We start from the raw sequence: 57671 nt of genomic DNA, 5'->3' as shown, positions 1-57671 counted from the left end.
CCGTTGCCGACGATGCCGTGCTCGCTCGGCGGTGCGCCGGTGAGCAGGGTGGCCTGCACCGAGCAGGTGACGGCGGGCAGCACCGGGGTGAGCCCGGACTGCCAGCCGGTGTCGGCGATCGAGGCGAGCCGCGGCATGTGCCGCAGCAGCCGCGGGGTCAGCCCGACGACGTCGAGGACGACGAGCGGGGTCGGTGGTCGGTTCACCGGGTCATCTCCCTCACGGGTTGGTCGCGCAGGCCCAGGGCGTGCAGTTCGCCCCGGGTGAAGGCGAGTTCGGCGGCGATGCCCTCGGCGAGCCGGTCGGGTCCCTCGGGGCGCTGCCCCGGCGGGAGCACGTTCCAGGTGTACGTCTCCACCTCCAGGTGGTCGCACACGGCCTGCTCGCCGCCGACGAGTTCGGCCAGCGCGCTGCGCAGCACGCCGGTGGTGGAGCGCAGCGGCGGCTGCGGGGCGGCGTGCACCGGCACGTGGTAGTGGACCCGCAGCGGCCCTGGCAGGTCGGCGTCGAGGGCCTCGGCGAGGTCGTCGGCGGCCGGGCCTGCCGCCGAGCGGGTCTGGTGCAGGAAGCGGGGCTCGGCGTAGCGGCGCAGCGCCGCGGCGGTGGCCGGGTCCTGCGGGTCCTCGGCCTGGAGTGCCGCGGACACCTGCACCTTGACCACCGGAAGGCCCACCGCGGCCAGCCGGGCGAGCGCGGCCGCGGGCTCCTCCCAGGCGCAGGCCAGGTGCGCCAGGTCCAGGCACACCCCCAGGTAGCGGGTGTCGGCGCCGGCCAGTTCCGCGGCGAGCTGCCCGGTGGTCTCCATGACGCAGCCGGGCTCGGCCTCGAAGCCGACCCGCACCAGGCGCCCGGTGCGGTCGTGCACCGCGGCGAGCCGGTCGGCGAGTTCGGCCAGCCGCCTGCGGCCCGCGTCCCGGTGCTCGGCGGTCCAGGGGGTGCGCCAGGCCAGCGGCAGGGTGGAGACCGAGCCGCGGGCGGCGTCGTCGGGGAGCAGCCCGGCGAGCACCAGGGCCAGGTCCGCGGTGTAGTCCATGCGCGCGTCGGTCAGCCAGTCCGGCTGGTAGACGGCGTGCTTGACGACGGGGGCGTGGAAGGAGCGGTAGGGGAAGCCGTTGAGGGTGACCACTTCCAGGCCGCGCGCCTCCAGGTCGTGCCGCAGCTGCTCGACCTGCCCGGGGTCGGCGGCGAGCTGGGCGGCGACGGGCGCGGCCAGCCACAGCCCGACGCCGAGCAGGTCGCCGCCGAGCATGCGGCGGGCGGTGACCGCGTAGGTGTCCAGCTGGCCGACGATCTCCGCGAGCTGCTCGCCGGCGTGGACGTTGGTGCAGTAGCCGAGGTGGACGGTCTGCCCGTCGCGGTGCCGCAGCCGCATCAGTTGCCCCCGCGGGCGATGGAGTTGCCGGCGAAGGCCGCGGGCTGCCCGTCGGTCGCGGACAGGTCGAGCCGCCCGGACTGGGCGTAGAACTCGACGGGGTTGCGCCACAGCACCCGGTCGACGTCGTCGTCGCCGAAGCCGGCCGCCAGCATGGCCTGCCCGGTGGCCAGGGTCAGCAGCGGGTCGCTGCGGCCCCAGTCGGCGGCGGAGTTGACCAGCATCCGCTCGGGGCCGTACTCGCGCAGCACCGCGGCCATCCGGTCGGGTGACATCTTGGTGCCGGGGTAGATGGAGAAGCCCATCCAGCAGCCGCTGCCGGCGACCGAGCCGACGGTCACCTCGTTGAGGTGGTCCACGACGACCATGCCGGCGTCGATGCCGGACTCCTTGACGACGTCCAGGGTGCGCAGGGTGCCGCGGTGCTTGTCGCGGTGCGGGGTGTGGACCAGGGCGGGCAGCTCGTGCTCGACGGCGAGGGCGAGTTGCGCCGCGAAGACCTCGTCCTCCTCGGGCGTCATGGAGTCGTAGCCGAGTTCGCCGACCGCGACGACGCCGTCCTTGGCCAGGTAGCGGGGCAGCAGGCCGAGCACCTCGCGGCAGCGCGGGTCGTTGGCCTCCTTGGGGTTCAGGCCGATGGTGCAGTGGTGGCGGATGCCGAACTGGGCCGCGCGGAAGGGCTCCCAGCCGATCAGCGAGTCGAAGTAGTCGGTGAAGGCGCCCGCGTTGGTACGCGGCTGGCCGAGCCAGAAGGCCGGCTCGACCAGCGCCCGCACCCCGGCGGCCGCCATGCGCTCGTAGTCGTCGGTGGTGCGTGAGGTCATGTGGATGTGCGGGTCGAAGATGCGCATCAGCCTGCCTTCCCCTCGCGTTGTTCCTTGACTGTGGTCATCCCTCGGGCGGCAGGTCGCCGATGAGCGCCAGCAGGATGTCGGCGTCGGCGGGCATGGTGCGGCCCGCGGCCCGCCGCTCGTCGGCCAGGTCGCCGAGCATCCGGCCCAGTTCGCCGTCGGCACGGCGGTCGAGCCCGTCCACCGCGGTCAGCGGGATGTCCATGAAGACGCACTTGAGCACGGCCTGCCGCCACATGGCCGCGTCCAGGTGGCGGGCGTAGGGGCCGACGGCTGCGGCGACCAGCCGGGTGTCGTTGGTACGGATCGCGTCGTGCAGGATCTCCACGCCGCCGGCGCCGATGTCCAGCAGCGGCAGCGCGCGCAGCACCGCCCGCTTCTCGTCGGCGCTGCCGTACCGGTACACGGCCTCGACCTGCTCGGCCAGTGCGGCCCCGCTCAGCGGCAGGGCGGTCAGCAGCAGGACGCGGGCCGCGTCGTCCACGGTCCAGCCGGCCGGGTCGGTGCCGCCGGTCTCGGACCGCGGGGCGGTCCCGGACAGCGGGCCGCGGCCGCAGCGGCGGCCCGCCGCGGGGAAGAGGGCGGCGAGCGCGTCGGGGTCGCGCGCCACCCGGTCCACCGCGCCGGCCAGCCAGTCCGGGTCGGCCACCCGGCCGTCGAGCAGGTCGGCGAGCTGTCCTGCGGTCATCGTGCGGCCTCCTTGGCTTCGCGGTGTGCGCCCGCGGCCCGGGCGGTGGCCAGTGCGTCGGTGAGGAAGGCCAGCGACGACGCGGCGACGCCCGGTGCGGCATGGGAGTGCCGGGGCAGCTCCACGGCGGTGAGCCCGCCGTAGCCGGTGGCGGCCAGCGCGCCGAGCGCGGCGGGGAAGTCGACCTCGCCGGTGCCGAACTCCAGGTGCTCGTGGACGTCCCTGCGCATGTCGTCGATCTGCACGTTGACCAGGTGCGGGCCCGCCTTGGCCACGCACTCGGCCACCGGCCAGGGCTCGATGCAGCGGCAGTGCCCGATGTCGAGGGTCAGGCCGAAGCAGTCGGGGGCGCCGAGCCGGCCCTGCAGGGTGAACCAGTCGTCGATGGTCTGCACGAGCATGCCGGGTTCCGGTTCGAAGCCCAGCAGCACACCGGCGGCGTCCGCGGCCGCGGTGATCTCGGCGCAGCCGCGTACCAGCCGGTCCCAGGCCGCCGCCTCGGGCACGTCGGAGGGGCGGATCCCGGCCCAGAAGGAGACGGCCTCGGCGCCGAGGTCGGCCCCGATGCGCACCGCCCGCCGCAGGAAGTCAAGACGCAGCGCGGGCTCGTCGTCCAGCAGGGTCGGGGCGTGCTTGTGCCGGGGGTCGAGCAGGTAGCGGGCGCCGGTCTCGACGACCACGGCGAGCCCGAGCCGGTCGAGCCGGGCCGCGAGGGCGTCGATCCGGCGCGGCAGGTCGGGGCCGTAGGGGTCGAGGTGCTGGTGGTCCAGGGTCAGGGCGACACCCTCGTAGCCGAGGTCGGCGATGATGGTGAGGGCGTCCTCCAGGCGGTGGTTGGCGAAGCCGTTGGTGCCGTAGCCGAAGCGCACGCTCATGTCGGTGACATCCTCCTTGCCAGTGCCCGGCCCAGCGGGGCGCAGGCGGCGACGGCAGCGGCGGGCAGCACTCCCCCGGAGCGGGCGACCAGCGAGCCCTGGAGCGCGGGCAGTCCGGTGATCCCGGCGCCGACCGCGGCCCGCACACTGGCGGCGTCCGGGGTGGCCAGCGCCCTGGCCTGCGGCGCCCCGTAGCCGGCCGCGTACCAGCCGGCAAGTCCGCGGGCCAGCCAGGTCCGCTGCGGGAGTACGGGGGCGGCGGCCGGGATCTCGCAGGCGGCCAGTGCGACGCCCGCGGTGGCGGCCAGTGTGGCCGCGGGCAGCCGGCGGCCTGCGCCGCTGACCTCGCGGCGGGACAGCGCGGTGACGGTGTAGGTGTGGGCGGCCACCGTCAGCGCGGGCACGGCCGCACGCCACCAGCGGCCCGGGCGGGAGGTCGCGCCGAGCAGGACGTCGAGGCCGCGGCAGGCGGCCATGGCGGCCGGTCCCGCGTCCGTGCCCTTGAAGCGGACGTCGTACGCCCACACCGCCGCGGTCAGCGGTGCGGCCACCGCGAGCGCCCGCCGGCCGCCGGCGAGGCCCGCGAGCGCGAGCCCTGCCGCGCTCAGGCCGGCGGCGACGCCGAGGGCCGCGGCGGCGGGGACGCGGCCGGACGGTATCGGCCGCTCGGGGCGCTCCTTGGCGTCCAGTTCGCGGTCGGCCCAGTCGTTGGCGGCCATGCCCGCCCAGTACAGGCACACCGCGGACGCGGCGAGCCCCGCCGTCCTGGTGCCCAGCACACCGGCGGCTGCGGCGCCTGCGACGGCGTCGCCGGGTACGGACAGGGCTGCGGGCGCGCGGACCAGCTCCGCGAGGTCGCGCAGCCCGGTCACCGCCCGCCGCCGCCCTCGGCGGCCTGCCCGCTCGGCGCGCCGGCCGCGCTCAGCTCGCCGACGAAGGTGCGCAGCGTCTCCCACTGGGCGTGCAGCGCGTGGTCGACGTCGCCCATCGGGTCCTTGAAGAAGTACGCCAGCTGCTCCAGCGGCCCGCTGCGGCCCGCCTCGTGCGCGGCCAGCGTGATCCTGGCCAGGTCCAGGACGAGCGGGGCGGCGAGCGCGGAGTCGCAGCCCTGCCAGGTGAACTGCAGGCACATGCCGGTGCCGAGGAAGCCGGCGAAGGTGACCAGGTCCCAGGAGGTCTTGAAGTCGCCGATGTCGGCGACGTAGTCGATGCGGGTGTCGCCCTCCGGCGCGTAGCCGAGGGTCTCGTGCAGCACCCGCTGCTTGCTGACGGACTTGGCGGCGTTGGCGCCCGGGTCGACGAGGTTGGCGCCGTCGCCGCCGCCGAGCAGGTTGACGCCGGACCAGGTGCGTACCGCCAGGTTGCGCATGGCGAACATCGGGGCGAGCACCGACTTCAGCAGCGTCTCGCCGGTCTTGCCGTCGTGCCCGCCGTACGGCAGGGCCTGCTGATCGGCGAGTTCGGCCAGCGCGGGCAGCCGGGCGCCGGTGGAGGGGGTGAAGTCCACGTAGGGGCAGCCGGCGGTGAAGGCCGCGTAGGCGTAGAGCGAGCTGGGCGGCAGCACCTCGCCGGGCTCGGCGAGGGCGGCGGCCAGCGCGTCGAGACTGCCGTGCGCGGGGTGCTCGGGGGGCGCGGCCTCGGTGGAGGAGACGTTGACCACCACGACCCGGTCCAGTCCGTGGCGGGTGCGGAAGTCGGTGATGTCGCGGGCGATGAGCGCGGCGGTCTCGGCCTGGGTGGCGCCCTCGGGGGCGTGCCGCAGGTCGGCGTCGACCTCGTCCAGCTCGGACGCGACGGCCTGCACCAGGCGGGCCGGTACGACACCGGCGGCGGCCAGCTGCTCGGCCTTCTTGGCCAGCGGTCCCGTGGTCACGTCGTGGCCGCCGAACCGGAGGTCGCCGAAGCCGGGAAGTGCGGCGCTGTTCATGTCGGGGTGGGCGGTCGCGCAGCCCACGGGGTCTGTCAGTCCTGCGCGCAGCGCGAGGGCGCCGACCACGCTGGTGGTGGCGACGGATCCGCGGGCGCCGATGAGCCAGATGCCAGCACGCACGTTCTTGTCCTCCGATCACGGGTCACAGGCACAGCGAACGGATGGTGCGGTTCCCGTTGCGGGCCGCGGCCCGTGGCCTTGGGCCACGCGGCCGCGGCCCGCAACAGGAGGTGACCGGCCAGGGTCAGCCGATCTTGATGATCTCTCCGTCGTGTGCGGTGACGGTCGACGACGTGGTGCAGGCCGGCGCGTCGTCGCAGGCGGGCCACATCATCGTCTTGCTGGCGACGTAGATCGAGCCGTCGCGGCCGGCCAGGAAGCCGGTGGGCGCGAAGAGCTTGCCCGACGCCAGGACGGTGCGCTCGTTGGTGTGGTGGTTGATCTGGATGACGTCGCCGATCGGGTCACCGGTCGGCAGGAAGCCGGTGGTGTCGAACTCGGTGACGTAGAAGTCGCCGTTGGCGCCGAAGCCGCAGCCGCTGATGGCGCTGAAGCCCGACTGCCACACCGACAGGTCGCCGGTGCGCGGGTTGTACTTGAAGATCTTGGCCTCGGTGTTCGAGCTGGGCTTGCCGGTGATCTCACCGACGTAGACCGACTGGTCCGGGCCGACCGCGACGCAGGAGGGGACGGAGTCCACACCGGTCGAGGTCTTCGGGATCCACTTGAGGACCTTGACGTTGCCCCAGCGGTCCACGGAGTCCAGGGTGTTGGAGGCCGCGTTGACGGTGTAGAAGCCGCCACCGGGCTTGTTGGTCACCGCGTACGGGTTGGACTCGGGGTAGCTGCTGCCCATGTCCTTGTGGGCGACGGTCCACTCGTAGTCGACGGAGCCGACGTTGGCGACCGAGCGCACCGAGGTGCCGGAGACCTTGAGCAGGCCGCCGTACTGCTTGGTGAGCTGCGCGGTGAGGTCGGCCGGGATGGTGTCCGGGATCTGCTGCTCGGAACCGGTCTCCAGGACGTACAGGTGACCGTTGGAGTAGGTCAGGCCGTTGGCGCCGACCACCTCCTCCTGGTTGAAGTTCGACGCCAGGCCGTCGACGATCCGCACCGGGGTGCCCGAGGAGACGTCCGCGAGCGAACCGGTGAAGCCGAAGCACTTGGTCGGGAAGCCGGTGCCCACACAGGTCGGCGGGGTTTCGCCGGCCTCGGAGACGATGAGGTGTCCGCGCGGCCCCCAGACCAGGCTCCGCGGTGAGTTCAGGCCACTGGCCACGACGGTGACCGGTGCGTTGCTGGTCAGATGGCCGGGGTGGTGGGCCGAGTGGGCCTCCGCCCCTGCCGAGGGTCCTGCACCCACGCCGACGAGTGCTGTCGCCGCCGCCACGCCGGCGAACAGCAACCGACTCGTTTTGAGACGCCACATCTTGGCCTCATCTCCTCCGGGTTCGGGTGATCTGATTGCATGGATGGCATGGCGCACATGAGAAACCGCCCGTCACGGTGGTGACCGGCGAGTTGTCCCAACTGCTCCAGGCGCCTCAGCATTGATCAGCCGGCTTGGCCCGGACTGTTCGCCTGCTTGGCGCCGGCTTGGTGCCGGCGCGGAAAGCGGCGGCGGGCCGCCCGGCGCTGTGCCGGGCGGCCCGCCGCCGCCTCGATGGTGGAGCCAGGTGTCAGGAACGGGCCTTTTCCGCCGGGACGGCCGGCTTCTTGGCGCCGGGGCCGTGCGCGGGCGCCGGCAGCGGGCCGCCGCGCAGCATCGCCCCGCAGACGACGGCACCGGCGGCGAAGATGGCGGTGCACCACCAGAAGACGGTGGTGTACCCGTGGATGGTGGCCAGGTGGATCTGCACCGGGCTCGGCTTGCCGTGCGCGTGGCCGCTGAGGTAGTCGGTGGCGGCGCTGGCCGCGATCGTGTTGAGCAGCGCGGTGCCGATGGCGCCGCCGAGCTGCTGCCCGGTGCTGATCGCGGCGGAGGCGATGCCCGCGTCCTGCGGTGCGACCCCCGAGGTGCCGGTACGCAGCGCCGCCGCGTAGATCAGGCCCATGCCCAGGCCGATCACGACGGTCGGGCCGAGCAGGGCCGCCGCGTACGAGGAGTCGGGGCCGATACGGGTCAGCCAGGCCATGCCGCCGGCGTTGATCAGCATGCCGCCTGCGACCAGCGGCCGCGGGCCGAACGTGGGCATCACGATGATGTTGCCCACGTTGCTCGCCACCGCGGTGACCACGACCATCGGCAGCAGCGCCACACCCGAGGTGATCGCCGAGTAGCCCAGGTCGGTCTGCATGTAGTAGATGAGGAAGAGCAGGACGCCGAAGCTGCCCATGCCGACGATCAGCGCGGTCACGTAGGAGCCGCCGCGGTTGCGGTCCAGGACGACGCGGGGCGGCAGCAGCGGCTGCGGTGCGCGGAACATCCAGAAGGCGAAGGTGACCAGCAGGACGCCGCCGGCCGCCAGGACGGCCCAGGTGGAGGTCGCGTGCCAGCTGTGGGTGGCGGCGTTGGAGAAGCCGTAGACGACGCAGAACATGCCGCCGGAGACCACGACCACGCCGGGCACGTCCATCTTGGCGCCGGACCTGGGCTGCCGGGCCAGCAGCATCAGCCCGCCGGCCAGCGCTACGGCGGCGAAGACCAGGTTGACGTACATGCACCAGCGCCAGGACAGGCCGGAGGTCAGTGCGCCGCCGATCAGCAGGCCTATGCCGCCGCCGCTGGCGGCGACGGCGCTGAAGACGCCGAAGGCCTTGCCGCGCTCCTTGGGGTCGGTGAAGGTCGTGGCGAGCAGCGACAGGGCGGTCGGCGCCAGCAGCGCGGCGAAGGCGCCCTGGCAGGCGCGGGCGGCGACCAGCATGCCGAAGCTGGTGGAGGCGCCGCCGACGGCGGAGGCGATCGCGAAGCCGCTCAGGCCGATGAGGAAGGTCTCCTTGCGGCCGACGAGGTCGGCGAGCCGCCCGCAGAAGAGCAGCAGGCTGCCGAAGCAGAGCGCGTAGGCGGTGAGGATCCACTGCTTGTCGGCGTTGGAGAAGTCCAGCGCCTCCTGGGCGGACGGCAGCGCCAGGTTCATCACCGTCACGTCGAGGGTGATCATCAGGTAGGCGGTGCAGATGACGGTGAGGATCAGCCACCGCCTGGAATCCCCGGCCGCTGTCCCGGCCGCCCCCGGCCCAGGTCCGGCCGCGGGGGCTGCGCTCCGTGCTGACATGTTCATCTCCTAGTCGCAGTGAACGAGCATCAGGCTCCGCTCGTATTGACAGGCCCCGGGGACGTGATGTGACCGCAGCCGGGGACTACCCGAAGTCCGGCGCCCGGTGCCGTGATGTCGGCGTGCACCGGGCGCCGGGGCGGCGGGAGCTAGCGCTCTGCTGCTGCGGCGGCGGCCCGCTGGTCGAGGATGTGCGCGACCGCCTGGCTCAGGACGTCGGCGGGGGTGTCGCTGCCGCCCGTGGACCGCCAGGCCACGTGGTTGTCGGGGCGTACCAGGACCGCGCCGGCGTCGCCGAACTCCCGTACCTGCGCCCACCGCCCGTCGGCGTCGGCGTACTCGGCGCCCTCCCCGATGCGTGCCGTGGTGATCGGGACCGCGAACTTCTCCGCGACCTGCGCCGCAGCCTCGCACCAGGCCGCGCCCTGCGGGCCCGCGATCAGCGCGAAGCCCGTTCCCGCCAGGTCGTGCGTGGACAGCCGGTCGCCGTCGCGCTCGACCCAGGCGTGCGGCAGCCGGTGCCCGGGGCGGGTGGTGGGGCGGTAGTCGGTGCCCATCGGGGAGCGGGCGGGCGGCTCGCTACCGTCGGGAAGGACCGCTCCGTCCTCGTAGCCGAAGCCGATCTCCAGGTCGTGCGCCTGGCACTCGGCCCGGTGGGTGGCGAAGATCTCGGCGGCCCGCGCCCTGACGACCTCACCGACCGGTGAGGCGTCGAAGTAGGTGGTGAAGGCCGACGAGCGGGCGTGCGGCGGGATGTGCGCGCCCAGGCCCACCGCGGCCTCGGTCATCATCCGGTGGTGGAACCAGGTGGAAAGGCCCCACTCGACGTTGCGTTTGCCCAGCGGGCGCCGCTCGGCCTCGTAGGTGTCCAGCAGGCTGTCGTCGGCGCGGCCCGAGACGACCGCGGCGAGCTTCCACGCCAGGTTGTGCACGTCCTGGATGCCGCCGTTGAGGCCGAGCCCGGTGGTCGGCGGCTGCCGGTGCGCGGCGTCGCCGACGATCAGCACCCGGCCGTCGCGGTAGCGGTCGGCGAGCACGCCTTCCACGCTCCAGTGCGACACCTTGTGCAGCGTCAGGTCCAGGCCCGGCAGGCCCAGCACCTCGCGGATACGGGCGGAGATCGCCTCGTGGTCGTCGCGGTCGGCGTCCCCGGGGATGAAGTGCAGGCCCCACTCCTCGCAGGCCTTGCCCCAGCTCGGCCCCATCTCCAGCAGGGTGCTGGACAGGTCGGGGCGGTAGGGGTTGAGGAACCAGGTGATGATGGTGCCCTCGTGCCACCACTGCGAGAGGTCGGCGGAGAAGTACGCGGTGGTGACGTCGACCATCTTGGGCACGCCCTGCATCTCGACGCCCAGCTGCGGGCCGAGGGTGCGGCCGCCGTCGGCGGCGATGACGTAGCGGGCGGTGACGGTGGTGATCTCGCCGGTCGCGATGTCGCGGATCTCGGCGGCCACGTGGTCGCCGTCCTCGGTGAAGGCGGCCAGCTCGTGGCCGAACAGCACCCGCCCGGGGTTGCGCTGCTCGGCCTGGCTGCGCAGGATCGGCTCAAGGCGCAGCTGCGGCAGCTTGATCGGCAGCACGGGTCCCGCCGCCGCGTAGACCGGGGTGAGTGCGCCGCCGCCGAAGGCGTCCATCTCGTGGATCACCCGGGTGTCCAGCGGCCCGCCGCCGGTGAGCGTGGTCTGCCAGCGGACCCTGCCGAACTTCTCCAGCGGCGCCGACTTCTCGACGGCCGCGTCGTACAGGCCGTGCTGCCGGAAGATCTCCATCGTGCGCTGGTTGAGGTAGTGCGCCTTCGGCAGTTTCGACGTGTCCGTGTGCCGTTCCACCAGGAGGTGGTCGACTCCGTGGTCGGACAGGAAGCAGGACGCGGACAACCCGCACCCGCCGCCGCCGACGATCAGAACCGGAACCTCGATAGCCTCCATGTTCTGCCTTCCCTCATATGACGGCCCGGGCACGAGGCCCGGGCCGACGTATCACGGCCGATGCTGAGGGCACCCAGCATCGGCCGCGGGAATTGGCCGGCACTGGTCGGCCACTTGGGGCCGGCTTGGCGGCCGTACGCGTTTGCGGCGCACCGCCGCGAGCCGGCCGGCGGAGGGGTCGGGCCTTGGTCAGGCGGACTTCGCGATCACCCGGGGGTGGGGGCGCCAGTCGAGGGCGGGGGCGTGGTTGAGTATCTCGTTCTCCAGGTGCTGCAGTGCGGGTCTCGGGTCGATGCCCAGCTCCTCCGCGAGCCGTTTCTGGTTGGTGCGCAGCACCCCCAGGGCGTCGGCCTGCCGTCCCGCCCGGTACAGGGCCAGGCTCAGCAGTTCGCAGCCGTACTCGCGCAAGGGGTGCGCACGGGTGAAGGCCTCCAGTTCCGCGACGGCCATCTCGTGGGCGCCGACCGCGAGCAGCGCGGCGCACCGCCCCTCGACGACCGAGAGCCGCAGTTCCTCGAGCCGGGCCACGTCGGGCCGCACATACGTGGTGTCGGCGACCTCGGCGTAGGCCTGCCCGCGCCACAGCGCGAGACCCGCCTCGAATTCCCGCACCGCCTGCTGGGGTTCGCCCCAGTCCAGGGCCTGCCAGCCGGCGGTGGCGCGCTCGCTGAAGCGGTGCACGTCGACCTCGACCACCCGGCTGTCCAGCAGGTAGCCGCGGCCGTAGGTCCGCAGCACGGTCGCCGGGGTCCTGGGCGCGCGGTCCGGTTCGAGCACCCGTCGTAAATTGGCCACGTACGCCTGCAGGGAAGTGATGGCCGACGGTGGCGGATTCCCGGTCCACAGCTCCTCGACGATCATGTCGACGGCCACCGGCTGGCCCACCTTGCTGACCAGCAGGGCCAGCAGTGCACGCTGTTTGGGGGCTCCCGGGTCGACCAGCCGGCCGCCCACCACCGCCTCTATCGGGCCGAGTGCCCGGAAGACGGCCATCGGCTGCGGTGTGTCCTGGATCTGCGGTGACTGCCCGGGTGTCCAGCGGGCGGCGCCCGGCGGTCCCGCGGGTGCAGCCGCGACGACTTCCGGATGACTTCGCTCACCGATTGTGCCGACGACTCGGGGTGGTGCGGGTGGTGGCAATGGATCAGCATCGAGATCTTTAGCGAAATACTCTTTCAAAAACTCGTTGGTGCGCCGAAGTTCCCACACTTCGCGTTCCAGCTCGGCGATACGCCGCGCATCGGCGTTCCCGGCCGGCGGCCGTCCGCCTTCGGTCAGCGCGGAGCGGCCGCCGGCTAACTCGGCGCCGATGGCAGGGCTATCCACCTTGATTTCCTCGTTCGCCATCCCGAACTCCCAACATCTCACCGCCTGTTCCGGGCGCCCGACCGGACCGGGTTGCGGCCCTGGCGGGCTGCCGGGCGACTCGGCCAGGCAGTATCCGGTCACCGAACGCTCTGTGTAGCGTGCGCGAACGGCCTACATGAGACGACTTTTCAGAGCGCGTTCACAAACACGCCGGGGAACGCCAGAAATCACGCATTCCGACCGGGAATGCGTGATCTTGATACGATGTGTCGCCGGAAGCGGCAATCACGACTGGAGTACTGGTGCTCGCGCCAAATAATTTCACTTCGCGCCCCCGCTGCGCTAAAGATTTATTCCAGTCTGCTCCGGGGAGTCTAGCCCTCCGCTGATAGAGAGTCAAGGGTGGGCTACAATCCGTAGCGGTGCGCCAAATAGGCACTTAACCGGTGCAATGGCTTATTCCTTGCTTGCACCCGCCGCCCCCCGCAGCGTACCCGCCGGGGGTCCGTACAGTGACAGGAAACTGTCATCCGGCGGAACGGCGGCAATATGTTGCCCCTGGCGACGGGTTGACGGTATTTCACCATCGCCAGGACTGTTGCCGTATGACACTCCTTGATTCGCTCCGCGGTCCCCAGGATCTGAAGGATCTCGGGCCGAATGAGCTGACGTCCCTGGCCGCGGAGATCAGGAGCCGCCTGATCTCGACGGTGTCCGCGAACAGCGGGCACCTGGGACCCAACCTCGGGGTGGTGGAGCTGACCATCGCCCTGCACCGGGTGTTCGACTCGCCGCGCGACCCGCTGGTCTTCGACACCGGCCACCAGTCCTACGTGCACAAGCTGCTGACCGGGCGGCAGGCCGACTTCGGCACGCTGCGGCAGCCCGGCGGCATGTCCGGCTACCCCAGCAGGGCCGAGTCCCCGCACGACCACGTGGAGAACTCGCACGCCTCGACCTCGATGTCGTACGCCGACGGGCTCGCGAAGGCCTTCCGGCTGCGCGGCGAGCACGACCGCACGGCTGTCGCCGTGATCGGCGACGGCGCCCTGACCGGCGGGATGGCGTGGGAGGCGCTCAACAACATCGCAGCCGACCGGACCAACCGCGTGGTCATCGTCGTCAACGACAACGGCCGCTCCTACGCCCCCACCCACGGCGCCATCGCCGCCCACCTGGCGCAGGTGCGCACCACCCGGCGCTACGAGAACGTGCTCGACACCGTCAAGTCGGCGCTGCCCAGGACCCCGCTGGTCGGCGCCCCGCTCTACGAGACGCTGCACGGCATCAAGAAGGGCATCAAGGACGTACTCCAGCCGCAGGTGATGTTCGAGGACCTGGGCCTGAAGTACGTCGGCCCCATCGACGGCCACGACCAGGCCGCCGTCGAGCGGGCGCTGGCGCACGCCCGGGGCTTCGGCGGGCCGGTGATCGTGCACGTGCTGACCCGCAAGGGCCACGGCTACCCGCCGGCGGAGAACAACAACGAGGACCACCTGCACCAGGTCGCGGCCGGCACCGATCCCCTGACCGGCACCACCTTCAAGGCGGCGGCCCGCACCTGGTCGCACGTCTTCGCCGACGAGATCCTGGAGATCGGGCACAAGCGCGAGGACGTCGTCGCGATCACCGCGGCGATGCTGCACCCGACCGGGCTGGCCCCCTTCGCCGAGGCCTACCCCGACCGGGTTTTCGACGTCGGCATCGCCGAGCAGCACGCGGTGACCAGCGCGGCGGGCCTGGCCATGGGCGGCCTGCACCCGGTGGTGGCGCTCTACTCGACCTTCCTCAACCGGGCCTTCGACCAGCTGCTGATGGACGTCGCCCTGCACCGGCTGCCGGTCACCTTCGTGCTGGACAGGGCCGGGGTGACCGGCCCCGACGGCGCCAGCCACAACGGCATGTGGGACGGGTCCATCAGCCAGCTGGTGCCGGGCCTGCGGATCGCCGCGCCCCGGGACGCGGCACGGCTGGCCGAGCTGCTGGCCGAGGCGCTGGACGACGACGGGCCGACGCTGCTGCGCTTCCCCAAGGCCCCGGCAGGCGACGAGGTCCCGGGGCTCGGCACGCTCGGCGGCATGGACGTCGTGGCCAGGCCGCAGGCCGGCGCCGCGGTGGACGTGCTGCTGGTCGGCGCCGGCGTGATGGCGGGGGTCTGCGCCGACGCGGCCTCCCGGCTGGCCGACCAGGGCATCGGGGCGCTCGCCCTCGACCCGCGCTGGGTCAAGCCGGTGGACCCGGCGCTGGCCCCGGCGGCGCGGGACGCGCGGCTGGTGGTCACCGTCGAGGACAACGGCATATCGGGCGGCTTCGGCGACGCGGTGGCCCGCGCGCTGCGCGAGGCGGGCGTCACCACCCCGGTGGTGCCCTTCGGGCTGCCGCAGGAGTTCCTCACCCACGACACCAGGGGCGACATCCTCAAGCGGGCCGGCCTGACCGGGCGGGACATCGCCAGGTCGGTCACCGAGGCGGTGTCCGAGCGCGGCAGCGAGGACTCCGTCGTCGGCTCGCGCTGAAAGGCCGCGGGGAGACGGCGCCGGCTCGGCGGGCGGCACAAGCTGCCGCCAAGCCGGCGCCAAGCGGCAGAACAGTCCTGCCCAAGGCGGGTGGCCAATGCTTGGGCGACAGACCGTCACGATCTATGCGTGGAGGATTGAATGTCCGGAGCCGCTGAAGTCGAGCGCGTGTATTCGGCCATGGAGGAAGCGGCCGGACTGCTCGATGTCGCCTGCTCACCCGAGAAGATCCGGCCGATTCTGAACGCGTTCCAGGACGTACTCGCCGACGGCGTGATTGTCTACTCGATGGCCAGCGGCCGGCACGCGACCGAGCTGGACTTCAGCATCTCGGTGCCGGCCGGGTACGGCGACCCGTATGCCGCGGCGCTCGCGCACGGGCTCATCCCTGAGACCGGCCACCCGGTGGGCGACCTGCTCGCCGACACGCAGAAGGCGCTGCCGGTCTCGATGTTCGCGGTGGACGGCGAAGTCACCAGCGGATTCAAGAAGACCTACGCCTTCTTCCCGACCGACGACATGCCGGGTGTCGCGCAGCTGATGGACATCCCGTCGATGCCGCCGAGCGTGGCGCAGAACGCCGAGCTGTTCGCCCGCTACGGGCTGGACAAAGTGCAGATGATCTCGCTGGACTACAAGAAGAACCAGGTGAATCTGTACTTCAGCAATCTGCAGCCGGAATTCCTCGAACCCGAACCGGTGAAGGCGCTGGTCCGCGAGACGGGCCTGGTGCAGCCGGGCGAGAAGGGGCTGACCTTCGCCCGGCGGTCGTTCGCGCTCTACCCGACGCTCAGCTGGGAGTCGGCGAAGATCGAGCGGCTGTGCTACGCGGTGATCTCCACCGACCCGACGCTGGCGCCCTCGACGGAGCAGTCGGACCTCGACCTGTTCTCGACCTACGCCAACAATGCGCCGTACGCGTACGCGGGTGAGAAGCGCACCCTGGTCTACGGTCTGACGCTCTCGCCGAGCGAGGAATACTACAAGCTCGGCTCGTACTACCAGATCAGCGATATCCAGCGGAAGCTGCTGAAGGCCTTCGACGCCCTGACCGACTAGCTCCTGCGCACCGCCGGTGCGCGTGTGGGGCGGCCCCTCGAAGGGGGCCGCCCCACACGCGTGTCGCGCGTCTCAGGTGAGGTCGATGTCGAGGCCGGTCAGGTCCGCCTGGACGTCGATGGCGGTGATCAGGTCGCCGTCGAAGGTGAAGCGGAAGACCACCCGGGGCTGGCCGCGGTAGTTCCACACCAGGCCGGGGGCGCCCTCGATGACGGCGGGGACCGGGGACCAGGTGCGGTTGAGGAAGGCCCGCGTGACGGCGTCGGCGCCGTGCACCTCGGGCGCGGTGTTCCACTCGGCCGCGTCGGCCATCTTGATGGCGGACGAGTCGGTGCGCAGCACGATGTCCGGGTCGAGCACCGTCAGCAGGGCCTCGAACTCGCCCTCGCGGGAGGCGGCGAGGAAGGCCCGTACGATCTCCGCCCGGTCGGCCGCCTGCTGCGCGGGGTCCACGGCGTCCTCGGCCGCGCCCCTGGCCGCTGCCTCGGCCGCCTGCCCGCCGGCGCCCGCCTGCTGGACGCGGCGGCGGGCGCGGCTGGCCAGCTGGCGGGCCGCGGTGGGGGTGCGGTCGACGATGGGCGCGATCTCCTCGTACGGCACGGCGAACATGTCGTGCAGCACGAAGGCGAGCCGCTCCGCGGGGGTCAGCGTGTCGAGGACGACGAGCAGGGCCAGGCCGACCGAGTCGGCGAGCACCGCCTCCTGCTCGGGATCGGCGCTCACCTCCGAGGCGTGCGCCCCGCTGTTCTCGGGGGCGTCGACCAGGTCCTCGCGGCGCGATCTGCGGGACTTGAGCATGTTGAGGGACACCCGGGCGACGATCGTGGTGAGCCAGCCGCTCAGGTTCTCCACGGCGTCGACGTCGGCGCGGCTGAGCCGGATCCAGGCCTCCTGGACGGCGTCGTCAGCCTCTGGCAGCGAGCCGAGCATGCGGTACGCCACGGCGCGCAAGCGGGGCCGGTCGGTCTCGAAACGCTCGACCAGCCAGTCGTGTTCGTTCATCGCGTCACATTCTCCCACCGGTGCCTGCCAGAACATGACAGCTGAAAGCCGCGCGATGTGACGGGAGGATGCACACAAGGCCGCCCCTCCCGCCGCCCGCGCATCCGCTCACCACACCCCCGACGATACGGGGCGTGCCCGTACGGCGACACGGCGTCCCCCCTGTGGGCGCTGGTGCGGGGGCGGCCAGGGCAGCAGTCGACCTCTCGTGGTGCGTGTGGGTAACCTGACGCGCATGCACGGGGGTTGGAACCTGGACGTGGATCTCGGCGGGAGCGGCGCGCTCCCGCTCGGTGAGCGCGACCCGCGGCGGATCGGGCCGTTCCCGGTGGTCGGAGTGCTGGGTTCCGGCGCGACGGGCCGGGTCTACCTCGGGGTGACCGCGCAGGGGCGCTACGCGGCCGTCAAGCAGGTGCTGCCGGTGCTCGCGGAGGACGAGGGCTTCCTGCGGCAGTTCGGCGCGGAGCTGGACAGCCTCGGCCGGCTGCCCGCGGGGGTCGGCGCCGAACTCCTGGACAGCGACCGCGAGGCCCGCCCGCCGTGGTTCGCGACCGCGTACATACCCGGGCTCACGCTGGCCGAGGCGCTCAGGGCGCACGGCGGGCCGCTGCCGGTCGGCGCCCTGTGGGTGCTGCTGCGGGAGGCCGCCGCGGGACTGGCGCAGGTGCACGCGCTGGACCTGGTCCACCGCGACCTCAAGCCCTCCAACGTGATGCTGACCCCCGGCGGCGTCGCCCTCATCGACTTCGGCGTGGCCCGTGCGGCCGACCCCGCCAGCCCCTCCAGGGCCGGTGCGGCCGCGGGCACCCCGGCGTACATGGCGCCGGAACAGGCCGCGGGGGAAGGGCCGGTGACGGGCGCGGCGGACGTCTTCGCGCTCGCCGCGGTGCTCTGCTACGCGGCGATCGGCGCACCGCCCTTCGGTGAGGGAGCGGGCCCCGACGTGCTGCACCGGGTCGTCAACGACGGCCCCGAGCTGGGGCCGGTACGGGCGGTGGACGCGGACCTGGCCGGGGTCCTGGCGTCCTGCCTGGACAAGGACCCGCAGGCCCGGCCCGCGGCGGCGGAGCTGGCAGAACTGGCCGGCGGGCACGTGCCGGACGGCGAGGGCGAGGCGGCGGACCTGTGGCCCGCGGCCGTCCGCGACCGGATAGCGCTGCGGGCCGGCTTCGCCGCGACGGCGCCCGCGGAGGGCGGTGCCGGCGCCCCCGAGGACCCACCGCCGGCCGCGCCGGAGACCGAACGGCGGCCGGGGCGGCGCAAGAAGGTGCTGCTGGTCGCGCTGCCGCTGCTGATCGTGGGCGGCGGTGCGGCCCTGCCGCTGCTGCTGGCGCCGGGCAGCGGCAGCGCCGACAGTTCCGCCCCGCACGGCACGTCGGTCTCCGCGTCCGCCGACCCGTCGGCGCCCGCCCCGCACGGCCCGTCCCGTACGTCACCGGCGCCCTCCGCGTCCCTCCCCTCCTCCCCCGCGCCCCCTGCGGCCCGCACCCCCGCGAACCGGGCGGGCGACGCTACGAAGAACCCGGCATCGGACGGCGGTACGCCCGCGAGCACGGCGCCCGCCACGGCCGGCACCGGCGGCGGGGCCGCGACGCCCCCTGCCACGGCCGGGCCGCCCACCGGGCAGGGGCAGTTGCGCAGCTCCGCCGACGCGCGCTGCCTGGCCGACACCTCCTTCGTCGGCAGCCACACCCCGACGGTCGGCACGTGCGGGGCGCCGCCGGGACTGGCGGTCTCCGTCAGCTACTCCTGGACCTTCCAGGCCGCCCCCGGCGGAACCTTCCTGCTGGTCAGCCAGAAAGCCGGGTCCTGCCTGACCGGCGGCGCCCTCGGCGGCTCCACCACCCTCGGCGCCTGCGACGGCTCCGCGGGCCAGCAGTGGCGTATCGGTACGTCGACGGCGGCGGGCGGCACCTACCAGAACGTCTCGACGGGGCAGTGCCTGACGGCGTCGGGGAAGAGCGTCGCGAGCCGCACGTGCGACAGCAGGCAGCCCGCACAGGTCTGGTACGCCTCCTGACGCCGAGCACCGCGGGGACGGCGAGCACCCCGAGGGCGACGGCGGCGCGCCGCCGCTACGCCCGGCGGCGGCCCTTCGACCTGCGCGGGTACGGGAACAGGCGCGGGCTGCGTTTGGCGGCGGTGTCCTCGACCCAGCCGAAGAGCAGCAGCGCCACCGCGATCAGCGGGACCGCCACGAAGAGCGGCAGCCACTGGCTGGTCAGCACACCGCGGAAGTGCGCGTAGATGAAGGGGTTGTCCCACAGCGGGTTGATCAGCGGCTCGGTCAGCACCAGGGCGACGCAGTGCCACAGGTAGACGGTGACCGCACGGGAGTTGAGCAGCGTGATGACCCCGTTGAACCGCTCCAGCGGTTTGGGCCAGCGCTCCCACGACGGGCTCAGGTGCAGCAGCAGCATGACGCAGCCGAAGGACCAGATGGCCTGGGCCAGCGGCACCGCCTCCAGGTCGGGGCCGACCCTGGGGTCGTCGACCGGCGCCTGCTGGAGCCACCAGAAGCCGGCCGCGAGCACCAGCGGCGCCAGCGACGGCACGACGTACTGGGGTATGCGGCGCAGCAGGCCCTCCTGGTGGGCCATGCCCAGCAGCCAGCATGAGCCGAAGGTGGTGAAGTCGGTGGCGGTCTCCATGATCCGGCCCGACTGGTCGACGAGGCCGGAGTTGAGCACCGCGGAGAGCACCAGCGGCACCGCGAGCGTGACCCACGGCAGCCGGCGTATGGCCTTGAGCATCAGCGGCGACAGCAGCACGTACCAGAGGTAGGCGCGCAGGTACCACAGCGGGACGACGCACTGCTCGGCCCAGCTGGTCGGCAGGTGCCCGCTGAAGCCGTGGACGGTGTCGGCGAAGGGCGGGGTGCTCAGCGGCAGCACCCAGAAGGCGAGTTTGCCCCACCACCAGTTGGGGTGGCCCTCGGCGTGCGGACCCCAGCCGTCGGCGATCATCGCGGTCAGCACGACCGCGCCGAACATCCACATCGGCGGCAGCAGGCGGCGCATACGGCCCCTGATGACGCTCCACGCGGGGCGGTTGAGCGAGCGGGCCATCAGCGAGCCCGCCAGCGCGAACATCACGCCCATGGACGGGAAGAGCAGCGGCAGCCAGGTCCAGCCGAAGTTGTGGTAGATCACCACGCGGACCAGGGCGAGCGCCCGCAGCAGGTCGAGGTAGCGGTCGCGGACGCCCCGCCGGACGACCGGGGCGGGCTCGGCCTCCTCCGGGGGGTGCACGAAGGGCTCGGGGACGGTGATGGTGCGCAGCTTCAGGGTCGCCGTCGGGTCGGTGCCCGACGCGTACCCCTCGTGCTCTGCCGTGCTGGTCATGACTGCACCGCCTCCGTCGTGGTGACGTCCAGCCCGACCTCGCCGGTGCGCCGCAGCTTCTGCCAGCGCAGCCGGCCGCCGGTGAGCGCGGTGATCCAGGACTGCAGCAGGACCATGTACATCAGCACCCGGTAGACCACCTGCTGCACCGGCAGCGTGATCAGGTACCAGGCCTTCTCGCGGTCGAGCCGGAAGGACCACCAGGCGCAGAAGCCCTGCAGGGCGAGCACCGCGAACCAGGCCAGCAGGCTCTTGTAGGGGTCGACGAAGAAGACGCCGTAGACCATGGCGATGTCGATGGCCGGCGCCAGCAGCGGCGTGAAGACCATGAAGAGCGCCACGAACGGCAGCCCGATGCGCCCGAAGCGCCCGCCGGGGCCGCGCTCGAAGAACGCGTGGCGGTGCTTCCACATCGCCTGCATGGTGCCGTAGCTCCAGCGGTAGCGCTGCGACCACAACTGGCTCATGCTGCCGGGCGCCTCGGTCCAGGCGCGGGCGTTCTCGGCGTAGACGATCTTCCAGCCGGCCCGGTGCAGGGCCATCGTCACGTCGGTGTCCTCGGCGAGCGTGTCGTCGCTCATGCCGCCCACCTGGTGGAGCGCCTCGCGGCGGAAGGCGCCGACCGCGCCGGGGATGGTCGGCATGCAGTCCAGCACGTCGTACATCCGCCGGTCGAGGTTGAAGCCCATGACGTACTCGATGTGCTGCCAGGCGCCGATCAGGGTGTCGCGGTTGCCGACCTTGGCATTGCCGGCGACCGCGCCGATCCTGGGGTCGCCGAAGGGCTGCACCAGCTCGCGCACGGTGGCCGGTTCGAAGACGGTGTCGCCGTCCATCATCACGATCAGGTCGTAGGAGGCCGCCGCCACACCGGTGTTGAGCGCGGCCGGCTTGCCGCTGTTGGGCTGCCGGATCAGCCGGACCATCGGCAGGTCCATCTCCTCGACCAGCGCGGCGGTGTCGTCGCTCGACCCGTCGTCCACGACGATCACCTCGATCGGGTGGTCGCTCGCGGCCAGCGACAGCAGGGTGTTGGCGATGCACTCCTGCTCGTTGTAGGCCGGCACGATCACGCTGACCGGCTCGGTGACCGGCGCGCCCCAGGAGAAGCCGGGCTTCCTGGTGCGGCGCACATGGATCAGCGACAGCACCAGCATCAGCGCGAAGCGGCCGAAGACCAGCACGCCGACCACGGCGAGCACCACCACCAGCCACGGCATCAGCCCGACCGAGAAGGTCGTCGCCCACACGAAGGCCTTGCCCGCCCACAGGGTGGAGCCGGTGACCTTGGTGTTGGCGGAGCCCGCGCCGAGCGCCTGGCCGATGGTCTTGAAGGTGTAGCCCTCGGCCTTGAGCTTGTCGATGATGATCGGCAGCGCCGCCAGGGTCTGCGCCCGGTTGCCGCCCGCGTCGTGCAGCAGGATCATCTCGCCCTGGCCCGCCAGGTCCGGCATCGCGGCCTTGACGATGGCGTTGACGCCGGGGCGCTTCCAGTCGTCGGTGTCCTTGTCGATGAAGGCGACCAGGTAACCGTCCTTGCCGACCTCCTTGGTCACCGGCCACGACCAGTCGTCCAGCGCGTCGGCGGTGGAGGAGTAGGGCGGGCGGAAGAGGCTGCTGTGGATGCCCGCGACGCCGGCCAGCGCCAGCTGCGTCTCGCCCAGCTCCCAGCCGAGCCGCATGTTGTTGTGCAGGGCGAGGTCGGGGTGGGTGTAGGTGTGCACGCCGATCTCGTGGCCCTCGGCGACGATCCGCCGGATCAGCGCGGGGTTGCGGGTGGTCATCGAGCCGGTGACGAAAAAGTCCGCCTGGATGTGCTCCTTGGCGAGCACGTCGAGGATCTTCGGCGTCCAGTCGGTCGAGGGGCCGTCGTCGAAGGTCAGCACCACGGTCTTGTCGGGGACGGTGTAGCTGACCGGGGCGTCCTGCTTGTCGCCGCGGCTGTCCACGACGGGGCCGCCTTCCAGCACGCTCTTGGGCACGGTGGTCTTGTCGACCGAGACGGCGACCTTCTCGTCGTGGAAGACCTCGTTGTTGGCCATGCCGCGCAGCACCATCAGCGCCAGCAGGGTGACCAGCACGGACAGCGGCAGGAAGAAGCGCAGCGGCGGTGCCGCGAGTCTGCGCGGGCGCAGCACTGACTGCCGTGGGCGTTGGTGGCGGGACATGTCTTCCTGGTTCTTGCGCGAGCGCGGGCTGAGCGGGGAGCGGTGCTACGAGGAGGTGTCCGGCGCGGCGGGGGGCGCGGTGGTGCTGCTCTGCGTCGGAGGGGGCGCGGCACTCCCGGTGGGGGTGGAGTGCACCGGCGGCGGAGTGCTGGTCCCCGCCGTGGACTTGGCGGGGGTGCTCGGCGTTGTGTGCTGCGGGGGGCTGCTGGTGGAGTGGGCCGGCGGCTTGCCGGTCGCCCGGGTGGAGCCGGTGGGGGTGGCCGTGCCCGTGGGGTCCGCGGTGCCGGTGGCGGTCGTGCTCGGCGTGGGGGTGCCGGCGGGGGTCGTGGCGCCCTTGTGGGGTACGCCCTTGCTGCGGTCGGCCTTGCCGGGCGGCGAGGGGAGGGGCGCGTTGACGTACTGTCCCGGCGGCAGGGTGTCGGCGGTGCCGGGGACAAGGAAGGAGGGGGCGTCGGACTGGGTGCCGAGCAGGCCTGAGACCATCGCCAGCGTCATGCCGACGAAGGCGGCGCCGAAGACCCAGCCGAGGCCGCGCAGCCGCCGGCCGCGCTTGCCCGTCTGGTCCACGAAGACCGGTGAGGTCTCGACCTCCGTCAGGGTGCTCGTCACCGAGGGCCTCGGGCTTTCCTAGGATGGTGCCGCCACTGCTCCGGGAGTCGAAAATAGCGCCGGTAAGCGGCACATGTCCGAACGGTTGACCTACTTATCCCCATTTTCCCGGCCTACGTGACCATATTGAGATGAAAATATGTCCGGGCGCCTCGCCCGGCATAGGATCCTGGTCGCGAACCTCGCCGCCCGCCCGAACGGACTCCCGTACATGGCCAGAAACCGCCGCTCCGGTTGCTCGGCTGCCGTCGTGCTCACCGCGGTCGTGCTGCTCGTGGCGTACGCCTGCAGCAGCCGCGGCGGCTCCGGCGGCGGGCCGTCCGACGCGGCGGCCACCACCAGCACGCCGACCGCGCCCTTCGACGTCGCGCCGCTGCTGCACCCGGCCGGGCGGATGCTCGGCGTGGTGGACGACAAGTCGCCGTGGCAGTACGACATCGTCAAGGCCTTCGGCACGCAGGCCGGCCGGGCGCCCGACATCCGCGAGTACTACGACTCGTGGGGCGACGACTTCGACGCCGAGGGCAACACCTTCCTGTGGCAGCACGGGCAGCTGCCGATGCTCTCGCTCGTGCCGTCCGACACCGCGCTCGCCGACATCGGCGGCGGCTACGACGACGCGTACGTGCGCAAGCTCGCGCGGCAGGTCGCGAGCTACCACGGGCCGCTCGTGCTCTCCTTTGCCGGCGAGATGAACGGCCCCTGGAACTCCTGGGGGCCGGGCCACGCCAAGGCGGCCGACTTCGTGACCGCCTGGAAGCACGTGCACGACGTCTTCCGCGAACTCAAGGTCACCAACGTCATATGGACCTGGAGCCCGCATGTCGTCGACAGCGGCACCAAGGCGAAGCTGCGCCCGTACTACCCGGGCGACGCGTACGTCGACTGGGTCGGCCTGATCGGCTACTACGGCCCGATCGACGGGGCGGCCTTCTCCAGCCTGTTCACCCCGACGCTCAAGGAGATCTCCCGCTTCTCCGACAAACCGGTGCTGATCACCGAGACCGGGGTGGCCGAGAGCAGCCGCAAGGAGCAGCAGGTGCGCGACCTCTTCAAGGGCGCGGCGAAGGCCGGCGTGATCGGCCTGGTCTGGTACGACCAGCGCAAGGACTGGCCGGGCAGCACCCAGATGATGGACTGGCGGATCGACACCTCACTCGGGTCGCAGGCCGCCTTCCGCGCGGAGTCCCAACGCTACGGTTTCGGCCACCCCTTCGGTAAGAGCTGACCCGACAGACCATGTGCACGGTGCGAGCAGAGCGGAAGTACGGGGGATGACGACGGAACCGTCGCCGGGCGAGACCGCGCCCCAACAACCCACCGGCTGGGCCTTCACCCCCCGCCGCCCCATGCCTGCAACCCCCCGGCCGGACGCCCGGGACCCGGAGGCCCCACGCCCGGACGCGCCACCGCCCGACGCACGGCGACCGGCGGCCGCGCGCGCGGAGGCGCTGCCCGACGCACGGCGACCGGAGGCCCCACGGCCGGACGGGCCGCAGCCGGAGCGCGCCCACACGCCCCAGCACGCCCCGAAGCACCCGGCACCGCAGCCCGACGCGCGCCGGCCGGAATGGCGGCAGCCGGACGCGCCGCCGCCGGAGGCCCCACGCGCGGACACGCCGCGGGCGGGCATGCCGCGGCGGGACCACATGCAGGCGTCCCAGCACGGCCCGAGGCACCCGGCACCGCAGGCCGGCGGCCGGCAGCCCGACGCGCGGCGGGCGGAGGCCCCGCAGCCGGAGCGCACCCATGCGCCGCAGCACGGCCCGGGGCGCCCGGCGCCACGGGCGGAGGGCCGGGGGCCGGAGGCGCGGCAGACGGGCGGGCCGCTGCCCGGCGGGCGGCGGGCGGGGGCCGCGAGCGCGGACACGCCGCTGCCCGGATTGCAGCGGCTGAGCACACGTCAGGCCGGGCAGCCGCGGGGCGGCTCCCAGGAGGCCGATGCGCGCTCGGCGATCCCGCCGCAGGCGGTACCGGTTCAGCATCGGACCGATCGGCGGGCCGGGCGCAAGCGGGGGCCGGGGCGGGTGCTGGCCGCGTTGGCCGTGGTAGGGGCGGTCGGCGGGGGGGCCGCCGTGGCCTTGCACCGGGAGGACGCGGCGCCCTCCGCGTCGCGGCACCTGGTACAGGTGTGGCAGGTGGCCTCGCCCGCCGCGGACGACGAGCTGGTCGGGAGCTGGGTCACGGACAAGCTGCTGGTGCGGGCGAGCACCCGCGGCGGCGTGACCGCGTACTCGCTGGCCGACGGCAGCACCGCGTGGACGGCCGCGCTGCCGGCCAAGGCGGCGGCCGCCGGCACGCAGCCGTGCGCCATGTCGCCCACCCTGACCGCCGCAGGCCTCGGCACCGTCGCCTTCGGCAGGGACGGCCACACCTGCACCTCGCTGGCCGGCATCGACGCGGCGACCGGCACGGTGCTGTGGACGGTGCCGCTGGTGGACGCGGGCCACAAGACCGCGATGGGCGCGCAGACCTTCCTGCAGGGCGACGTCGCCACCGTCGTCGGCGAGAACTTCCTCGGCGGCCTCGACGTCCGCACGGGCCACCGCGTGTGGGGCTTCAAGTCCCGCGGCTACTACTGCAACGCCTACACCTGGGGCGGCCCGGGAGTGGTCCTCGTGGACGACTACTGCGCCGACAGCGGCACCCACTTCACCCTCACCGCGTACGACGGCGCCACCGGCAGGACGCTGTGGAGCCAGACCCAGGACGCCCACACCGACATCGCGCACGTCTTCTCCGGCGCCCCGCTGATCGTCTCCGAGCACAAGGCGGGCGAGGACAGCGTGCGGGTGGTCGCGCCGTCCGGCGCGAGCCGCAAGCTGGCGGTGGGCAACACCGAGCTGCTGCCGGGCAACGACAGCGCCGCCGACCACTCGGCAAGGCTGGTGGGCGGCGTCCTGGTCACCCCGGCGACGACCGCCGCCGGCAGCGAGGTCGACGCCTTCGACACCGCCACCGGGGCGAAGCTGTGGAGCTACCCGGCCACGGCACTGGCCACTTCCGCCGGGGACAGCGACCGCGTCTACGCGCTCGCGGGGTCGCCGAGCGCCCCGCAGGTGGTCGCGCTCGACCCGCGCACGGGGCACGCCACCGCCGTCGCGGCGCTTCCCGCGGCGACCGGGAAACGGGTCTTCACGGCGGGCACGGTGTACGTGACCGCCGCCGGCGGGGTGCTGGAACTGGACGCGCAGGGCACGGGCGTCGGCGTGCGCTTCTCCCAGTAGGGTCAAGGCCGGGTAAAATCCCGGCCGTTGGTCCAGTCCACTTCATCAGCGGCGACGCCACCCGCCACCCCAAATTGGTCCAGTCCAATTCTCGTCCGGCGCATTGCCGTCGCCGCCGGTCTCGGCTGTCCTGGGAGAGCCGCCCTCGCGCTTCCCCCACACCCCGAGGAGAGCCGTGTCCACCGGACCAAGATTACGGAGATCACCCCGCACCCTCGACCGCACCCGCAGGCGGCTGGCCGGCGCGGTCGCCGGCGTCGCCGCCATGGCGCTCGCACTGGCCGGGCTCGCCGGCCTGGGCGCGCCCGCGGCGCAGGCCGCGGGCGCGGTCACCGCGGAGTTCAGCAGCACCGGCAGCGGCTCGTCCTGGACGGGCACCTACGTCGTCAAGAACGGCACCGCCGCCGCGGTGAGCGGCTGGACCCTGGAGTTCGACCTGCCGGCCGGCGTGACGATCACCGGCGAGACGTACGGCACCTCGACCGTCAGCGGCTCGCATGTCGTGGCCTCCCCCGCCTACTACAACTCCACGATCCCGGCGGGCGGTTCGACGTACCCCTACAGCTACACCTTCACCGCGTCGGGGCCGATGGGCACCCCGACGGGCTGCCTGGTCAACGGCGACAAGTGCGACGGCAGCCCCGCGGTGCCGCCGCACGCGCCGACCGGTGTCACCGTCGCGGACGCCACCGCCCACACGGTGACCCTGCGCTGGACGGCCGCGGCCGTCGGCGACTTCCCCGTGGCCTCCTACGACGTGCTGCGCGCCGGGGCCGTCGTGGCATCGAGCGCGACCACGTCGGCGACCGTCCAGGGCCTGTCGCCCGCGACGGCCTACCAGTTCACGGTCAGGGCGAAGGACTCCCGCGGCAACACCGGTGAGCCCAGCGCCCCGGTCACCGCGACCACCTTCGACCCGGCGTCCGACACGGTCCCGCCGACCGCCCCGCCCAACCTGCGGGCGGGCGCGGTCACGTCGAGCACCGTCCAACTGTCGTGGGACGCGGCCACCGACAACAACCGGGTCGCCGCCTACGACATCTACCAGGGCTCCACACCGGTCGCGACGACCCCGGCCGACACCCGGACGGCCACCCTCACGGGCCTGGCGCCCGCCACCGCCTACACCTTCACCGTCAAGGCCCGCGACCTCGCCGACAATCCCTCGCCGGCGAGCGGCGCGGTCACGGTGACGACCCTGGAGGCGGTCGGCAACGGCGGCTACGCGAAGGTCGGTTACTTCGTGCAGTGGGGCATCTACGGCCGGCAGTACTTCGTCAGGAACCTGGACACCTCGGGCGCCGCGGCCAAGCTGGACGTCATCAACTACGCCTTCGGCAACGTCGACCCGGTCAACCTCACGTGCCTGAACGGCGTGACCAAGGGCACCACCGCCGATCCCGAGGACCCGGACCAGGGCGACGGGGCCGGTGACGCCGAGGCGGACTACGGCCGGGCCTTCCCCGCCTCGCAGTCCGTCAACGGCCAGGCCGACGACGGCTGGGGCAAGCTGCGCGGCAACTTCAACCAGCTCAAGGAGCTGAAGGCGAAGTACCCCGAGCTCAAGGTCGTGATGTCGCTGGGGGGCTGGACGTACTCCAAGTACTTCTCGGACGTCGCCGCCACCGACGCGTCCCGCAAGAAGTTCGTGTCGTCCTGCATCGACATGTACATCAAGGGCAATCTGCCCTCCTACGAGGGCGCGGGCGGCCCCGGTGTCGCGGCCGGCATCTTCGACGGCTTCGACATCGACTGGGAGTGGCCCGGCTCGCCCGACGGCCACCCCGGCAACCACTACGCCGCGGCCGACAAGGCCGACCTGACCGCGCTGCTGGCCGAGTTCCGCCGGCAGCTCGACGCGCTGGGCGGCGAGCACAAGCTGCTCACCGCCTTCACCCCGGCCGACCCGAACAAGATCGCCGCCGGCTGGGACCTGCCCCAGGTCTCGAAGTCCCTGGACATCGAGAACATCCAGGGCTACGACTTCCACGGCTCGGGCAGCGACAACTCCTGGGAGCCGGCCCGCACCGGCAGCCAGGCCAACCTCTACCCCGACCCCGCCTCCCCCTACCCGCACGACTTCAGCGTCGACGGCGCCGTCCAGCTCTACCTGGACGCCGGCATCAGCCCGCGCAAGCTGACCATCGGCCTGCCCTTCTACGGCCGCGGCTGGCAGCAGGTCACCGACGGCGGAGCGCACGGCGTCTGGCAGCCGGCGAACGGCGCGGCCCCCGGCCAATTCGCCGAGGAGGCCGGCACCCGCGGCTACAACAACCTGGTCACCTCGGTGCCCGGCCTGACCGTCTACCACGACGACCAGTCGGTGGCGACCTACGGCTACACCGGCAACGGTGGCCAGTGGTGGTCCTTCGACGACTCCTGGTCGATCGCCGAGAAGGCCGCCTACATCAAGTCCAAACACCTGCTGGGCGCGATGATCTGGGAGATGTCCGGCGACACCCCCTCCGGCACCCTCCTGAACACCCTCTCCACGGGCCTGACACCCTGACCCGGGCCGGCCTTCGCTGAACGGCGAAGCGCCGTACCGCCGGTGGGGCCGGCGGTACGGCGCTTCACGGTGCGGCCGGGGGTCAGGGCGCCCAGGGGGACGCGGGGACCCAGCTCACGTCGTCGGCCCAGGAGGTGGCGGAGTCCCAGGCGTTGGAGCCGCCGTTCGAGGCGATGTAGACGGTGTAGTTGTAGTGGCGCAGGTACTTGTCGGGGTAGTTGACCGACTGGAGCGAGAAGCCCTGGCCGTTCTGGCCGCTCTGCGGGCAGAAGGTGGCGTCCTGCTGGAAGGTGGTGCTGCCGTCGCTGGACGCGAGTTGGAGCTTGTAGTTGTAGTGGCGCAGGTACTTGCCCGAGGAGTTCGCCGACTCGAAGGACACGCAGGCGCTGTTGGCCAGGCCCGCGCGGACGATCCAGGTCGAGTCGCCCTTGTCGGTGCTGGAGCTGGACGAGTTGACCGCGGCGATCACCACGTTGCTGTCGGCGTCGTCGTGCTTGATGTAGTCGCCGGTGCAGCAGGAGGTGGTGGCGCGCAGCGACGTCTTGGACCCGACGGCCGGGAAGCCGGTGCCGCCGCTGGAGCCGTTGCCGTAGCCGACGGAGTTGATGTTGGCCTGGACGGCGTTCTCGGTGGCGTCCGAGGGGTAACCGGAGGTCATGACGCCCTCGTAGAAGGTGCCCTGCGCTCCCTTGCTGTTGTCGCCGCCGATGCCGAGGATGATCGCGCCCTGCTTCTTCATCGGGTTGTAGCCCGACACGTTGGGCCGTACACCGTTGTAGAAGGTGGACAGGCCACCGGACTGGGCGTTGCCGCCGCGGATGGCCCAGTGGTTGGGCTCGCCCTTGATGATGGCGGTGGTGTAGCGGTAGTTGATCGTCGGGTCGTTGGCGTTGTAGTGCTGGTTGACGCCGGAGAACAGGCCGTTCTCCAGGTCGGCCATGATCCACGGGCCGTTGCCGCTGCCGTAGCCCCAGACCTTGATGTTGCCGAAGTAGATGGCCTCCATCGTGCCGTTGCCGTCGTCGTTGTTGTTCGTCTCCGCGTTGCCGTAGTCGAAGCAGCAGCCGCCGTTGTAGTGGGTGCCGTCGAAGATGGCGTACATGCCCTCGGCCGCGTCACCGGTGGCGATACCGCTGGTGTGGTCGTTGCGGTAGCCGGTGCCGGGGGCGACGAAGACGCCGTAGGCCTTGTGGCCGCCGACCGTGGTCGGTGCCGCGGTGGCGTTGGCCAGGTTGTCGGGGCCGCCCGCCGCACCGCCGCCCGGGGCCTGGGTGAGGTTGTTGCCGCGGCCCGACTGGTCGTAGATGACCGTGATCACGCAGCTGGTGCCGGAGCAGAAGGAGTCCTGCGCGGCGGCGTCGGCGTAACCGCCGGTGCTCAGCACCCCGATGTTCTGCGTCGCGTTGTCCTTCGCCCGCCGCACCTGGTACAGCGAGCCGTTGTAGGAGCTGTACAGCGCGCGGGTCGTGCTGTGCGCGGCCACGCAGGGGGTGCCGGCGGACTGGTAGATGTCGCAGGGCAGCGAGCCGGCCGCCTGTGACGCCGGCGAGGTGCCGGCCAGCACACCGGCGATCAGGGCCGCGACCGCGGTGAAGGCCAGCGCCCACTTTCTGACGTGCCGTTGCAGATGGGCGAACACGGGTACGGACACGGGGGTCCTCCTGTGATGTGGGGGGTGGGGGGTGGGGGGAAGAAGCAGGCCCGCACGCGGGCGTTACGCGGGCAGGCCGAAGACCGGCCCGGCGCCCGTGGGAGGGGCGCCGGGACCTGCGGGGGCGGAGCGGGGTGGAGCGGGGGCGCGGCTGCGCCCCGGGGCTCAGCCGCGTCTGGCGACGCTTCTGGCGCGCAGCCGGTCGGCGGTGATGGCCAGGCCGAGGACGCAACCGAGCACGATGTTGGTGTAGTTGGAGTTGATCTGCAGTGTGGTGAGGCCGTTGTTGATCAGTTCGAGCAGGATCGTGCCGGCCACGATCCCGATGATGCGGCCCTGCCCGCCGACCAGGCTCACCCCGCCGATGACGGCCGCGGCGATCGCCGACAGCTCCCACCCGACACCGACGCCGCTGGCCGAGCCGACGCCCATCCGGCCCAGCACCATGATCCCGGCGAAGGCGGACAGCAGCGAACTGGTCACGTACATCGACACGATCCGCCGGTCGCCGCGGATACCGGCGAGCCTGGCCGCCTCCGCGTTGCCGCCGACCGCGTAGACCTGGCGGCCGGCGTAGGTGCGCTCCAGGAAGAACCAGGCGCAGAGCGCCACGATGACGAACAGGATCAGCGGCAGCGGGACCTGGGCCACGTACGTCTGCCCGACGTCGCCGAAGAAGCCGCCGATGCCGGTGATCGAGGTGCCCGAGGTGATGGCGAGCGTGACGCCCTGGGCGACGGTGTAGGTGACCAGGGTGACCACGAAGGGCGGCATCTTCAGCCGGGTGACGGCGAGCCCGTGGATGAGGCCGACCGTGCCGGCGATGACCATGGTGACCAGGACCGCGAGGATCGGCGGCAGCCCGGCCCGTACGTTGAACCAGGACATCAGGATCACGCTGGTTCCCAGCAGCGCGCCCACCGACAGGTCGATGCCGCCGGTGAGGATCACCAGCGACTCGCCGATGGCGATGAGGCCGTACTGCGCCAGGTCGAAGCCCATGCCCTGCAGGTTGACGGCGCTGGCGAAGGTGGACTTGTCGATCGCCAGCGAGACGAAGACGACCACGCAGGCCGCGACGACGCCGACCTCCGGGGTCTCGGCCAGCCGCCGGAGCAGGGACGTGCGCGGCTGCTCCGCGGCGCCCGGGTCCGCGAGTGCCGGGGCGGTGCTGGTCTTCATGCGCGAGCCTTCCCTTCGCCGGGCGTGCCGGCTTCCTCCGTGCCGCCGCCGGGGGCGGCCTGCGTGCCGGCCGCCGCGGTCATGATCACTTCCTTGCCGAACCGCTCCCGCGGGATGTCCGCGACGACCCGGCCGCGGGCCATCACCACGATGCGGTGGCAGATCCAGAGCAGCTCCTCCAGCTCGGAGGAGGCGACCAGGACGGCCAGGCCGTCCTGCGCGGCCGTGTCGATCAGGCTGTAGATCTCGGCCTTGGCCCCGACGTCGACCCCGCGGGTCGGCTCGTCGAGCAGCAGCAGCTTGGGCTCGGTCGCCAGCCAGCGGCCGAACACCGCCTTCTGCTGGTTACCGCCGGACAGCGAGCTGATCGGCTGCTCGTTGCTGTGCAGCCGCACCCCGAGGTCCTTGACGATGCGGGCCGCGTGCTCCTTGTCGTGCCGGGGCCGCAGCACACCGCGGCGGCTGATCCGGCGCAGCGTGGTGAGCGTGACGTTCCAGCGCACCGAGTGCGCCGGCAGCAGCGACTGGACCTTGCGGTCCTCGGGCACCAGGCCGATGCCGGCCGCGACCGAGTCCGCCGGGTGCCGCGGACGGAAGTCCGCGCCCTCGAAGGCGACCTGGCCGCCGGTACGCGGCTGGGCGCCCATCACGGTGTGCAGCAGCCGGCTGCGGCCCGAGCCCATCAGGCCCGCCACGCCGACGATCTCGCCGGCGTGCACGTCCAGGTCGACCGGCCCGAGGCCGTCCGCGGTCAGCCCGCGCACGCTCAGCGTCGCCTTGCGCTCGACCGACGACGGCGGTGCGAGGTCGGCGCGGGCCAGCTCGCTGCCGACCATCTCGCGGATCATCCGCTCCTCGCTGGCCTCGTCGGGCGTCAGGTCGGCGACCAGCCGCCCGCTGCGCAGGACCACCACCCGGTCCGCGACCGAGCGCACCTCGTCGAGCCGGTGCCCGATGAAGAGCACCGCTCCCCCGGCGGCGGCATGCGTACGGGCCAGGTCCAGTACACGTTCCGCCTCGACCGGGCCGAGCGAGGACGTCGGCTCGTCCAGGATCAGCACGACCGGGCGGTGGCCCCAGGCCTTGGCGATCTCGATCATCTGCCGTACGGGCACCGGGAACCGGCCGACCGGGCGGTCGACGTCCACACCGCGGACCCCCACCTCGGCCAGCAGCGCCCGCGCCTCCGCCCGGGTGCCCGCCCGATCGACCACCACCCGGCCGAGCGGGCGGGCGTCGGCCCGCTGGGGGCGGCGGCCGAGCAGCAGGTTCTCCGCCACGCTCAGCTGCCCCACCAGCGGGAACTCCTGTGCCACCAGGGCCACTCCCATGTCGCGGGAGTGGTCGGGGCGGCCGGGCTGCAACGGCTGCCCGGCGATCTCGATAGTGCCGGTGGTGGGGGTGACGGTGCCGGAGAGCACGCCCATCAGCGTGGACTTGCCGGCCCCGTTCTCGCCCACCACCGCGACGATCTGACCGCGCGCCAGGTCGAGTCGCGGGATGTCGAGCACCTTCACCGGGCCGTAGACCTTGCTCACGTCGCGGAGCGAGACGGCGATGTCGGCTGCGGTGCCCGCCCGTTCGCCGGCCGGCGTGCTCTTCGGCTCAGCCATCAGCCGATGCCCAGCGAGGTCAGCTTGGCCTGGTAGTCACTGAGGTTGGCCTGCGTGACCAGGCCCACGCCCGAGCTGATCGTGCTGCCGTCCGACTCCAGGTACGGCTTGACCAGGTCCAAGGTGGCCTGCTTGCCGAGCACCTTGAGTGCCGCCAGCAGGTACGCGCCGGTGTAGCCCTGCTGGTACGGCTGCTGCAGGACGGTGGCCTGGATGACGCCCGACTGCACGAACTTCAGCGTCTGCGGGTCCGAGTCGTCCGAGATGATCTTGACCTTGCCGGACTTGCCCGCGGCCTGCACGGCCTGGCCCGCGGACGGGCCGTCGTAGGAGTACACCCCGTACAGGCCGTTGATGTTGGGGTTGGTCTGGATCGCGGTCTGCGCGTTGGTGAGGGCCTTGGCCGCGTCCATGCCGTCGCTGAGCTTCTGCGCGACCTTGATGTCGGTGCCCTTCAACGCGTCCTCGAAGCCCTGGATGCGCTCGACGGCGTTCGACGTGGTCAGCGAGCCGACCAGGATCACGACCTGGCCCTTGCCGTTCAGCGCCTGCTTCATCGCCTCGCCGGCCTTCTGGCCCGCCTGGTAGTTCGGGGTGCCCAGGTAGAGGGCGGCGCCGTCCTCCTTCGGCAGCGGCGAGTCGATCGCCAGCACCGGGATGCCCGCGCTGTTCGCCGACGCGATCGGGGCCTTGATGGCGGTCGGGTCGATCGCCGAGACGCTCAGTCCCGTGATCCCCTGGCCGCGCAGCGTCTGGATGATCGACAGCTGCTGGTCGAGGCGGCCGTTCGCCGGGGCCTGGTAGGTGCCCTTGACGCCGAGGTCCTTCAGGCCCTTGTTGAAGCCGATCTTTCCGGCGTTCCAGTAGTCGACGGCGACGTTCACGACCATCGCCTCGTCCAGCTTCGACAGGTCCTTGCCCTGGAGGGCCTGCTTCAGCGCCGCGTCCAGCTTCGCGAGGTTGGCGTCGTTGAAGGTGATGTCGCCCTGGATCGTCACCGCGGGCGCGTTCGACGACGAACCGCCCGAGGAGCCGGCACCGCTGCCGGAATTGTCGTTCGACGACGAGCCCGCGCCGCTCTTGCTGCACGCCGCCGCGCCGACCACCACCGCGAGCACGACGGCCGCGGCGCCGCAGCGGCGCCCCAGCCCGGCTCGTCCGACCCGCCCACTCCGCACTGCACCCATGACCCAACATCCCGTCCGGAAAGGCCTCGCAGCCAGTTGTTAGCGCTCACATACAGATCGCGCAGAAAATGCCGTTCTCGGGCTTCCCGCTGTGCCGGGGGGCGGGTCGGCGCGACCCGGATCCAGCCCGGCGGGCGGGGTGCCCACGGTGATCACGACGGGAGAATCGGTGCCGTTGCGGCGGCGCCGACTTCTCCCGCGTCTCTTTGACGCCCACGCGTACACATTCGCAACACGCTGGCGTCCGGGGTACCAGGGGGTTTCAGCGGTTCGTGCGGTCCCTGGACTCCGTCGTCTTCCGAGAATGTTAGCGTTCACTGAGGACCCGTCAAGACGTTGCGCAAAAATGGCCTTCACAGGCCGGTGGCCCCTGACGCACCCCCGCCACCCCCTCCCCGGGGCTCCGCCCCGCCCCCTTCCCGGGCACCGCCCCGGGGGCGCGGGGACCCCCACCCACCGCCCCCCGGGGGCGCGGGGAACTGCGCGACCAACCCCCAACCACCGCCCCGTGGCAACGCACCGCCACCACCCCAGGGGCGCGGGGAACTGCGCGACCAGCCCACCACCCACGCGCGGGTCGTCACCGACCCGAAGGGGCCGTTTCTGTCGAAGACGGACCACCGGCCGGTGGGGGCTGGGCGCGCAGTTCCCCGCGCCCCTGGGGGGCGCACCCGTGCGTGCGGGTCAGCGCAGGAGGGGGAGGACCTCCCGGTGGAGGGCGGGGGTGGAGGTGGAGAGGTAGGTGGTGGACGTCGGGGTCAGGGAGGGCGGGGCGCCGGCCCAGTCGGACACGTGGCCGCCTGCGCCCGAGATGACGGCCGCGGGCGCGAAGACGTCATACGGCTTGAGGCCGCAGTCGACGGCCAGGTCGGTGCGTCCGGCCGCAAGAAGGCCGAAGGCGTAGGAGCTGGCGCCGTACAGCGTGTACTGGACCCGCTCCCGGACCCGCGCGAGCCGATCCGCGTCGGACGCGGCGAAGAAGTCGGGGTTGGAACAGGTGGCGAGCGCGGACCCCAGGTCCGTACTCGGCCTCGTGCGGACGGGCGCCCCGTTGCGCCGGGCGAAGGCGCCGTGGACGCCGGTCCAGCGTTCGGCGGTGGCGGGGTAGTCCATGACGCCGAGCCATGGACTGCCGTGCCGGGCAAGGCCGATGAGGGTGCCGTAGACGGGCACGCCGGCGACGAAGGCAGCGGTGCCGTCGAGCGGGTCGAGGACCCACACATGGTCCGCGTCGAGGCCGTGCGCCCCGAACTCCTCGCCCAGGACACCGTGTCCCGGGTAGGCGTCGGCGACGAGTTCGCGCAGCCGGTACTCGATGGCCCGGTCGGTGGCGGTGACGTAGCTGTTGTCGGCCTTGATGTCGGGGCGGACGGCGTCCGCCCCGACGTCGGCGGCTGCCGTGAGGAGTTTGCGGGCCTCGTCGGCGAGGCGTTCCGCGAAGGTGAGCAGTTCGCGGGTGTGCGGGTCCGCGCCGGGCTCGGTCATGCGAACTCCTTCTCGGTCTCGGCGTAGGCCCAGTCGATCCAGGGCAGCAGCAGGGCGATGTCCTCGGTGTCGACGGTCGGCCCGCCCCAGACGCGGATGCCGGGGGGCGCCTCGCGGTGCCCGGCGATGTCGTAACCGGCGCCTTCCGCCTCGACCTTGGCGCACAGCCGCGCCACGAAGTCGTGGCGCCCCTGCGGTGGCAGCGCGTCGAGCGTGGGTGAGGTGAAGGTGAGGCAGATGCTGGTCGGGGAGACGGTCGCCGGGTCGGTGGCGAGGAAGCGGACGTGGGGGCGGTCTGCGACCCATGCGGCGACGGTGGCGAGGTTGCGCCGGGAGCGGGCGGTCATCTCGGGGAGCCCGCCTGCCTGTTCGCACCAGTCGAGGGCGCCGAGCACGTCCTCGACGGCGAGCATCGAGGGCGAGTTGATGAAGAAGCCGTCGAAGACGTCGTCCAGCAGCCGCCCTTCGCGGGCGATGCGGAAGATCTTGGGCAGCGGGCGCTCGGGCCGGTGGGTGGCGATGCGGTCGGCGGCGGCCGGGGAGAGGGCGAGCATGCCGTGGGCGCCTTCACCGCCGAGTGCTTTCTGCCAGGACCAGGTGACGGCGTCGAGCTTGCCGAAGTCGACGTCCATGCCGAAGACGGCGGAGGTCGCGTCGCACAGGGTGAGCCCGGTGCGGTCGCGGGGGATCCACTCGGCGTCGGGGACGCGGACGCCGGAGGTGGTGCCGTTCCAGGGGAAGACGACGTCGTGGGTGAAGTCGACCCGGGTGAGGTCCGGCAGCCGGCCGTAGTCGGCGCGGTGGACGGTCACGTCGGGCAGCCGCAGTTGGTCGGTGACGTCGGCGAGCCAGGTGTGGCCGAAGTTCTCCCAGGCGCAGACGTCGACGCCGCGCGGGCCGAGCAGGTTCCACATCGCGCACTCGATGGCGCCGGTGTCGGAGCCGGGCACGACGGCGAGGCGGTAGCCGGGCGGCAGCCCCAGCAGGTGTGCGGACCGCTCGATCACCTCCCGCAGCCGTGCCCGCCCGTCGGGGTGGCGGTGGGAGCGGCCGACGAAGGCGCCCTTGAGGTCGCCGGGGTCCCAGCCGGGCCGTTTGGCGCACGGCCCGGACGAGAACCACGGCCGCAGGGGCCGGTCTCGGGGTTTGCGGGTGGCCAAGGGTCGCCTTTCCCAAGTCGGTTGGAATGTCTCAGCTGGTGGGAGTGCGGCTCAGCGGCTGAGGCTGACGTAGTGGCGGCGGGTGCCCCGGTAGGCCATCCGGCCGTGCTGCACGACCTGGTTGTCGAGCACCAGCAGGTCGCCGGGGAGCATGCGTACCGCCTTGGTGGTACGCCACAGCACCCCGCGCAGGAAGGAGATCTCGTCGTCCTCGAAGGGCGTGCCGTCGCCGTAGGTGGTGGTCGCCGGGTAGTCGTACGCGGGCAGGTCGGCGGCGAAGTCGGGGTGGGAGCGCCAGTAGGAGCAGTGCAGTTCGGTCACCTGGTTGAACCACAGCTCCTCATCGCTCTCGGGATGGGTGGTGAACGCCTCGCGCCGGTAGTGGTAGCGCAGGACGTCGCCGTCCCACTCGGAGGTGTAGCCCGACGCGGCGAGGTGGTCGGCGAGTTGTCCGCGGTCGGTGGTGCCGAAGGTGTCGGCCCAGCCGGTGGCGCCGGGGCCGGACGACATGGCGAGGGTGCGGTGGTAGCGCACCCCGCGGGTGCGGAAGGCGGCTTTGACGTCGTCCGGGATGGCCGCTGCGGTCTCGCGGATGTCGTTGACCGGGACTTCGCCGCCGCTGGGGGCGGCGGTCTCGCAGAAGAAGAACACCCGGCGGGGGAAGTCGGGCAGGTAGGCCATCTCGTTGTGCGGTGACAGCGTGATCCTGGGGTCCTCCTCGCTGGCCTTGAGGGCGACGCCGGAGTCGTTCTTGCGGACGGCGATGCCGCCGCGGTAGCCGAGCGCCTCGTAGCCGAGACCGGTGACGAGCTTTTCGAAGCCGGGCCGGTCGGTGAGCGGCAGGCCGCGGATCAGCACCCCGCCGCTGAGTGGCAGTTCCGCGTCCACGACCTCGCGGACCGCGCCCGCGAGCAGACCGTCGGCGAGGCCGCCGGGCACGTCGGCCTCCAGGACCGGGATCATCTCCCCCGCGTCGCCGATGCGTTCGGGGAAGCTGGGGTGGGCGGAGCCGGCCAGGAAGGGGCGGTTCCTGATGGGCAGGCTGAAGGGGGCGCCGGGATCCGCCTGCCGGAAGCGCGGCGCACCGGGAAGGCCGGTCACCGTGTCGCCCCGGTCGCCGCCGCCTGCGGGTGGCCGCGCAGGACGCAGATCTCGTGGTAGACCGGCGCGGACGGGTCGGCGTCGAGCAGCGACGTGGCCTCCCGTGCGGACAGCCGGGTGCGGCCCTGGGGGTCGGCGTAGAACTCGCAGCGGACGTCGTGCTCGTAGCCGGTGCCGCGCATGGCGTTCTCCAGGGCGGCGAAGAAGGAGATGTCGGTGCCCGCGTGCTGCCGCACGATCCGCGAGGCGAGTTCCTCGGTGCGGTAGCCGTAGGAGCGGAGGACCTGCACCAGGGTCGCCTTGCCGATCCGGCAGCCGAGGTTGAGCACCACTTCGGCCTGCGGCGCGACGGTCTTGAGCCGGGTCAGCAGCGCCTCGATCAGGCCCATGCCGACCGAGTTGAAGGGCTGGTCGTTGAAGGCGGTCCACGGGTAGTAGTGCGCCACGTGGTCCTCGCCGGGGTCGCCTCGGTGGGCGGCGGTCCGCAGCTGGGCGGTGCGGAAGCGGTCGTAGAGGGGGTCGTAGGGGTCGGGCACCTGGGGCAGACAGGCGACGACGACGTCGGCCGCGGCGGCCTCGGTGACGGCCTCGTGGACGTCGAGCAGGTTCACCGGGCCGTGCACGGGCCGGAAGCGGTCGGCGAGTTCGGGTGCGGTCCTGGCCAGCAGGCTGTGGGCGACCTCGGGCAGCCGGCGGTCCAGGTCGCTGCCCGCCACCCGTGATGCGTCGCATTCGCGGAGCATGAACAGCACGTTGGCGCCGCTGCCGACGCCGACCTCGTAGACCCGGCGGCCGCGCAGGCCCGCTCGGCGCAGCCCCGCCTGGAAGACCTGCGTCCAGGGGTCGGCGGGGTCGAAGGCGTAACTCGGCACCGGCTCGGGGGAGTCGGCCCCCAGGGGTGCCCTCACGGGCCTGTCGTTGACCAGATGCATTCCGGGTTCCTCCGTGTGGGGACGCGGCCGGGCCGGTGGCGGGGCCGTGGGGTGTGCTGGCGTGGGTGGTGCGGGCGGGGACGCCGTCGTCCCCGTGCGGCAGTCGGTGTCTACGGCGCCGGCGGCGGCTGCTCGTCGATCAGCAGCACCTCGCCCGCCTCGCCGCGCAGGCAGTGGTCGGAGCGCATCGAGGCCGCGTAGCCGCCGGAGTTGATCAGGGCGACGCGGTCGCCCTCGCGCAGCCGGGTCATGCGGTGGCCGACCGCCCACTGGTCGAGCGCCTCGTTGATGTTGCCGACGACGGTGTACGTCTCGGTGCCCTCCTCCCAGCGCGGCACGACCGGGACCGGTTCGCAGGGCAGCCCGTAGAAGGCGGGTTCCACGGCGAGGTTGAAGCCCGCGTCGAGCCCGGCGAAGAGCACCTCCCGGCGTCGTTCGACGTAGGTGGCGGTGGTGAGCAGCAGGCCCGCGTCCTTGACCAGGTAGTCGCCGGGCTCGACCGCGACGGTCAGGCCGCGGCCGGCGAAGCGCCGGGCGACGGCCGCGGCCCAGCGCTCCAGGTCCAGCGGGGCGTCGGTCGGGGTGTGCGGGACGCCGAGGCCGCCGCCGATGTTGACCTCCGCCAGGTCGGGCAGCTCGCCGGTGAAGGCGTCGGCGGCGTCCAACGCGGCTTCCAGCTGGTCGAGTTGGCCGTCGAGGTAGCCGCACCCGGCGTGCAGGTGCAGCCGGACGACGCGCAGGCCCCACTTCTCCGCGACCGCCTTGGCCTCGGCCAGGTGCTCGCGGTAGATGCCGAACTTCGTGGTGGCGGCGCCGCTGTAGCTCAGCCGCTCGTCGCCCTGGTAGCCGACGCCGACGGCCGGGTTGATGCGCAGGCCGACGTCGCGGCCGGGACAGGAGCGGCCGAAGCGGTCGAGGGCCGACACCGAGTCGAAGTTGACCCGCAGGTCGGTGAAGCGGGCCAGCACCTCGATGTCGTGGCGGGACAGCGAGGTGCCGGTGAAGGAGATCATGCCGGGTGGGAAGCCGCAGCCCAGTGCGTGCGTCAACTCCCCCGTGGAGCACACGTCGACACCGCACAGCCCGGAGGTGCGCAGGTAGGACAGCAGCGCGGGCGACCTGTTGGCCTTGATGGCGTAGTAGATGCGGTGGTCGAGGCCCGCCGCGGCCAGTGCCGCGGAGATCCGCTCGATGTTCTCCCGCACCCGGCCTGCCCTGCACACGTACGCGGGTGTGCCGACCTGGCGGGCGAGCTGGTCCATGTCCACCCCGCCCAGGTGCAGCCGGCCCCGGTCGTAGCGCAGGTCGCGGCGCTTCCACCAGGGGTCCTCCGGCGGGTGCTGCGGCCCGTCGCTCTGCGGCAGCGCCGAGGGCTCCTCGCCGGGCGGGCCGACGTAGCGTACGCGGTCGGCGACGTCGCCGAGCGCGCGCGAGACCTCCTCGCGGCGGCAGTGCTCGCCCAGCAGGACGTGCAGCGGGCCGTCGGGTGCCGTGCCGGAGCTGGCGGCCTGCTTGACCCGTAACACCGTCAGGGCCGTGCTGAGTCCACGGCAGTCCAGGACGGCCTGGAGTGCTTCCATACGTCTTCTCCCACGGTGTGTTGGGTGCGCGCGGCACTATCCGGCGGCGGCGGTCCCGGACCGCAGGTCCGCTTCCGCCCGGGCGAGGGCGTCGGCCATGACGCCGGCGATCCGGTCGATCTCCGCTGCGCCGACGACCAGCGGCGGCGACATGATGCAGAGGTTCTCGTAGGGCCTGACCAGCAGCCCGCCCGCCTCGCAGTAGGTGTCGACGCGGTGGGCGAGCGCCATGTTGCGCGGTGTCGGCCCGCTCTCGCCGGGGACCCGGCACTCGACGCAGGCCATCAGGTGGTCGCCGCGCACCGCGGCGACGATCGGCGAACTGCGCAGCTCGCGCAGCCGGTCCATGAAGTACGGGCCGACGTCGCGGACATGGCCGCAGATGTCCTCGCGGCGCATCAGCTCGATGTTGGCCAGGGCCGCCGCGCAGGCCACCGGGTGCCCCGAGTAGGTGAACCCGTTGGAGAACACCGGTTTGTCCGGGTCGGCGGTCTCGGCGAGTGTGCCCGCGATGCGGTCGGAGATCAGTACGGCGCCCAGCGGCTGGTAGCCGGAGGTCAGGCCCTTGGCGGTGGTGATCATGTCCGGCACGATGCCGAACCTGTCCTGCGAGGCGAAGAAGTGGCCGAGCCGCCCGAAGCCGGTGACCACCTCGTCGCTGATGTAGAGGATGTCGTGCCGCCCGCACAGCTCCCGGGTGGCCTGGTGGTAGCCGGGCGGCGGCACCAGGACACCGCCGGAGGCGAGCACGGGTTCCGCGACGAAGCAGGCGATGTTCTCCGCGCCGATCCGGTCGATCGCCGCCTCCATCCCGGCCATCAGCCCGGCGAGGCGCTCGGCGGCGGACACCGAGGTGTCGTCGGCGTCGTGGCCGGGGCTTTCCAGGTGGTGCACCCAGGTGTCCTCGTACCGGAAGCGGACCCGGTCGGCCTGCTTGCCCGACAGCGACGCGGCAAGGTAGGTGCTGCCGTGGTAGGCGTCGGTGCGGGAGAGCACATGGCGCCTGCCGGGGCGGCCGAGCGCCGCGTGGTAGAGGTGGGCGACCCGCACCGCGGACTCCACGGCGGTGGAGCCGCCGGTGGTGAAGTGCACCCGGTTCAGGTCGCCGGGCGCCAACGCGGCCAGTTGCGCGGCCAGTTCGATGGCCGGCTCGTTGGCGACGTCGCCGAAGGGCGTGAAGTACGGCATCGCGCGCGCCTGCGCCGCCATCGCCTCGACGATCTCCTCACGCCCGTAGCCGACGGTCACGCACCACATGCCGCCGATCGCGTCGAGGTAGCGCCGTCCGCGGCTGTCGACCACCTCCACGCCCTCGGCGCCGGTGATGACCAGCGGGTCCTGCTTGCCCAGGGTGCTCAGGTCGGCCCACGGGTGCAGGACGTGCCGGGTGTCGTCGGCCAGGAGCCGCCCGTGGACGGCGTCGTCGCGCCCGCCGCGGGACGCGGAGTGCTGCTGTGCGGTCACTGCCCCCTCCTCACGGGTGGCCGAGGATGGCGCGGTAGGTGTCGTGGGTGCGGGTCATCGCGCCTGCTTCGTACGCCGTCCGGTAGTCGGCCAGGCTCGGGTAGCCGGCCTGCGCCTCGCGGCTCAGCTCCTCGACGAAGGCCCCGTTCCTGATATCGCCGAGGATGCGCTCGCCCTTGGCGCGCACGTCGGGGCCGAGCAGGGTGCCCAGGTACTTCTGGACGCCGAAGCGGCAGGTGGGCGAGCCCTGCTGCTCGATGACCTCGTAGATCCCGGTGGTCGCCGCCTCGACCATCATCTCGGCCATCTCACCGGAAGCGTGCATGTCCAGCAGCGCGGGCACCGGGTCGCAGCCCGCCCCGACCAGCACCTCGAAGGCGGTGCGGAAGGCATCCAGCAGCAGCGGGGTCAGGAACTGCTCCTGGAAGAGGTCGAGTTCGGTCTCGGTGGCGAGCGGCACCGGCAGCACCCCGTAGCGCGTGAAGCCCACGGCCTTGGCGATGCCGAGGGTGCGCCGCAGTGCCCGCCCGGTGCGGTCCTCGACCACGTCGAGGAAGGCGAGCACCCCGGAACCCTCGGTGTAGCGCTGCCTGATGGGCTTGCCGAACATCTTCGGCGCCAGCAGCGCCACGTCGATGCCGTCCGGCAGCGCGATCCGGTCGTAGCGCAGCGAGAAGCCGTGCGCCAGCACGAACAGGTCGCCGTCGCGCAGCCCGGGGGCGATCTGGCTGCCGTACACCTCCTGGTGGGCCTCGTCGGGGATGAGCAGCAGCACCGTCGTCGCGGCGGCGACGGCCTCGGCGATCGGCCGGGTGTCGAAGCCGTCGGCGAGCGCCGCCTTGCGGTAGTCGTCGTCGCGGTTGCCGACGACGACGCGCACCCCGCTGTCGCGCAGGTTCGCAGCGAAGGCCTTGCCCTGGATGCCGTAGCCGACGACGGCGACGACCTCGTCCTCGATGTCGTGCAGACTCGCGTCCTTCTCGAAGTACACGCCTTACCCCTCTCGCCTGGAGATGGTGCACACGTGGCTCACGTCGGCGGTGCCGTGCTCCCGCCCGGGGTCATTCGGTGGCGCCGGCCGCGGCGCCCGGCACGCTGAAGGGCTCGGCCGGTTTGTGGCCGCGGACCTTCTCGCCGAGGTCGGCCCACGCCATGTTGCGGCCGTACACCTCGGCGAAGCCCTCCCACTCGGCCCGCCGCCGGTCGGTGTCCCAGCCCAGCAGCGCGGCCATCTCGTCCAGGACGAGTTCGAGCACGGCGAGGTCGATGTCGCAGCGCCCCTCGCCGTCGAAGACGACGGCGTCCCTGACCGCGCCGGTGTTCAGCAGGTAGTCCGCGTAGCTGCCCGCCATCTGGTGGCGGACGTGGTGGGCGACCTTCTCGGCCACGAACTCCCGGTCGCCCCAGTGGCGTTCCGCGCCACCGGGGGTGTAGCGGTGCTCGCCGGGCACGTTCAGGAAGGGCAGCGTGCGAGTGGTGGAGCGGCCCAGCACCCGGGAGGTCCTGCGCCGCACCTCCTTGGCGATCAGCTCGCCCACCTCGCGGCCCGCCCAGCGGAATTCGGTGAGCTTGACGTTGACCATGTCGAAGACCGGGCCGCCGCCGTGCTCCCTGCGGGTGATGCGGAACATCCGGGAGATGTCCTGCACCGCGATCTTGCCGCCGTCGCCGGAGGCCAGCGGGCGGATGCCGCAGAAGACGTTGAAGATGTCCCGGCGGCCGATCTTCCAGCGGTCGTCGACGAGGGCGTTGTAGGAGTGCAGCAGCTCCTCGATCTCGTCCTCCTCCGGCACCACCAGGTCCGGGTCGGTGTGCGCCCGGTCGGTGGTGGTGCACTGCACGTACCACAGGCCGTGCTGCTGGAAGGGCCGCAGGTAGTGCTGGCGTTCGGCGTTCAGCGGCACCAGGCCGACCTGGAGGCGCGGGTCGGCGGTCAGCGCCTCGTGGATGAAGCGGTTGGTGGCCTCCAGATGGGTGCCGCGCGAGTACACCACCGACTGCCTGCCGTCGGGCTCCGCCGTGCGGTTGCGCACCTGGTCCACCCACGGGCCTGCCGCGTTGGTGAGGGTGTGCGCCTTGACCGTGACCTGCTCGGGCAGGTCGTCGTGGTCGAAGCGGCGGGCCAGGGTCACCGTGAAGTGGCCGCCGCCGGGGGCGGCCCGGTCCGCGTGCCACTCGTGGTGCACGACCTCGACATGGCTCAGGGCGCGGATGGGGTGGCCGGCGCTGCGCCGGTAGTAGGCGTCCCTGATCGCCTTGAGCACCAGGATCTTGTCGTTGTTGGCCTTGCCGTCCCAGTAGAGGATGCCGCCGACGACGTCCTCGGCGTCCAGGTTGGGCAGTTCGCGGTGCAGGGCCTTGCCGTTGCGGAACAGCTTGACGCGGCTGAACCTGGCCTGCAGCCCGCACCACGCCCACAGGGTGGTGAACAGGTCATACAGCGAGATCCCGAAGAAGACCGCCCACTTCTTCTCCGGGCTGTCGGGCAGCACGAAGACGATGTTGGGGATCTCCTCGACGGTGTCGTCGGCCGTCTCGATCAGGATCTTGCGCTCCCGCGTGCCGTACCAGACCAGTTGCAGGTCCAGCCACGCGCCGCGCAGGTTCTGTGCGGTGGTCTGCTTGATCTTGGGGTCCCTGCGCAGGTGCGCGGCCAGCAGCATGCGGTGGAAGGCCATCCGCAGGTAGCGGATGCCGGGGTGGATGGCCTTGCCGGTCTTGCTCGACGTCTGCCCGCCGAAGGGGCCGCGGTCCACCAGCAGGGCGCTGGCGTTGCCGCGCGAGGCCAGGTCGCGCAGCACCCCGGCGCCCGCGGCCCCGCCGCCGATCACCACGGTGTCGTGCACGAGGGCGCTGCCGCTGCGCTCTTCCTCGACGAGTTCGCGGTATTGGCGCACGACGTCGGACATGGCGAACGCCCGGTCCGCCGCGTGCTGTTGCTGCTCGTGGTGCTGGTGGTGTCGGGACGACGATCCCCTGGCCTGGCTCACGCTGCTCGGGCTCCTTTGCGGACGGCGATCACTCGGTGGCCGGAGTCCCGCCATGCGCGGAAGGTGACCACCCGGTCGGGGGGGATCGGCGAGGTGGTGCGCCAATCCCAGCTCTGCTCGGTCATGTACGCCATGAAGGCGCGGATGCCGTCGGGCGTCAGGCCGCGGCGGCCGTGCCGGGCCTCCACCAGCCGCTCCTGCGCCTCGCGTTCGGTCACCATCTGCTCGAACGACGGCCACTGGTACGCCCACAGCGCGTCCATCCGCGCGAACACCGGCCCCCACGACGGCAGGTGCTCGGCGACCCGGCGCCGCAGGCCCTCGGGCAGCGCCAGCGGGTCCACGGCGGTCTCGGCGCCGGCGAACCACAGGTCGAACAGCAGGACGCCGACCTTGCCGCGCACCGGGAATGCCGCCTCCGGCTGGTCGTCGGCCTTCTTGTCGAAGTTGCCGAGCAGCAGGCGGCTGTCCGCGGTGCTGTGCTCCAGTTCGCGCAGGTTGCGCAGCAGCCAGTCCATGTCGTGGGTGCCGGGCAGCGAGCGGTTGGTGACACCGGGCACCCCCGGGTCCCAGCCGCGGGCGCGCAGCGGTTCGCGGGCGCTCCTGGGCAGGTACCAGTCGTCGCCGCTGCGGGCCAGCGCGCGCCCCTCGGCGACCGGGTCGAGCAGCCGGTCGAGGACGGCGGCGACCGCGCTGGTCAGTACGGTCTTCCCGGCGCCCGGGCTGCCGTTGAAGCCGATCACGAAGAGTTCGCCGGGGCGGCGGCTGCGCTTCTCGCGGACGATCCACTGCGCCAGCGGCAGATACAGCCGCCACAGGTCCGCCAGCGGGGCGCCGGCGGGGTCGCTGCCGGGGAAGTACGAGCGCCACCAGGCGGCGAAGGGCTCCCACACCCGGGGCAGCAGCCCGGCGCGTTCCGCGGCGAGGGCGCCGGGCTCCGCCGCGGGTCCGTGCGGGTCGAACGCGGGCTGTACGCCGTCGGCCCGGGCCGCCGCGGCCAGTTCGGCCAGTTCCTTCGGCCCGGGGCTGCGGCCCGCGACGAGGTCGTGCAGGACGGGGGCGAGGCGCCGGTCGGCGGCGTCGCGCTCTGCGACCTCGGCGGGCGCGGCGGTTCCCCGGTCGGTCTGCGGGGGGCCGTCGGTCACGGACATCGGCGGGCTCCCGCGGGTTGAGGTCGTACGGCCGAGGTCAACACTCGGACAGGAAGGCGTAGAGCTGGCCGAGTCGCTGGTCGGGCCGGGCGATGGCGGACAAGGGCACGTCCTTTCCGAAGGTGCGGGCGAAGTCGCCCCGCATACGGGCGAAGTCCAGGGAGTCCAGGCCGAGTTCGGCGAGCCGGCGCGACTCGTCCCAGCGGTGGACGTACGCGCCGAGGAAGCTGCGCAAGGCGTCGGGCTGCCCGTCCGCAGCCGGGGCGTCCGCGTCCGCGGCCGCGTTGGCGCCGGCCGGGGCGGCGGGCCTGGCATGGCCCGCGGGAAGCGACGCGACCAGGGGCGCCCCCGCCCAGGGCGAGGCCGGCCAGTCGATGTCGCAGGCGGCGAGGTGGCGGGGCGGGGCGCCCGCGAGCAGGCCCGACACGACCTTCCCCAGCAGGGCCAGTGCGGTGCCCGCGGGCAGCGGCGTCTCCCCGCCGGAGCGGGCCGCGTCACCGGCTCTGGCGTTCCCCGCGGCCATGCCGGTGCCCTCCCAGGTGCCCCAGCTGACGACCGCGAGCTGCGGTCCGCCGTCCGGGAACGGTCCCGCGTGGGCGTCCGTCCAGCCGTTGGCGGCGGCGTAGTTGGCCTGCCCCGCCGCGCCCAGCAGGGAGCTGGTGGACGAGAAGGCGGTCACCCAGGCGGCCCCGGCCCGCGCTGCCAGGTCCATCACCCGGGGCAGCGCCAGCTTCGGCGCGAGCACCGCGGGCAGCCGGGCCGCGTCCAGATTGCGCAGGACGCCGTCGTCCAGGGCGCCGGCCAGGTGGAAGACCCCGGCGAGCGGCCCGGTCTCCGCGGCGACCGCTCCCGCGTCGAAGGGTTCCGCGAGGTCCAGCGGCAGGAAGCGCACACCCTCCCGCAGCCCCGCGGGTGCGGTGCGCCCGGTGACGGTCACCTGCCCGGGCCGTACGCCCTGGTGGTGGACCAGCCAGTCCGTGACGGCCCGCCCGACCCCGCCCGTCCCGCCGGTCAGCAGGTATCCCCCGCCGACCTGGCCCAACGTCCCGGGCGGCAGTTCCGGCAGCACCGCGGGCGCGAGCCGCCGCGCGAGCAGGTGCCCGCCGCGCAGCAGCAGGTCCTGCTCCCCCGGGTGCGCGTCCGGCCGCCGGAGCACCGCTTCGACGTCGACGCCGCCCGCGGGCCACGGGGCGACGTGCACCCGCCGCACCGTCACGCCCGCCTCCTCCAGCACGAAGGTCCGCGTGAGCCCCGCGACCAGGCCGCTGCTCTCCTGGGCGGGCAGCACCAGGGTCAGGCCGCCGCGGGCCTCGGCGCCGGCGAGGCCCTTGAGCAGGTCCAGCCACCCGGCGCAGTACGCCTCGGCTCCGATGCCGCGCGGCGGCGGGCAGACGAGCACGGCCTCCCGGTCAGCCGCGGTCAGTTCCCGGCGCAGGAAGGCGAGGGCGCTGCGGGGGTCGCCGCCCTTGTAGCGGCCCACGGCCCGCCGGCGGCCGCCGCCCTGCGCCGCGGGCAGCGGCACCCAGGTGACCTCGTGGAGCCGCCCGTCCCATGTGCCCGCGGGCGCGGGCGGCGGCGGGGTGAGGCGGGCGACGAAGGCGGTGACGCGGGCCAGGATCGCGTCGCGGGCGTGCAGCATGAAGTCGTGGGCGCCCGGGTGGACTTCGACGTCCACGACGGGGCTGGACGTGGCGGCGGCCCACAAGGGGGCCGCGTCCGGCGGGAAGGACGGGTCGGCGGTGCCGCAGTGCACCTGGAGCGGGACGCCGACCGGGGGGCGGGCGGCGACACGGGCCTCGGTGCGGGCGTCCCACGCGAGGTCGGCGTGCAGCAGCGGCAGCACCGTACGCTGCCACCGCGGGTCCGCCCTGACCTCGTCAGGGGCCATCAGGTACGCGTCGGCGTCCTGCGCTTCCTCCGCTGCTCCCCGGCCCAGCGGGGCGCGGCCGACCGCGCAGAAGGCGGCGACCCTGCCGTCGCCCGCCCAGTCCGCGAGCGGCCCGCCGAGCAGGTCCAGGGCCAGCCCGGCACCGAAGCTCAACCCGCAGAAGACGACCGCGGCCTGCCCCGCGTCGGCCCTGACGGCATCGGCGACCTGGTCGAGCCATGCCATGTCGGCGCCGTCGTCGGCCGGTACGGGCAGCTCCGCCCGGCCGCCGCGGCCCGGCGGTTCGACCGTCACGACGTCCAGCCACGGCGGCGCCGCGTGCGCCCACGAGCGGAAGGCGGCGGCGTCGCCGCCCGCGTAGGGGAAGCAGTACATCCGGGTGCTCGCACCCGGCTTGGCGACGTGCCGCACCAACGGACGTGCCGGTGTGGGGACTTGGCGCTCCGCACGCCCCGCGTACGGGGAGGCGTCCGGCTTCGTCCAGTAGCGGCTGCGCTCGAAGGAGTACGTCGGCAGCAGCAGCCGCAGCGCCGGGTCGCCCACGGGGTCGTCCTCGTGCAGGGCGGCGAAGTCCAGGTCCACGCCGTGGCACCACAGTTCGCCCAGCACCGACAGCAGCGCCGGTTCGTCGTCCTGCTCCGGGTCCGCCGCGTACGGCATACACGCGAGGGTCCGCGGGGCGGAATCCGCCCCGGCGTCCAGGCACTTGGCGGTGAGCGAGGTCAGGACCCCGCCGGGTCCGACCTCCAGGATCACGTCCGGCGCCCACTTCAGCAGGGCGGCGACGTCCTCGCTCCAGCGCACCGCCGAGGTCACGTGCTCGCCCCAGTACGTCTGCGGCTGGTGGCGGGCGTCGACCCACGTGCCGGTCAGGTTGCTCGCGGTCGGCACATCCGGCGTCCGTACCGGCAGGTCGGCGGCGGCGGCGTCGAGCCGGGCGGCGACCGGGGCCATCAGGGGGCTGTGGAAGGGGTGCGAGACGGGTACGGGCTTGCACCCGAAGCCGAGCGGCGGCAGTTCCACTGCCGCGGCGCGCAAGGCCTCGGGGGTGCCCGAGACCACCGTGCGGCCCGGGGCGTTGCGGGCCGCGGTCCACAGGCCATCGCGGCCCGCGAGCCAGGCGGCCAGCCGGTCCTCGTCGCCCAGGACGCTCAGCATGCCGCCGTGCGCGTCCGCCAATTCCTCGGTCGCGCCCGCCCGTACGGCGACGAGCAGCGCCGCCTCGTCCAGGGTGAGCAGCCCCGAGATCGCGGCGGCCGCGTACTCCCCGATGCTGTGCCCCGCGACGGCGACGGGCCGCACCCCGAGGTCCACCAGGGTGCGGGCGAGCGCGTACTCGACGGCGAACAGGCCGCACTGCGTGACCAGGGGGCGCTGCACGGTGGTGTCGTCCGCGCCCAGGACGAGCGGACCGGGGTCCTCCCCCAGGTGCCCGCCGAGGGCGGCGCAGGCGGCGTCGAAGTGCCGCCGGAAGCGCCCCCTGTACAGGCCGCGGGCCATCGCGGCGGTCTGCGAGCCCTGCCCGGAGAAGACGAAGGCGACGGTGCCGGCGCCGCTGCCGCTTCCGGTGAGGGGGGTGGACCACTCCCCCGTCCCCGTGTCGAGCACGGCCGCCTGCCGCACCGGGTGCGCCTCACGCGTCAGATGCCACTCCCGCACCAGCGCCCGCGTCTCCTCGCCGCCCCGCCCCGCCAACACCGCCTTGAGCGCGCCCATCCCGCGCTCCACGGCCCCCGCACTCCGCGCCGACGCGCCGACAAGCCGCAGCGCGCCCGGTGGTCCGGAGCGATCCGAACTGCCCCTTTCGGCCGGTGACGACCCGCGCCCCGCCGGTGGCTGGTCGCGCAGTTCCCCGCGCCCCTGAAAAGCACCGCCCCCCGCAAGGGCACCCTCTCCCCCAGAGGGCACACCAAGGGGCGCGGGGAACGGCGCGCGCAACCCACCACCCACCGCGGGTCCGGGGCGGGCCGAGGAAGCCCCCGCGGTCGGGGGCGACGCCACGTCGCGTTGCGGGAACTCCTCCAGCACGACGTGGGCATTGGTCCCGCCGATCCCGAAGCTGCTCACCCCCGCCCGGCGCGGCAGCCGACCGGCCGGGACGGACCACGGCTCGTGCCGGGTCTGGACGGTGAAGGGCGAGCCGTCCGCGTCGATGAAGTCGACGAGCTTGGGGTTGACCGCCTCGAAGTGCACCGTCGGGACCAGCTCCCGATGGTGCAGGCACAGCACCGTCTTGATGAAGCCGGTTATCCCGGCAGCACAGTTGGCGTGCCCGATGTTCCCCTTCACGCTCCCGAGTGCGCACTCGCCCGCGCCGGGCGCCCCTGCGGCCTCCGCCCGGTGCCGGGCGAAGGCCGAGCTCAGCCCGCTGACCTCGATCGCGTCGCCGACATGCGTGGCCGTCGCATGGCACTCGACGTACGAGATCTGCTCGGATCCCACCCCCGCCATGCCGATGGCGTCGGAGATGCACTGCTCCTGCGCGCGGGCGCTGGGCGCGGTGTAACCCGCTTTCCTGCGGCCGTCGTTGGAGACGCCGTATCCGGCGAGTACGGCCCAGACGTGGTCGCCGTCGGCGACGGCGTCCTCCAGCCGTTTGAGCACCACCGCCCCGACGGCGTCACCGAAGAGCGTTCCGTCGGCGGCCTGGTCGAAGGGCCGGACCCGCCCGTCGGGGCTGCCGACGAGGCCTTCTTCGTACCGGTAGCCGAAGTTGGGGAAGTTGAGGGACGAGGCACCCGCGAGGGCCATGTCGCACTGGCCGGAGGCGAGCGCCTGCGCGGCCTGGGCGACGGCGACGAGTGCGCTGCTGCACGCGGAGGTGACGGTGGCGGCGGGTCCGCCGAGGTCGAGGAGGTAGGCGACCCGGGTGGCGATGTAGTCCTTCTCGTTGCCGATCTCGGTGAGGAAGAGCCCTGCCGGGTCGAGTGGGCGGGTGAGGCCGCCGCCGTCGAGGTGGTGGATGAGGTAGCCGTCGATGCCGCAGGCGGCGAAGACCCCGGTGCGCCGCCGGTAGGGATTGTCGCGGCGGGCGTAGCCGGCCTGTTCCATGGCGGTGGCGGCGACTTCGACGAAGAGCCGGTGCTGCGGGTCCATGAGGAGGGCTTCGCGCTGCCCTATGCCCCACATCTCGGCGTCGAAGGCGTCGGCGTCGGCGACGAGTTGGGCGGCGGCGACCCACTGCGGGTGGGTGACGACCTCCTCGGGCACGCCTTTGGCCCGCAGTTCGTCCGGGGTGAAGACGGTCAGCGAGTCGGTGCCGTCTTTGAGGTTCTGCCAGAAGGCGTTGATGTCCGGCGCCCCGGGGAAGCGTCCTGCCATGCCGACGACGGCGATCCTGGGGTTGTCCTGCCGGGCGGGGCGCGGGCGTTCGGGTTCGGCGGCGGCCGACGGGTCTCCCGAGCAGCGGGCGGCGAGTTCGCGCAGGGTGGCGTACTGGAAGACGTCGACCACGGGCAGCGCGATGCCGTACCGCTCGGCGAGCAGGCCGGTGAGGCGGGCGGCGCTGAGGGAGTCGCCGCCCGCGTCGAAGAAGTTGTCGTCGGGCGCGGCGGTGCGCAGGCCGAGCACTTCGGTCCAGGCGTCGGCGACCCGTTGTTCTGCGGTGCTGAGCGGCCCTGCGGTGTCGGGCTCTTCGGGTGGCGGCGGGGGCAGCGCGGACAGGTCGAGTTTGCGGGAGTCGCTGCGGGTGAAGGGCAGCGCGTCGAGCCCGATGACGTGCCGGGGGCGGGCGTAGGCGGGCAGGTCGCGGGCGGCTTTGCTGCGGGTGCGGGCGAGCAGTGTGGGCGAGGGGGTGCCGTCGTCGCCGAGGACGTAGGCGAGCAGGTATGCGGGCTGCCCTGTGTGCGGGTCCTGGACGGGGCGGACGATGACGCGGGCGACGCCTTCCTGGTCCTCCAGGGCGGCTTCGACGGACCGCAGCGACACCTTGAAGCCGCGCAGTTTGACGATGTCGCCTGTCCTGCCGAGGAGTTCGAGCCCGCCGTCGGGCAGGAAGCGGGCGCGGTCGCCGGTGCGGTAGAAGACGTGGCCGGCGAAGGCCGAACCTGCCAGTGCGGGCGGGCAGGGCACGAAGCGTTCCGCGGTCTTGGCGGGGTCGTCGAGGTAGCCGGTGGCGACGCCGGGGCCTGCCACGTACAGCTCGCCGACGGCTCCGTAGGGCACAGCCGCGCCGTCCTCGTCCAGCAGGGCGGCCGCGGTGCCGTCGATGACCCGCCCGACGGGGGCGCAGTCGGCGGGGGCCGCGGGTGCCGCACCGGGCGGGCGCGGCAGCAGGTCGGCGTAGGAGACGTCCAGGCTCTCCCAGGTGCTGTACGCGTTGACGAGCCGTACGTGCGGGGGCAGCAGGACCGCGGCCTTGTCGACCACGCGGGAGGGCACGACCTCGCCCATGAGGAAGACGATCTCCATGTGGGCCAGGCTGTGGGCGAGTTCGGGTCCCGCGGCGGGGTGGTCGAGGACGCTCTCGAAGAGCGAGGGCGGGACCACGATGCGGGTGATCCGCTCCTGGCGCAGGGTGCCGACGAGCCGGACCGGGTCGAAGACGTGGTCGTCGGGGACGACGGCGGCGGGGCGGCCTTCCAGGAGCGGCCGCAGGCACTCCCAGGCGAAGAAGACGTTGAGGCCGTCGCGCGAGGCGGGCTCGTACGGGTAGAGCGCGTAGCGGGCGTCGAAGCAGTACAGGCAGCCGAGGTGGGTGTTGAGCACCGCCTTGGGGGTGCCGGAGGTGCCGCTGGTCATGGAGATCAGGGCGGTGTCGCCGGGTGCGACGTCCGGGAGCTGCGCGGGCTCCGCGGTGCTGCGCCGGCTCCACCGGTCGGGGGTGAGCACGACCAGCCGCTCGGGGGCGGTGTGGCTGTCGGGGAGCAGTGCGACGAGGTCGGGGGTGGTGACGACGGTGGTGACGCCGGCGCTGGCGAGGAAGCCGGCGAGCAGCGACGGCGGCCAGTTCTTCTCCAGCAGGCACGCGGGGGTGCCGGCGGCGAAGCAGGTCAGCAGGGTGATGCAGTACTCGGCGGAGTGCGGCAGCAGCAGGCCGACGACGTCGCCCTTGGCGGTGCCGCGGGCGGCGAGGTCGGCTGCCAGGTCGAGGGCGCTGTCGCGCAGTTCGCGGTAGGTCCAGCTGCGGGGGCCGTCGCTGAGGGCCGGTGCGTCGGGGGCGGTGTGCGCCTGCTCACTGAATCTGGCCCATAAGCTCCGCACCGGCGCCGGGTAGGCGGCCCCGGTGGCGGCCACGGACGGTCGCGCGGCGGTGCGCAGCCGGTTCAACTGCCGGGTGAGGCCCGCCAGCAGGGCCGGCCGGGATTCGACGGTGTAGAAGTGGCCGCCGGGGAGGGTCTCGTGGTCCGGCTCGCTCGTGAAGTGGTCGCGCCAGGCGGCCAGTTCGGCGGGGGCCACCGTACGGTCGCCGCTGCCGCCGTAGACGGCGCAGGGGACGGGGAGCGGGCCGCGCGCCTGCGGGGCGTACTCCTCGTCGAGCCGCAGGTCGGCGCGCAGCGGCGGGAGGACGAGGTCGAGCAGGTCGTCGTCGTGCAGGAGGTCGTCGGGGATCAGGCCCCATAATCGCACCCGGTCGAGGAAGTCGTCCTGCGGCAGCCGGTGCGCGGGCCGGTCCGGCGGCAGGTGGGGCGCCCGGTGCGCCGATACCGCGAGCAGGCCGGGACATCGGCCCCGCAGGTCGACCAGTTTGCGGGTTACCTCGTAGGCGACCAGCGCCCCGAAGCTGTGGCCGAAGAAGGCGAAGGGGGCGCCGTCGTCGTGCTGCGCGACCATGGCGGCCAGGTCGTCCACCAGGTCGGTGAGGTGCTCGTACGGGGCTTCCGCCCGGCGCCGTCCGCGGCCGGGCAGCGTGTAGCTGACGACCTCCACGTCGTCGGGCAGGCCGGCCGGCCAGTCCTGGAAGGCGGTGTGGTTTCCGCCCGCGTGCGGAAAGGCGAACAGCCGTAAGGCCACGTCCTCACGACGTGCGATGACGACAGGCTCGACACCGCCCGTCGGACTCTGGAAGTTCCTGGAACGCAGCAAAGCGCTTTCCCCTGACCTGTCAATATGCCCTGGATGCACAGGAGAACAAAACCACCAGGCCCCGAGAAGGGGGCGGCGCTCTTCTTGCCGGAAACAGGCGCCAATTTTTACAGCGGCTGACACATGTCGTCAAGGCCGTCCAGAAGGAGCGGTTTCCGGCCTTCAGGCCTGGGTGATCGGCTCGATCGTGGGGTTCGCAATGGCGAGGTAGTCCTTGGTCGCCAGCGCGATGGTGCGGTCGAGCCGGCCGGCGTTGAAGAACACCTCGTCGAATTGCAGTAGTTCAGGGTCCATGAACAGGCCCATGCGCTCGTCGAAGGAGAACGGCGGGATCGTGCCGACCGGTGTGCCGGCCAGCTCCTCGGCGACCTCGGGGGTCGCGAACGAGGCGTAGCTGCCGCCGCACAGGGCCTTGAGCCGGTTGAAGTCGACCCGGCGGTCGCCGGGTAGGACCGCGGCGACGTACCGCTTCTCCTTCTTTCCGATCTTCATCATGATGACGATGCACTTGGCGGCCTGCCGCGGATCGTGGCCGCGCAGCCGGCTCACCGCTTCGGTGACACCTTCCGGCTCGTGCTCGATGATCCGATAACTGGCGCCGTGCTCGTCGAGGAGCGAGATCAGCTTGCCGTACACGTCCTCAGAGGCCATCGGTGCCACTGCTCCCTGACTGAAGAAATACCGGTCCGCCGGGTGAATTGCCCCCGCACAAAAGACGAATGGGAAATCGCCGCGCGCGTTCTTGTGGGGAGCCCGAGCATACCCGATCGGACGTACCGTCAGACGGGTGCCGCGGCCCGGCCCCTGGTGGCCTCGGCCCATGCGACCGCCCGCGGGGTCAGCGCCCCGCAGCCGAGCAGCAGCACGCCCAGCGCCCACCAGCCGGCCTGCCCGTGGTCGAGGCAGACCGCGGCCAGGACCGCGGGTGCCGCGGCGTTGGCACCGCCGGCGCCTAGCCCGAAGACCCCGGCGTACTGCCCCTGCAGGTGCGGCCGGGCCAGGCCGAAGGCCAGTTCGAAGGAGGCGGCGGCCTGCCACAGCTCGCCGAAGGTGTACACGACGGTGGCGGCCAGCAGCACCAGCAGCGCCGACCACCAGGCCAGCCCCGACATGGCGCCGATCAGGACGCTGGCGGCCAGCAGCGCGGCCCCGGCCCAGCGCATCCGTACGCCCGCGGTGCGCGGGTCGGTCACACCGCGGCTCACCCGGACCTGGAGGGCGACCACCAGCACCCCGTTGACGAGCATGATCCCGGTGATGGCCGCCCGCGGCGCGGAGGTGTTCTCCACGATCCACAGCGGCAGCGCGAAGGTCGGCACCGCCAGGTGCAGCGACATCCCGCCGTTGATCAGCGTCACCGCCAGGTAGGGGCGGTCGGTGAGGGCCGCCCACCGGCTGTGCGCCGGGTCTGCGGGCAGCGGCGGCACGTGCGGCAGCCGGGTGAGGATCAGCGCGGCGGCCAGGAAGGTCCCGGCGGCGGCCAGGATCAGGCCCACGTAGACCGGTCCCGAGTCCAGCTGGATGCCGACGGTGCCGATCAGGACGCCGGCCATGATCGCCACGTTGGTGATGGCGCGCTGGTAGGCCAGGTACGCGGTCGTGTCGGCGCCGGCCAGCGCGCGGATCAGCGGCGCCCGGCTGGCCTGGCCCGCGGAGCCGACCGCGGTGGTCAGCAGCGAGACCAGCACGAGCACCCAGAAGGTGCGGGCCACCGCGAAGCCCGCGGTGGCCGCAACCCCGCACAGCATCGTCGCGACGTGCACCTCGCGCGGGCCGCGCCGGTCGGCGAGGTGCCCGATGTACGGCCCGAAGACCAGCCCGAGCACGGCCCCGACGGTCAGCCCGAGCCCGACGCGTACCGCCGACATCCCGACGACCCGGGTCAGGTAGAGCATCGTGGTGCCGGCGAGCATCCCGCCGCCGACGGTGACGGCGAAGGATGCCCCGGCCAGCAGCCGCTGCGGCCCGGGCTCGGGCAGCGTCCGCCGCACGGCGGCCCGCAGCCGGCCGGGCCGCGGGTCCGCTAATCGCGGCGGCTCGGGGGGCGCGGGCGGCGCGGCCTCAGGTCCCGGCGCCCGGGGCGCCCCGGCCGCCGGCCCGCCGCCCGCGGGCGCGGCGGGCGTGCCGCCGGCCCGCGGGCGGGAGAGGTCGCGCGCGGCGGCGGCCTTGCGCCTCACCGGCCCTCGTACAGCCAGTCGCGGTACTCGCGGTCGGGCCAGGTGGCCGCCTGCCAGGCCCAGCGCTGGCCGCTGTTGAGGTGCGGGCGGGCGACGACGAGCCGCTCGTCGATCCAGTCGCGCAGCTCCACCACCCGGTTGTCGAAGTCCTCGACGGTCTCGGTCGCCAGCAGGATCGCGCCGAGCATGTCGGCGGAGGCGGAGAACTTCGTGGAGAGGGTCGCACCCGGCGGCACGTACGTCTGGGCGAAGATCACGTTGGGCTCGGCGATCAGCTCGTCGGGCGTCGGGTAGCTGATGACCGTGCCCGCGCTGCCGTAGAAGCCGACGCAGCCGATGACGTCGGGGGTGACGCTGACCTTCAGCTCGGGGCGGCGGCCCAGCGCGCACAGCAGCGCGGCCTCGGCGAGGTCGACGTTGAACTTCGCGTGCACCTGCTCCTGGGTGAGGGCACCGCCGCGGCGGGCGGCGCACTCGCTGAAGACGATCCGTCCGGTGCCCGGTTCGCGGAACAGCTCCATGTGGAAGACGCTGTCCTGCAGGCCGAGCGCGGCGATGGCCGCACGCACCACGGGCTCGGCGCTCGCGTACGCCTCCGCCTCCTTGGTGGGGTCCAACCGCCGCAGGGAGATGGGCACCTGGCCGGTGACGGCTTCGAGGCACGGCTCGGTGTAGGCGCCGAGGCCGAAGAAGATGACCTCGCCGCCGAAGACGATGCCCTCGGCCATCCACTCGTCGCCCTCGACGAACTCCTCCAGCAGGAAGGTGCGGTTGGTCTCCTTCTGCTCGCGGAAGGCCCGGCTGGCGTCCTCCAGGTCCTTGCGGGAGGTCACGACGCTGGTGGAGGTGGTGCCGCCGCCCGCGATGGGCTTGAGGACGGCGCGCTCGAAGTCGAAGGGGACCTCGGAGACGTCGAAGACGTCGGGAACGACGACGGCCCGCGTGACGGGGACGCCGGCGTCCCTGAGGCGGGCCTTCTGGAGCGACTTGTCGCGGAAGTGCAGTGCGGTGACCGGGTCGATGGTGCGACAGCCCAGTGCGCGGGCGAGGACCGCGGTGGTGACGGCGGCGTACTCCCAGGTGGTCTGCACCGCGTCGAACTTCTGGCCGCCCAGTCCCTCGCGGTGCAGGGCTCCGAGTATGTCCTCGACGTTGGTGACCTCGTCGACGCGTATCACCCGTCCGCCGGGGGGCAGTTTGATCCTGCCCGACTCGTACGCACCGGAGTTGCTGATGACGACGGCGTCCACCTGGTGGCGCTCGCAGGCCCTCAGCACATAACTGTCGGCCCCGACTAACAGGACGGTCGGCCTACTCATGTCCCCTCCAAGCTCTCCGGTCATCGTGACGCTCCGTAAGACGGAGCCCGCGTAGTGTAACAGGACGGATGGAGGCTGCCACAGGGGCGCAGGTGGCCGGTTCCGGCCCCTGCGGCCCCTGGGGAGGGGCTGGTTGCCGGGTCTACAGACCGCGCGCGAGGTGGTA

Annotated in this window: 38 protein-coding genes (1 of these 38 running past the window's edge); 6 read left to right on the top strand and 32 right to left on the bottom strand. The window is 72.8% G+C overall.

The window, feature by feature from the left end:
- The 11 genes from JT723_RS05480 to JT723_RS05430 all read right to left on the bottom strand — a co-directional run.
- On the bottom strand, positions 1-206 hold the beginning of the coding sequence (locus JT723_RS05480; protein WP_205043334.1) for an alkaline phosphatase family protein. It extends 1183 nt beyond the left edge of the window; only the first 206 of its 1389 coding nucleotides appear in the window; its start codon is at positions 204-206; the stop codon falls past the left edge of the window.
- A complete protein-coding gene (gene eboE / locus JT723_RS05475) occupies positions 203-1372 on the bottom strand; it encodes a metabolite traffic protein EboE (protein WP_205043333.1) in 1170 nt (389 codons plus the stop codon). Before eboE ends, JT723_RS05480 begins: the two co-directional genes overlap by 4 nt.
- Positions 1372-2223 (bottom strand): TatD family hydrolase, encoded by an 852-nt coding sequence (locus JT723_RS05470; RefSeq protein WP_205043332.1) that lies wholly within the window; start codon positions 2221-2223, stop codon positions 1372-1374. Before JT723_RS05470 ends, eboE begins: the two co-directional genes overlap by 1 nt.
- A gap of 37 nt (positions 2224-2260) precedes the next feature.
- Positions 2261-2911: an EboA domain-containing protein gene (locus JT723_RS05465; protein ID WP_205043331.1), complete on the bottom strand. Its 651-nt coding sequence runs from the start codon at positions 2909-2911 to the stop codon at positions 2261-2263.
- A complete protein-coding gene (locus JT723_RS05460; RefSeq protein WP_205043330.1) occupies positions 2908-3786 on the bottom strand; it encodes a sugar phosphate isomerase/epimerase family protein in 879 nt (292 codons plus the stop codon). Before JT723_RS05460 ends, JT723_RS05465 begins: the two co-directional genes overlap by 4 nt.
- Positions 3783-4658: an SCO3242 family prenyltransferase gene (locus tag JT723_RS05455; RefSeq protein WP_205043329.1), complete on the bottom strand. Its 876-nt coding sequence runs from the start codon at positions 4656-4658 to the stop codon at positions 3783-3785. Before JT723_RS05455 ends, JT723_RS05460 begins: the two co-directional genes overlap by 4 nt.
- Entirely contained in the window at positions 4655-5836 is a 1182-nt protein-coding gene (locus tag JT723_RS05450) for an inositol-3-phosphate synthase (protein WP_205043328.1), read from the bottom strand. Before JT723_RS05450 ends, JT723_RS05455 begins: the two co-directional genes overlap by 4 nt.
- Positions 5837-5960: 124 nt before the next feature.
- Complete coding sequence (locus JT723_RS05445) at positions 5961-7145, bottom strand: ScyD/ScyE family protein (protein ID WP_205043327.1); 1185 nt, start codon at positions 7143-7145, stop codon at positions 5961-5963.
- Between the two features lie 250 nt (positions 7146-7395).
- Positions 7396-8931, bottom strand: coding sequence for an MFS transporter (locus tag JT723_RS05440; protein ID WP_205043326.1), 1536 nt, complete (start codon positions 8929-8931; stop codon positions 7396-7398).
- 149 nt (positions 8932-9080) lie between these two features.
- Positions 9081-10859 (bottom strand): FAD-dependent monooxygenase, encoded by a 1779-nt coding sequence (locus JT723_RS05435; RefSeq protein ID WP_205043325.1) that lies wholly within the window; start codon positions 10857-10859, stop codon positions 9081-9083.
- 189 nt (positions 10860-11048) lie between these two features.
- Positions 11049-12206 carry an AfsR/SARP family transcriptional regulator gene (locus JT723_RS05430; RefSeq protein ID WP_205043324.1) on the bottom strand — a complete coding sequence of 386 codons (1158 nt, stop codon included), beginning with the start codon at positions 12204-12206 and terminating at the stop codon, positions 11049-11051.
- 566 nt (positions 12207-12772) lie between these two features.
- On the opposite strand from JT723_RS05430, the gene dxs reads away from it, so the two are divergent.
- Together dxs and JT723_RS05420 are read left to right on the top strand one after the other, a co-directional pair.
- Positions 12773-14683, top strand: coding sequence for a 1-deoxy-D-xylulose-5-phosphate synthase (gene dxs / locus JT723_RS05425; protein WP_205043323.1), 1911 nt, complete (start codon positions 12773-12775; stop codon positions 14681-14683).
- Positions 14684-14824: 141 nt separating this feature from the next.
- Positions 14825-15742: an aromatic prenyltransferase gene (locus JT723_RS05420; RefSeq protein ID WP_205043322.1), complete on the top strand. Its 918-nt coding sequence runs from the start codon at positions 14825-14827 to the stop codon at positions 15740-15742.
- A gap of 72 nt (positions 15743-15814) precedes the next feature.
- Here the strand turns inward: JT723_RS05420 and JT723_RS05415 are convergent, their stop codons facing one another.
- Positions 15815-16744, bottom strand: coding sequence for a sigma-70 family RNA polymerase sigma factor (locus JT723_RS05415; RefSeq protein ID WP_205043321.1), 930 nt, complete (start codon positions 16742-16744; stop codon positions 15815-15817).
- A 235-nt stretch (positions 16745-16979) separates the two neighbouring features.
- Here JT723_RS05415 and JT723_RS05410 point away from each other — a divergent pair, with 235 nt between their 5' ends.
- Complete coding sequence (locus tag JT723_RS05410) at positions 16980-18764, top strand: serine/threonine-protein kinase (protein ID WP_205043320.1); 1785 nt, start codon at positions 16980-16982, stop codon at positions 18762-18764.
- A 55-nt stretch (positions 18765-18819) separates the two neighbouring features.
- Here JT723_RS05410 and JT723_RS05405 read toward each other — a convergent pair whose 3' ends face one another.
- Genes JT723_RS05405 through JT723_RS05395 form a run of 3 tightly spaced genes read right to left on the bottom strand, consistent with a single transcriptional unit; the run spans position 18820 to position 22865 of the window.
- A complete protein-coding gene (locus JT723_RS05405) occupies positions 18820-20088 on the bottom strand; it encodes an acyltransferase family protein (protein ID WP_205043319.1) in 1269 nt (422 codons plus the stop codon).
- Positions 20085-22256 (bottom strand): bifunctional polysaccharide deacetylase/glycosyltransferase family 2 protein, encoded by a 2172-nt coding sequence (locus JT723_RS05400; RefSeq protein WP_205043318.1) that lies wholly within the window; start codon positions 22254-22256, stop codon positions 20085-20087. Before JT723_RS05400 ends, JT723_RS05405 begins: the two co-directional genes overlap by 4 nt.
- 45 nt (positions 22257-22301) lie before the next feature.
- Positions 22302-22865, bottom strand: coding sequence for a hypothetical protein (locus JT723_RS05395; protein WP_205043317.1), 564 nt, complete (start codon positions 22863-22865; stop codon positions 22302-22304).
- A 139-nt stretch (positions 22866-23004) separates the two neighbouring features.
- On the opposite strand from JT723_RS05395, the gene JT723_RS05390 reads away from it, so the two are divergent.
- From JT723_RS05390 to JT723_RS05380, 3 genes are all read left to right on the top strand, one after another.
- The gene (locus JT723_RS05390) at positions 23005-24093 is read left to right on the top strand and encodes a glycoside hydrolase family 26 protein (protein ID WP_205043316.1); all 1089 of its coding nucleotides are present in this window, start codon (positions 23005-23007) and stop codon (positions 24091-24093) included.
- A gap of 847 nt (positions 24094-24940) precedes the next feature.
- A complete protein-coding gene (locus JT723_RS05385; RefSeq protein WP_205043315.1) occupies positions 24941-26092 on the top strand; it encodes an outer membrane protein assembly factor BamB family protein in 1152 nt (383 codons plus the stop codon).
- Between the two features lie 265 nt (positions 26093-26357).
- Positions 26358-28601, top strand: a complete 2244-nt coding sequence (locus tag JT723_RS05380) for a glycosyl hydrolase family 18 protein (protein WP_205043619.1) — start codon at positions 26358-26360, stop codon at positions 28599-28601.
- Between the two features lie 82 nt (positions 28602-28683).
- Here the strand turns inward: JT723_RS05380 and JT723_RS05375 are convergent, their stop codons facing one another.
- The 17 genes from JT723_RS05375 to JT723_RS05295 form a co-directional block, all read right to left on the bottom strand.
- Positions 28684-30252 (bottom strand): alpha-L-arabinofuranosidase B, encoded by a 1569-nt coding sequence (locus tag JT723_RS05375; RefSeq protein ID WP_372441235.1) that lies wholly within the window; start codon positions 30250-30252, stop codon positions 28684-28686.
- A 165-nt stretch (positions 30253-30417) separates the two neighbouring features.
- A complete protein-coding gene (locus JT723_RS05370; protein ID WP_205043314.1) occupies positions 30418-31434 on the bottom strand; it encodes an ABC transporter permease in 1017 nt (338 codons plus the stop codon).
- Positions 31431-33047: a sugar ABC transporter ATP-binding protein gene (locus JT723_RS05365; RefSeq protein WP_205043313.1), complete on the bottom strand. Its 1617-nt coding sequence runs from the start codon at positions 33045-33047 to the stop codon at positions 31431-31433. Before JT723_RS05365 ends, JT723_RS05370 begins: the two co-directional genes overlap by 4 nt.
- On the bottom strand, positions 33047-34234 hold the full coding sequence (locus JT723_RS05360) for a substrate-binding domain-containing protein (protein WP_205043312.1): 1188 nt from the start codon (positions 34232-34234) through the stop codon (positions 33047-33049). The genes JT723_RS05365 and JT723_RS05360 overlap by 1 nt, the downstream gene beginning before the upstream one ends.
- Positions 34235-34918: 684 nt before the next feature.
- The gene (locus tag JT723_RS05355) at positions 34919-35719 is read right to left on the bottom strand and encodes an inositol monophosphatase family protein (protein ID WP_205043311.1); all 801 of its coding nucleotides are present in this window, start codon (positions 35717-35719) and stop codon (positions 34919-34921) included.
- Positions 35716-36879, bottom strand: coding sequence for a phosphoserine transaminase (locus JT723_RS05350; RefSeq protein ID WP_205043310.1), 1164 nt, complete (start codon positions 36877-36879; stop codon positions 35716-35718). Before JT723_RS05350 ends, JT723_RS05355 begins: the two co-directional genes overlap by 4 nt.
- A gap of 51 nt (positions 36880-36930) precedes the next feature.
- Positions 36931-37980 (bottom strand): TauD/TfdA family dioxygenase, encoded by a 1050-nt coding sequence (locus JT723_RS05345; protein ID WP_205043309.1) that lies wholly within the window; start codon positions 37978-37980, stop codon positions 36931-36933.
- Positions 37977-38888, bottom strand: coding sequence for a class I SAM-dependent methyltransferase (locus JT723_RS05340; RefSeq protein WP_205043308.1), 912 nt, complete (start codon positions 38886-38888; stop codon positions 37977-37979). Before JT723_RS05340 ends, JT723_RS05345 begins: the two co-directional genes overlap by 4 nt.
- A 134-nt stretch (positions 38889-39022) precedes the next feature.
- Positions 39023-40492 carry a diaminopimelate decarboxylase gene (locus tag JT723_RS05335; RefSeq protein WP_205043307.1) on the bottom strand — a complete coding sequence of 490 codons (1470 nt, stop codon included), beginning with the start codon at positions 40490-40492 and terminating at the stop codon, positions 39023-39025.
- A 36-nt stretch (positions 40493-40528) separates the two neighbouring features.
- Positions 40529-41956, bottom strand: a complete 1428-nt coding sequence (locus JT723_RS05330; protein WP_205043305.1) for an aminotransferase — start codon at positions 41954-41956, stop codon at positions 40529-40531.
- Positions 41957-41966: 10 nt separating this feature from the next.
- Positions 41967-42947, bottom strand: a complete 981-nt coding sequence (locus tag JT723_RS05325; protein WP_205043303.1) for an NAD(P)-binding domain-containing protein — start codon at positions 42945-42947, stop codon at positions 41967-41969.
- Between the two features lie 70 nt (positions 42948-43017).
- On the bottom strand, positions 43018-44946 hold the full coding sequence (locus tag JT723_RS05320) for an FAD-dependent oxidoreductase (protein ID WP_251512436.1): 1929 nt from the start codon (positions 44944-44946) through the stop codon (positions 43018-43020).
- Complete coding sequence (locus JT723_RS05315; RefSeq protein WP_205043302.1) at positions 44943-46097, bottom strand: kinase-like protein; 1155 nt, start codon at positions 46095-46097, stop codon at positions 44943-44945. The genes JT723_RS05320 and JT723_RS05315 overlap by 4 nt, the downstream gene beginning before the upstream one ends.
- 37 nt (positions 46098-46134) lie before the next feature.
- The gene (locus JT723_RS05310; protein ID WP_205043300.1) at positions 46135-53937 is read right to left on the bottom strand and encodes a type I polyketide synthase; all 7803 of its coding nucleotides are present in this window, start codon (positions 53935-53937) and stop codon (positions 46135-46137) included.
- Positions 53938-54171: 234 nt separating this feature from the next.
- Positions 54172-54660 carry a YbaK/EbsC family protein gene (locus JT723_RS05305; RefSeq protein ID WP_205043298.1) on the bottom strand — a complete coding sequence of 163 codons (489 nt, stop codon included), beginning with the start codon at positions 54658-54660 and terminating at the stop codon, positions 54172-54174.
- 128 nt (positions 54661-54788) lie between these two features.
- The gene (locus JT723_RS05300) at positions 54789-56186 is read right to left on the bottom strand and encodes an MFS transporter (protein WP_205043296.1); all 1398 of its coding nucleotides are present in this window, start codon (positions 56184-56186) and stop codon (positions 54789-54791) included.
- Positions 56183-57505, bottom strand: a complete 1323-nt coding sequence (locus JT723_RS05295) for an ATP-grasp domain-containing protein (RefSeq protein WP_205043294.1) — start codon at positions 57503-57505, stop codon at positions 56183-56185. Before JT723_RS05295 ends, JT723_RS05300 begins: the two co-directional genes overlap by 4 nt.
- Positions 57506-57671: the final 166 nt, after the last annotated feature.

It is taken from the genome of Actinacidiphila bryophytorum, assembly GCF_016916835.1.
In the GTDB taxonomy this organism is placed as follows: domain Bacteria; phylum Actinomycetota; class Actinomycetes; order Streptomycetales; family Streptomycetaceae; genus Actinacidiphila; species Actinacidiphila bryophytorum.
The sequence above is the reverse complement of the archived record's forward strand: the minus strand, read 5'-3'. Positions and strand labels throughout refer to the sequence as shown.

What these genes read in the sequence shown, in the direction of transcription:
- JT723_RS05365 (WP_205043313.1), bottom strand. Translation starts at nt 33,047, where the DNA reads ATGGCTGAGCCGAAGAGCACGCCGGCCGGCGAACGGGCGGGCACCGCA.
- dxs (WP_205043323.1), top strand. Translation starts at nt 12,773, where the DNA reads ATGACACTCCTTGATTCGCTCCGCGGTCCCCAGGATCTGAAGGATCTC.
- JT723_RS05460 (WP_205043330.1), bottom strand. Translation starts at nt 3,786, where the DNA reads ATGAGCGTGCGCTTCGGCTACGGCACCAACGGCTTCGCCAACCACCGC.
- JT723_RS05360 (WP_205043312.1), bottom strand. Translation starts at nt 34,234, where the DNA reads ATGGGTGCAGTGCGGAGTGGGCGGGTCGGACGAGCCGGGCTGGGGCGC.
- JT723_RS05440 (WP_205043326.1), bottom strand. Translation starts at nt 8,931, where the DNA reads ATGTCAGCACGGAGCGCAGCCCCCGCGGCCGGACCTGGGCCGGGGGCG.
- JT723_RS05435 (WP_205043325.1), bottom strand. Translation starts at nt 10,859, where the DNA reads ATGGAGGCTATCGAGGTTCCGGTTCTGATCGTCGGCGGCGGCGGGTGC.
- eboE (WP_205043333.1), bottom strand. Translation starts at nt 1,372, where the DNA reads ATGCGGCTGCGGCACCGCGACGGGCAGACCGTCCACCTCGGCTACTGC.
- JT723_RS05470 (WP_205043332.1), bottom strand. Translation starts at nt 2,223, where the DNA reads ATGCGCATCTTCGACCCGCACATCCACATGACCTCACGCACCACCGAC.
- JT723_RS05410 (WP_205043320.1), top strand. Translation starts at nt 16,980, where the DNA reads ATGCACGGGGGTTGGAACCTGGACGTGGATCTCGGCGGGAGCGGCGCG.
- JT723_RS05380 (WP_205043619.1), top strand. Translation starts at nt 26,358, where the DNA reads ATGGCGCTCGCACTGGCCGGGCTCGCCGGCCTGGGCGCGCCCGCGGCG.
- JT723_RS05390 (WP_205043316.1), top strand. Translation starts at nt 23,005, where the DNA reads ATGTCCGGGCGCCTCGCCCGGCATAGGATCCTGGTCGCGAACCTCGCC.
- JT723_RS05400 (WP_205043318.1), bottom strand. Translation starts at nt 22,256, where the DNA reads ATGTCCCGCCACCAACGCCCACGGCAGTCAGTGCTGCGCCCGCGCAGA.
- JT723_RS05305 (WP_205043298.1), bottom strand. Translation starts at nt 54,660, where the DNA reads ATGGCCTCTGAGGACGTGTACGGCAAGCTGATCTCGCTCCTCGACGAG.
- JT723_RS05335 (WP_205043307.1), bottom strand. Translation starts at nt 40,492, where the DNA reads ATGGAAGCACTCCAGGCCGTCCTGGACTGCCGTGGACTCAGCACGGCC.
- JT723_RS05415 (WP_205043321.1), bottom strand. Translation starts at nt 16,744, where the DNA reads ATGAACGAACACGACTGGCTGGTCGAGCGTTTCGAGACCGACCGGCCC.
- JT723_RS05405 (WP_205043319.1), bottom strand. Translation starts at nt 20,088, where the DNA reads ATGACCAGCACGGCAGAGCACGAGGGGTACGCGTCGGGCACCGACCCG.
- JT723_RS05295 (WP_205043294.1), bottom strand. Translation starts at nt 57,505, where the DNA reads ATGAGTAGGCCGACCGTCCTGTTAGTCGGGGCCGACAGTTATGTGCTG.
- JT723_RS05420 (WP_205043322.1), top strand. Translation starts at nt 14,825, where the DNA reads ATGTCCGGAGCCGCTGAAGTCGAGCGCGTGTATTCGGCCATGGAGGAA.
- JT723_RS05430 (WP_205043324.1), bottom strand. Translation starts at nt 12,206, where the DNA reads ATGGCGAACGAGGAAATCAAGGTGGATAGCCCTGCCATCGGCGCCGAG.
- JT723_RS05370 (WP_205043314.1), bottom strand. Translation starts at nt 31,434, where the DNA reads ATGAAGACCAGCACCGCCCCGGCACTCGCGGACCCGGGCGCCGCGGAG.
- JT723_RS05465 (WP_205043331.1), bottom strand. Translation starts at nt 2,911, where the DNA reads ATGACCGCAGGACAGCTCGCCGACCTGCTCGACGGCCGGGTGGCCGAC.
- JT723_RS05445 (WP_205043327.1), bottom strand. Translation starts at nt 7,145, where the DNA reads ATGTGGCGTCTCAAAACGAGTCGGTTGCTGTTCGCCGGCGTGGCGGCG.
- JT723_RS05355 (WP_205043311.1), bottom strand. Translation starts at nt 35,719, where the DNA reads ATGACCGAGCCCGGCGCGGACCCGCACACCCGCGAACTGCTCACCTTC.
- JT723_RS05315 (WP_205043302.1), bottom strand. Translation starts at nt 46,097, where the DNA reads ATGTCCGTGACCGACGGCCCCCCGCAGACCGACCGGGGAACCGCCGCG.